This window comes from Nonomuraea sp. NPDC050227 (genome assembly GCF_044459705.1).
Lineage (GTDB): Bacteria > Actinomycetota > Actinomycetes > Streptosporangiales > Streptosporangiaceae > Nonomuraea.
This window is the reverse complement of record NZ_JBITJF010000007.1, coordinates 507,958-551,159: the sequence shown is the minus strand read 5'-3', so window position 1 is coordinate 551,159 and position 43,202 is coordinate 507,958. Positions and strand designations below refer to the sequence as shown.

Annotated in this window: 35 protein-coding genes and 1 pseudogene (1 of these 36 running past the window's edge); 9 read left to right on the top strand and 27 right to left on the bottom strand. The window is 65.0% G+C overall.

From position 1 onward, the window contains the following. From ACIBK9_RS29010 to ACIBK9_RS28985, 6 genes and pseudogenes are all read right to left on the bottom strand, one after another. A partial coding sequence (locus ACIBK9_RS29010; RefSeq protein WP_397162083.1) for a transposase family protein occupies nt 1-207 on the bottom strand: 207 nt, incomplete at its 3' end. Between the two features lie 222 nt (nt 208-429). Next, nucleotides 430-1,791 carry a methylaspartate mutase gene (locus ACIBK9_RS29005; protein WP_397162082.1) on the bottom strand — a complete coding sequence of 454 codons (1,362 nt, stop codon included), beginning with the start codon at nt 1,789-1,791 and terminating at the stop codon, nt 430-432. Between the two features lie 2 nt (nt 1,792-1,793). After that, entirely contained in the window at nt 1,794-3,563 is a 1,770-nt protein-coding gene (locus ACIBK9_RS29000) for a cobalamin B12-binding domain-containing protein (protein WP_397162081.1), read from the bottom strand. 357 nt (nt 3,564-3,920) lie between these two features. After that, a complete protein-coding gene (locus ACIBK9_RS28995; protein WP_397162080.1) occupies nt 3,921-4,160 on the bottom strand; it encodes a hypothetical protein in 240 nt (79 codons plus the stop codon). 97 nt (nt 4,161-4,257) lie between these two features. After that, nucleotides 4,258-5,381: pseudogene (locus ACIBK9_RS28990) on the bottom strand (IS630 family transposase). A gap of 122 nt (nt 5,382-5,503) precedes the next feature. After that, on the bottom strand, nt 5,504-6,808 hold the full coding sequence (locus ACIBK9_RS28985; RefSeq protein ID WP_397162079.1) for an IS256 family transposase: 1,305 nt from the start codon (nt 6,806-6,808) through the stop codon (nt 5,504-5,506). A gap of 155 nt (nt 6,809-6,963) precedes the next feature. Between ACIBK9_RS28985 and ACIBK9_RS28980 the strand changes: the two genes are divergently transcribed. Continuing rightward, nucleotides 6,964-8,466 (top strand): ISL3 family transposase, encoded by a 1,503-nt coding sequence (locus ACIBK9_RS28980; protein ID WP_397162078.1) that lies wholly within the window; start codon nt 6,964-6,966, stop codon nt 8,464-8,466. A gap of 71 nt (nt 8,467-8,537) precedes the next feature. On the opposite strand, the gene ACIBK9_RS28975 is transcribed toward ACIBK9_RS28980, so the two are convergent. The 8 genes from ACIBK9_RS28975 to ACIBK9_RS28940 are packed head-to-tail and all read right to left on the bottom strand — an operon-like array spanning nt 8,538 to nt 16,117. Then, nucleotides 8,538-9,212: a DUF402 domain-containing protein gene (locus tag ACIBK9_RS28975; protein WP_397162077.1), complete on the bottom strand. Its 675-nt coding sequence runs from the start codon at nt 9,210-9,212 to the stop codon at nt 8,538-8,540. Nucleotides 9,213-9,224: 12 nt separating this feature from the next. Beyond that, nucleotides 9,225-10,088 (bottom strand): class I SAM-dependent methyltransferase, encoded by an 864-nt coding sequence (locus ACIBK9_RS28970; protein ID WP_397162076.1) that lies wholly within the window; start codon nt 10,086-10,088, stop codon nt 9,225-9,227. Between the two features lie 19 nt (nt 10,089-10,107). Next, nucleotides 10,108-11,307, bottom strand: a complete 1,200-nt coding sequence (locus ACIBK9_RS28965) for a nitrate/nitrite transporter (RefSeq protein WP_397162090.1) — start codon at nt 11,305-11,307, stop codon at nt 10,108-10,110. Between the two features lie 50 nt (nt 11,308-11,357). Continuing rightward, nucleotides 11,358-11,999 carry an HAD family hydrolase gene (locus ACIBK9_RS28960; protein WP_397162075.1) on the bottom strand — a complete coding sequence of 214 codons (642 nt, stop codon included), beginning with the start codon at nt 11,997-11,999 and terminating at the stop codon, nt 11,358-11,360. Between the two features lie 9 nt (nt 12,000-12,008). After that, nucleotides 12,009-13,076: a UDP-N-acetylmuramate dehydrogenase gene (locus tag ACIBK9_RS28955; RefSeq protein ID WP_397162074.1), complete on the bottom strand. Its 1,068-nt coding sequence runs from the start codon at nt 13,074-13,076 to the stop codon at nt 12,009-12,011. Continuing rightward, nucleotides 13,073-14,092 (bottom strand): serine hydrolase domain-containing protein, encoded by a 1,020-nt coding sequence (locus tag ACIBK9_RS28950; RefSeq protein WP_397162073.1) that lies wholly within the window; start codon nt 14,090-14,092, stop codon nt 13,073-13,075. The genes ACIBK9_RS28955 and ACIBK9_RS28950 overlap by 4 nt, the downstream gene beginning before the upstream one ends. Before the next feature lie 16 nt (nt 14,093-14,108). Further along, nucleotides 14,109-15,380, bottom strand: a complete 1,272-nt coding sequence (locus ACIBK9_RS28945) for a UDP-N-acetylglucosamine 1-carboxyvinyltransferase (RefSeq protein ID WP_397162072.1) — start codon at nt 15,378-15,380, stop codon at nt 14,109-14,111. Between the two features lie 5 nt (nt 15,381-15,385). After that, nucleotides 15,386-16,117 (bottom strand): hypothetical protein, encoded by a 732-nt coding sequence (locus tag ACIBK9_RS28940; protein WP_397162071.1) that lies wholly within the window; start codon nt 16,115-16,117, stop codon nt 15,386-15,388. A gap of 15 nt (nt 16,118-16,132) precedes the next feature. Here ACIBK9_RS28940 and ACIBK9_RS28935 point away from each other — a divergent pair, with 15 nt between their 5' ends. Further along, a complete protein-coding gene (locus tag ACIBK9_RS28935) occupies nt 16,133-16,915 on the top strand; it encodes an alpha/beta hydrolase (protein ID WP_397162070.1) in 783 nt (260 codons plus the stop codon). On the opposite strand, the gene ACIBK9_RS28930 is transcribed toward ACIBK9_RS28935, so the two are convergent. The 7 genes from ACIBK9_RS28930 to ACIBK9_RS28900 form a co-directional block, all read right to left on the bottom strand. Further along, nucleotides 16,910-18,631 carry a carbamoyltransferase C-terminal domain-containing protein gene (locus ACIBK9_RS28930; protein ID WP_397162069.1) on the bottom strand — a complete coding sequence of 574 codons (1,722 nt, stop codon included), beginning with the start codon at nt 18,629-18,631 and terminating at the stop codon, nt 16,910-16,912. The two genes, ACIBK9_RS28935 and ACIBK9_RS28930, sit on opposite strands and share 6 nt — an antisense overlap. 455 nt (nt 18,632-19,086) lie before the next feature. Continuing rightward, the gene (gene acpS / locus ACIBK9_RS28925; protein WP_397162068.1) at nt 19,087-19,461 is read right to left on the bottom strand and encodes a holo-ACP synthase; all 375 of its coding nucleotides are present in this window, start codon (nt 19,459-19,461) and stop codon (nt 19,087-19,089) included. Then, the gene (locus ACIBK9_RS28920; RefSeq protein WP_397162067.1) at nt 19,458-20,582 is read right to left on the bottom strand and encodes an acyl-CoA dehydrogenase family protein; all 1,125 of its coding nucleotides are present in this window, start codon (nt 20,580-20,582) and stop codon (nt 19,458-19,460) included. The genes acpS and ACIBK9_RS28920 overlap by 4 nt, the downstream gene beginning before the upstream one ends. Beyond that, complete coding sequence (locus ACIBK9_RS28915; protein ID WP_397162066.1) at nt 20,579-20,989, bottom strand: acyl-CoA dehydrogenase family protein; 411 nt, start codon at nt 20,987-20,989, stop codon at nt 20,579-20,581. The genes ACIBK9_RS28920 and ACIBK9_RS28915 overlap by 4 nt, the downstream gene beginning before the upstream one ends. A gap of 153 nt (nt 20,990-21,142) precedes the next feature. Then, complete coding sequence (locus tag ACIBK9_RS28910; RefSeq protein WP_397162065.1) at nt 21,143-21,397, bottom strand: acyl carrier protein; 255 nt, start codon at nt 21,395-21,397, stop codon at nt 21,143-21,145. A gap of 85 nt (nt 21,398-21,482) precedes the next feature. Then, the gene (locus tag ACIBK9_RS28905; protein WP_397162064.1) at nt 21,483-22,397 is read right to left on the bottom strand and encodes a hypothetical protein; all 915 of its coding nucleotides are present in this window, start codon (nt 22,395-22,397) and stop codon (nt 21,483-21,485) included. A 69-nt stretch (nt 22,398-22,466) separates the two neighbouring features. Further along, complete coding sequence (locus ACIBK9_RS28900; protein WP_397162063.1) at nt 22,467-23,834, bottom strand: condensation domain-containing protein; 1,368 nt, start codon at nt 23,832-23,834, stop codon at nt 22,467-22,469. A 2,634-nt stretch (nt 23,835-26,468) separates the two neighbouring features. Here ACIBK9_RS28900 and ACIBK9_RS28895 point away from each other — a divergent pair. Beyond that, complete coding sequence (locus ACIBK9_RS28895; RefSeq protein ID WP_397162062.1) at nt 26,469-27,704, top strand: hypothetical protein; 1,236 nt, start codon at nt 26,469-26,471, stop codon at nt 27,702-27,704. Between the two features lie 93 nt (nt 27,705-27,797). Here ACIBK9_RS28895 and ACIBK9_RS28890 read toward each other — a convergent pair whose 3' ends face one another. Further along, nucleotides 27,798-28,715: a hypothetical protein gene (locus tag ACIBK9_RS28890; protein WP_397162061.1), complete on the bottom strand. Its 918-nt coding sequence runs from the start codon at nt 28,713-28,715 to the stop codon at nt 27,798-27,800. A 422-nt stretch (nt 28,716-29,137) separates the two neighbouring features. Between ACIBK9_RS28890 and ACIBK9_RS28885 the strand changes: the two genes are divergently transcribed. The 4 genes from ACIBK9_RS28885 to ACIBK9_RS28870 all read left to right on the top strand — a co-directional run bounded on the left by ACIBK9_RS28885 (nt 29,138) and on the right by ACIBK9_RS28870 (nt 34,299). Further along, a complete protein-coding gene (locus ACIBK9_RS28885) occupies nt 29,138-30,052 on the top strand; it encodes a transglutaminase domain-containing protein (protein WP_397162089.1) in 915 nt (304 codons plus the stop codon). A 260-nt stretch (nt 30,053-30,312) separates the two neighbouring features. Further along, complete coding sequence (locus ACIBK9_RS28880) at nt 30,313-31,599, top strand: aspartate aminotransferase family protein (RefSeq protein ID WP_397162060.1); 1,287 nt, start codon at nt 30,313-30,315, stop codon at nt 31,597-31,599. A 19-nt stretch (nt 31,600-31,618) separates the two neighbouring features. Next, nucleotides 31,619-32,584, top strand: a complete 966-nt coding sequence (locus tag ACIBK9_RS28875; RefSeq protein WP_397162059.1) for a ferritin-like domain-containing protein — start codon at nt 31,619-31,621, stop codon at nt 32,582-32,584. Further along, nucleotides 32,581-34,299, top strand: a complete 1,719-nt coding sequence (locus ACIBK9_RS28870) for an acyl-CoA dehydrogenase family protein (protein ID WP_397162058.1) — start codon at nt 32,581-32,583, stop codon at nt 34,297-34,299. Before ACIBK9_RS28875 ends, ACIBK9_RS28870 begins: the two co-directional genes overlap by 4 nt. Nucleotides 34,300-34,358: 59 nt before the next feature. On the opposite strand, the gene ACIBK9_RS28865 is transcribed toward ACIBK9_RS28870, so the two are convergent. Further along, nucleotides 34,359-34,715, bottom strand: coding sequence for an acyl carrier protein (locus ACIBK9_RS28865; protein WP_397162057.1), 357 nt, complete (start codon nt 34,713-34,715; stop codon nt 34,359-34,361). Between the two features lie 299 nt (nt 34,716-35,014). Between ACIBK9_RS28865 and ACIBK9_RS28860 the strand changes: the two genes are divergently transcribed. Next, entirely contained in the window at nt 35,015-36,667 is a 1,653-nt protein-coding gene (locus ACIBK9_RS28860) for an AMP-binding protein (RefSeq protein ID WP_397162056.1), read from the top strand. Here the strand turns inward: ACIBK9_RS28860 and ACIBK9_RS28855 are convergent. Next, nucleotides 36,664-38,139, bottom strand: a complete 1,476-nt coding sequence (locus ACIBK9_RS28855; protein ID WP_397162055.1) for a class I adenylate-forming enzyme family protein — start codon at nt 38,137-38,139, stop codon at nt 36,664-36,666. The genes ACIBK9_RS28860 and ACIBK9_RS28855 overlap by 4 nt on opposite strands. 205 nt (nt 38,140-38,344) lie before the next feature. Between ACIBK9_RS28855 and ACIBK9_RS28850 the strand changes: the two genes are divergently transcribed. Next, on the top strand, nt 38,345-39,589 hold the full coding sequence (locus ACIBK9_RS28850; protein ID WP_397162054.1) for a type III PLP-dependent enzyme: 1,245 nt from the start codon (nt 38,345-38,347) through the stop codon (nt 39,587-39,589). A gap of 64 nt (nt 39,590-39,653) precedes the next feature. On the opposite strand, the gene ACIBK9_RS28845 is transcribed toward ACIBK9_RS28850, so the two are convergent. The 3 genes from ACIBK9_RS28845 to ACIBK9_RS28835 form a co-directional block, all read right to left on the bottom strand. Further along, the gene (locus ACIBK9_RS28845) at nt 39,654-41,465 is read right to left on the bottom strand and encodes a glycoside hydrolase family 3 protein (protein ID WP_397162053.1); all 1,812 of its coding nucleotides are present in this window, start codon (nt 41,463-41,465) and stop codon (nt 39,654-39,656) included. 107 nt (nt 41,466-41,572) lie between these two features. Next, a complete protein-coding gene (locus tag ACIBK9_RS28840; RefSeq protein WP_397162052.1) occupies nt 41,573-42,493 on the bottom strand; it encodes an acyl-CoA dehydrogenase family protein in 921 nt (306 codons plus the stop codon). Nucleotides 42,494-42,871: 378 nt separating this feature from the next. Further along, nucleotides 42,872-43,202 carry the final stretch of an acyl-CoA dehydrogenase family protein gene (locus ACIBK9_RS28835; protein ID WP_397162051.1) on the bottom strand. It continues 785 nt past the right edge of the window, so 331 of the gene's 1,116 nt are visible here — the last part of the coding sequence; the start codon falls outside the window, past its right edge; it ends in the stop codon at nt 42,872-42,874.

The following is a 43,202-nucleotide window of genomic DNA, read 5'->3' as shown; positions in this document are numbered from 1 at the left end:
CAGTCGCCGGAACCGCAGCCGTACCAGCACTCGCTGCCCGCCAACCGGAAGGTCAGCCAACTGCCGATCCACATAGCCGTGCACCCGCCCGGCCGCCCCGCAGCCGGGACACACCACCGGCGCGTCCGTGGAGGCAACATGCACCACGATCGTCCCCGCTCTGAGCTGAACACTGCCGATGGCCAGGCCGGCCAGTTGCGGGAACACCAGCCTCGCAAGATCCTTTACGTCACACCGGCGTCACGCTGACACAGCCCCCCGAGACAGCCGTGGACCGACACGAACCATCACACTCCGCAACCACCGAAAGTGGGCCAGAGCCGTTGGTCTTACAGTCCCCGCCCCAGCGTTGTCGAGGTGGCACGGATTTCCGTCCACCTCGTGGTGAAGAATCGAGGTTGGCCACCCAAAAGCCGTGATCACATTTGTCTAAACGGCATTGGGGTAGGGTGGCACAATGTCCGGCCCCGACGTCCCTGGTGCACGCAATCCGGCGCCTGGCATTGCCCGCACACACGAATTCATTGGTTTAGTCTCGGCCCAGTCCGCGATAGGGGCATCGTCGTATCGGCGACGTATGAAGCCGAGCATCTCCTGCAATTCGGTGGCGCGGACGCGCCGCCCGTGGACTTGTGTCGACGTCACCGGCATCCGGCCAGCATAGGCCCACTTGAGAAGACCATCATGGGATATTTCCGTACGAGCGTGATTTGCATTGTCGGGATGGAGGCAGAAAGGGATGTCGAGGATCCCTGACTTGAAGGCTCGCAAGATGGCCGAGGGGACGGTGGGAGCTAGCCCCAGGACTGCTTCCAGCATCGCCGTAGCTTCGCAAAGTATCTCCTTCTCCAGCACCTCGGCAAGTCCGTCATCCAGCATCGGGTATGGCCCCGACGGCTGTTCGCCGGCAAGCTTGAGTGCGGCTATGTTGTCATTGACGAGAGGTATTCTGAAAGCCTCAGAAACGGTCTTCACAACGAGCCGATCGGCTTCTGCTCGGCGCGCCAGGTGGGCGCTGTCGCTAATTAGCCGACGAGCTCCATCGGCGCTTTGTGGAAAAACGCCCATGTAGGTGTAGATCACGAAGTGGATATCCATCTCTGGCAGGAATGCCGTCGTGAGGCGGCGAAGCGCACGGATGGCCGCGATGTCCTGGCTGGGGTTGATCTGCTGTGCGTAGCTCAACGAAAGGCTACGGATCCCATAAGAGGTTGCGAACAGTCCTTCGAGAATGTTCAGAGCCACCAGCAGCGACGGCGGGCACAACTGACCGAGCATGCAGCCGGCGAATGATTCGAGATGCACCTCCGTCGGGCACGAGGCGAGCAGTTCACTCGCTCGCGCCCATTCCGCGACTGCCGTGTTCAGCGGAGTCCGGCCGTAAGGGAAGCAGTAGGAGATGGGGCCGCCCTCCGTCGCGTGGATGCCGGCCTCGAGCATCGACGCGAAGATGCGGACAGGAGTTGGAGACCCATGCCGCAATTGCACGGGGAAATCCGGACGCAACGATGCCAGCAGGCTGGAGGTCCGGACAGGACCATGTGCAAGAAGCGGATACCCGTTGAGCGACCGGCCGTTGCGCACCGCATCGTGCGCCGCCTCGTACTGCCTGGTCCGTGTATAGCTGTCGAGCGTGATCGTCCCGACCGTATACGGCAGCGCCGCGACGGCCTGCAGCCCCGCCCGCATCTTGTCGACGTCGGAGAAGCCCATACGCGGCTGCACGACGAGGTGACCGGACCTGCTGGCATCGCGAACCGTTCGCGAGAAGAGATTGCGGACGTCGGCCATGGTCACTCTCGCGTGGCGAGGGCGTGGCGGTGAGCCTTCTCGAAGCGGCGGAGGAACTCGTCTAACCGGTTGATGGAGTCCGGGGTGTCGAAAACCGCGTCGTAACCAAGACGGAGCAGTTCCTGTGTCTGCTCGGGGGGGAGAGGCCCGGCCACGCCCAATTTTCCGCCTATGACCACTTGGAGGCCGGCAAGTTCAGGGACCCGTCGAATGGCGCGAATGCAGGAGGGCGCCTCTATGACACCGTGACCGTTGACAGTGCTTAGGACGAGCAAGTTCGCATGCTCGGCCGAGCAGTTTTCGATGATCTCCTCCACAGGAGTGCAGGGTCCCAAGTTCGTCACCTGGTGACCGCGTTCCTCGAGCAAGAGTTGGAGATACATCAGATTCCAGGTGTGCGCGTCGGACGAAATCGTCGCAACGACGGTGCTCAGAGCGCGACTGACCACGGCGTCCGGCAGTGACCTCGCCGTTCCTGTTTCCACGTTGGTTTGCTCCTTCAAGACCACGGCGACACGGCGCGCCCGAATCACTGCAAGGGAACGAATGGTCCGCCACCGTCCGGAGTTCAGGCCCCATGAGATTGGCGCCCGGCGCGGTGACGCAAGGTGCCTCAGAACGCCGTGGAGTTCATCGCCGCGAACAGCTGCTCTAGCTGGGTCGCTTCGGGTAGGTTGCGCGCGCTGCCACGCAGTACGCGATGTCTTCCACGTATGGCCCGAGGGCGGTCGTGAGAATGGCACTCTCCTGCATCTCTTGGTCGCATACCAGGTCGGTGTCCCCCGCTGCCCAAAGGGTCTCCGCGAACTAGGGAACCTTCCAGGTCGTCCTCTCCAGAATGATCCGATCGTGCTCGTACCGGCTGCCAATAATCTTCTTACGGTGATCTCGTAGATATATCTAGAGTCGCTGGTGCGTCTGTTGCACTCGGCGAGAAGGAATTGTCGTTCGGGAGTCACGATCGCGTCGGAGCTGAAATAGCGTCGATGTCCGATGGAGCGGACCGTTCGCGCCAGGCCGTAGCCGTACTCCATCATGCGGTCGGTGAGTTCAGGCGATTGGAACGGAAGAGGCGTGATTGCACCGGCGCAATAAGGGGCGCATAGCATTTCCCTGGTCCCGCGCAGTTCGGGATCGTCCTCCCCGATGAAAAACTCGGCGAATACGGAGGCGCTGTCGGGATGATGTTCCTCGACTACGATCCGGGGCTTGCGCTTCGCAGTATGAGCATCCCACCGATTGGCAATATATTCGCGCACGTGGTCTTCGTCCATGACGACAAGCATCTCCCTCGCCTTCCGGCGATATACCCCCTGATACGGGCTCAGCAGGTAGTTGCCGCTGTTGGACGCAAGATATTCCTGCTTCAGTATGAGCGACACCGCGTCAGCGATCAGTCGCAGCGCGGAGTCAGTGATGGACGGGTTCGTGTGAACCGAATTTCGGGCGATGGACATGCCGACGGCGGCGGCAAGGGCACGGAATAGCGCCTCGCTGTTGGCGAGCAACTCTCCCTCTCGGTGGAAGAGTTCGTGCCCCGCCAGCCGATCCTCGGTCCCCGGCAATTCCGCCGGCACCGCCACGGACGGATCGGGCCAGAGCGTGACGATCTCCCCAATGCCGTCGCCCGCGGCCGCTGCGCGTATTTCTTCGTGAAGGTCGCCGTCCTCGGCGAACCAGAACAGGCGTTGCCTGCGACTATGCGCAAGAGTCTTGCCGGGATTTCCGACGATGTCCTCATGGAGAATGCTGGCAACGAGCAGTCTGGCCACAGGGCCTCCTGTTTCTGACGCCGGCGATGGGGTGGTTGGTCACTTTGGCGAAGACAGTGCAGGCGGAGATCCCCGACGCATGTGGTCGCTGTGCAGGACTCCGCTGCGCCGCTCCAGCGGATGCCGAAAGTCCTGCCGCTCACATGTCGTGGACGTACGAGTTCAGACAGCCTATAGGCTCTCGCCCGCCGCGAACCAGCTGTTCAACAAGTAGCAGTGTCCGCGGGGACGGCAGTTACCTCGTGGCGCCGCACGGCGGGGAACGCGACAAGAAGTCCTGCCTCGCCCTGGTTTCGATCTGCGGGTCCAGAAATCTCAGGACATCACTCTCATAGTCGTCGTGCGCGTGGGGGAAGACTACGGCGCGGAGACTCGGCGAAGACGTATCTTGTCCGGCAGGTCCCGCTCGGGGCCGGTGTCTTCGTGCGGACCGAAGAAGTGGCCTTTGCCGTACCGGAGGAAGTGCGGCGACTGATACTCGGTCAATGGGCAGCCGAAGTGACTGACCAGGTGCAGCGCAAGGGTGGCGAGGCGGCTGTTCACCTCGCCCATCGCCCCGGCGGAGACGTCCGTTCGGTTCGTCTTCCGGGATTGCACGTTAGTTATTGGACCTCCTTGGCCGCTCCGATTCACAGCCGGCCTTAGGGTCTGTCTAGTGCTTTGACCGGAAACGATCGCCGGGTTGGGTGAGGGTTCAGGTAGTGGCTGCCAGGGGGCGTCCGCCCCAGCGGATGCCCTTCTCGCTGCGAATGCGGGCGCGTTCACGGCGTTGGGCGGCCAGCACGTCGGGGTGGCGGGCGTGGGTGTTGCGCCATCGCAGGTAGGAGTGCAGGGCCCAGGTCTGGACGGTGTGGTTGGGGTGGTCAAAGTTGGCCAGGGTGAACTGACGCAACGGCCCGAAATGCGCCTCGATCGGATTGGCCCAGGACGCGTACGTCGGCGTGAACAGCAGCTTGACCCTTGTTCTTGTTGGCCTATGCGCGGATGCGCCAGTTCTTGTGGGCCGACAGGTTGTCCAGGATGACGTAGATCGGGGCGCCGTCCGGGCGGGCTGCCCGAACGGACTTCAGGGCCGCCCAGGTGTGGTCGGTGCCTTTATGGGGCCGGTTGACGCCCCCACAGCAGGTCATCACCGACCGAGTAGCAGCCGTGGAAGTACCTCACGCCCTGGGTGCGGCGGTAGGTGGCCGGTAGCCTGTCCGGCTCACCGGCAGGGGCCCAGCCGGAACCGGCAGTGGGACGGATGCCGAGCGGCCCGAATTCGTCGAAGGCGAAGGTGCGCTCAGGCAGGGCGGTCAGGGCGTACTCGATCTCCTCCAGCTTGGAGTCGAAGTCCGGATCCGGGGATTCCTTCCAGGTCTTGGTGCGCTGGAAGGTGATTCCGCGGCAGGCGAGCAGGGTGCGTAATGCCTCCCGTCCGATGGCGATGACGCGGTCGGGCAGACGGCGCAGGTAGTCAAGCAGCTTGCGGATGGACCAGCGGGTGAAGGGCCGGCCGAGCTTGGCCAGGCGGGTGGTGGCCGTCTGCGCGACGAAGTCTTCGTCGTCAGGACTGAGCAGGCGGGGACGGCCTCCCGCCCAGTGAGGGTCCAGGCAGGCCAGTCCGATCTGGTTGAAGCGGTGAATCACATCGCGGACCGTGTCCTCATCGGCCTGCACCAGACGCGCGATGACCTGCACGGTGTTGCCGCCGGCCGAGGTCAGCAGGATCATCGCCCGCCGGTACCGGACCGTGTTCATCGTGCCGCGCCGCACGATCCGCTGAAGCTTCTGCCCTTCCTGATCTGTGAGCCTGCGCGCCTTGACCGGTTGCGTCACCTGGCCTCCCGACAGTCGATGAACTGATCAGCCCATCCAACCGGCAGGGCCGTTCTCGACGTCAACCCGGTGATCGTTTCCGGTCACAGCACTAGATAACGGTGTATCTCGATCTTGACTAGTTATCGGGTGGTCGGGGTCAGGCGGCCTTCGAAGGTGATGGCGAAGGCGTTCAGCGCGGCTTTCCAGCGGGTGATCCAGCGTTTGCGGCCCTTGCCGGTCGGGTCCAGGCTCATGATCGCCATGTAGACGCACTTGAGTGCGGCCTGCTCGTTCGGGAAGTGGCCGCGAGCCTTGACCGTCCGCCGGATGCGGGCGTTGACCGACTCGATGGCGTTGGTCGAGCAGATCACCCGGCGGATCTCGGTATCGAAGTTGAGGAAGGGCACGAACTCGGCCCAGGCGTCCTCCCACAACTTCACGATCGCCGGATACTTGCCGCCCCACGTCTCGGCGAACTCCAAGAACCGCTCCAGCGCGGCCGCCTCGGTCGGCGCGGTGTGGACCGGCTTGAGCGCCTTGGCGATGGCGTCCCAGTGCTGGCGGGCGGCGTATCGGAACGACGCGCGCAGCAGGTGCACCACGCAGGTCTGCACGACAGCCTGGGGCCAGACCTGCTCAATAGCCTGCGGCAGTCCCTTGAGGCCGTCACAGACCACCATCAGCGCATCGCCGACGCCGCGGTTCTTGATCTCAGTGAGCACGTGCAGCCAGAACTTCGCGCCCTCGCCGCCGTCGCCGGCCCACAAACCAAGGATGTCGCGCTCGCCATCGACGGTGACGGCCATCGCCACGTAGATGGGGCGGTTGGCGACCTGGCCGTCACGCAGCTTGACGTGAATGGCATCGATGAAGATCACCGGGTAGACGAGGTCGAGGGGCCGGTTCTGCCATTCAGCCATCCCATCCAGCACCTTGTCGGTGATGGTGGAGATGGTCTGCCTGGACACTTCGGCGCCGTACACCTCGGCCAGATGCGCCGAGATCTCGCCGGTGGTCAGGCCTTTGGCGGCCAGCGAGATGACCATCTCATCGACGCCGGACAGGCGTCGCTGCCGCTTGCGCACGATCTTCGGCTCGAAGCTGCCATCCCGATCCCGCGGCACGGTGATCTCTACCGGGCCGACGTCGGTGAGCACGGTCTTGGACCGGCTGCCGTTGCGGGTGTTACCCGTCTCGTTGCCGGAGCGTTCGTGCTTGTCGTGCCCGAGATGGTCGGTGATCTCGCCTTCCAGCGCGGACTCCAGCACCAGCTTGGTCAGCCGGCCCAGCAGCCCGTTCTCGCCCACCAGCTCCACTCCTTCGGCTCGCGCCTGGTCGACCAGCCTGGCCACCAGCTCCCGGTCCGTCGAGTTGTCCGGCTTCTTGCGCGCCACCGCGGCGTCCTCCAGGTCGATCTCTATCGATGCCTGGATCACAGTACTCATCAGGGGTGTCCTCCATGATCAGGAGTTACACCGTTGTTCTGGCTCTGGCCCACTTTCGGTGGTGACGGAACGTGATAGCTCGTGTCGGTACATGGCTATCTCGCCGTGCTGTGTCAGCGTGACGCCGGTGTGACGCAAAGGATCTTGCGGAGCTGGTGTTCCCGCAATTGGCCGGCTTGGTCGTCGGCAGCGTCCGGCCCGGGGCCGGGGCGATCGTTGTGCATGTCACGTCCGAGGGGGCGCCGGTGGCGTGTCCCGGCTGCGGGGCAGCCGGACGGGTGCATGGCTATGTGGATCGGCAGCTGGCGGACCTGCCGTTGGGCGGGCAGCGAGTGCTCGTGCGACTGCGGTTTCGGCGGTTGAGGTGCGCGACGGTCGGGTGTGAGCGGCAGACGTTCCGGGAGCTGTTGCCCGGTTTGGCCGAGCCGTATCAGCGCCGCACGATCGCCTTGAGCGCGCAGGCGGGGGCGGTGGTGCGGGAGTTGGCCGGGCGGGCGGGGTCTCGGTTGCTGGACGTGCTGGGAGTCGGGATCTCGCGGCAGAGCGCGATCCGGTCTTTGCTACGCCTGCCACTGCCAGTCCGTCCAACGCCGGAGGTGATCGGGGTGGATGACTTCGCGCTCCGTAAGCGGCACCGCTACGCCACGGTGATCATCAACGCGGTGACGCGGGAGCGGCTCGATGTGCTCGCCGACCGTCAGGCCGACACCTTGGAGGCGTGGCTGCGCGCCCATCCCGGCGTGCGGGTGGTGTGCCGGGACAGCAGCGGCGCTTACGCCGAGGCGATCCGTCGCGCTCTGCCTGAAGCGGTGCAGGTCGGTGATCGCTGGCATATCTGGCACAACCTGGCTGAAGCCGTGGTGAAGGAGGTCGCCGCGCACTCGGTCTGCTGGGGCAAGAGCGGCCCGCCGCCAAGAGAGGGGGTGCGGGCCGCCACCACTCGCGATCGGTGGCGGCAGGTCCATGCTCTGCTCGACCAGGGCGTTGGGCTGCTGGAATGTGCCCGCCGTCTCGGTCTGGCGTTGAACACCGTCAAGCGGTATGCCCGCATCGCTGAGCCCGAGCGGCTCGTCCGGGTCCCGAAGTACCGGCCTACGCTCGTCGACCCGTTCCGTGATCACCTGCGCCGCCGCCGCGCCGAAGAGCCCGCCGTCTCGGTTCAGCAGTTGCTCGCCGAGATCAAGGAGCTCGGCTATACCGGCAGCCAGAACCTGCTGTACCGGTACATCAACCAAGGCAGAGTCGAGTGCGACCAGCTCGCGATCTCGCCGAAGCGACTGGCAGGCCTGCTCCTCAGTGAACCAGGCACACTGACCGACGCCCAGCGGGAACGGCTCGATGCCGCCATCGGCGCCTGCGGTGAGATGACCATGCTGAGCGGCCTCATCCGGGACTTCGCCGCCCTCCTCGACCCGAAGGACGGTAACGACCGGCTGCTGGCCGTCTGGATAGAGCTCGCACGACAAGTCGACCTGCCGCACGTGCATGCCTTTACCCGCGGCCTGGCCAACGACCGCGCCGCCGTGGACGCCGCGCTCAGCCTGCCGTTCCACAACGGCGGTACCGAAGGCGTCAACACCAAGACCAAGCTCCTCAAACGGCAGATGTACGGCCGCGCCGGGTTCGTTCTCCTTCGCCACCGCATCCTGCTCGGCTAGCCACGTACCGTCACCACCGAAAGTGGGCCAGAGCCGTTGTTCTTGCAGTCCCCATCTGACACGTATCGAGGTCAGAGGCTTGCGGTGTAGTGATGAGGGAGGTCCCACAAGGACGGGAGGCTGGGCGTCTGCCAGGAGGGGTCGGGTTTGTAGTCGGTCCATCGGCCGTCGAAGGGCGGAAGGCCCTGGCAGGCCATGCGTGTGAGTTCCTGGGCATGTAGTCGGATCCGCTGCGCTTGCGCCGCGCTGAACAGGCCTTGCTCGACCACGGCGCGCAGCTCGTCCTCGTCCTTCCAAGTGGATGACAGATCGGGGTGAACGAGAACGTCCAGGATTCGGTCGGCGGTGTCGATCCCGTAGACGGGGCTAGGGCCGGGTGTCTCCCATCGGATCTGCGGCGCCTCGAGGTTTCCGTACCAGCGGGAGAACTGCCCGTCTTCAGTGAAGAACCAGGAAATTGACCATTCCCGATCGGTTGGCACGAAACGGATTGCGCCGGGCCCGCGCCAGGTGCCAAGTCGTTGGACTGTAGGCACTGTGAAGCGTTCTTCAATGGAGATGTCTCGTAGCTCGCCACCCTGCTGGGGACAGGAGCGGATCATGGGGGAGCCGGGCGGGATCCACAGTACGAGTCCGTCGGGTGAGTCCTCGATGAGGATTCCCGCGTTAACGAAACGCGCCCTTCCGTTCCGTCCATAGCGGTACAGAACGGTGGAGCCTGGTTTCCAGTTGCCTGTCGTGCCCATCGCTCGTCCTGGCTAACCCTGTTCCTTGCGCACCAGGTAGCCAATGCCCCATGGCCGGATGACGAGTTCCATGGCGGCGTACCTGTCGAGGGGGTCAGCCACGGACGACGCGATCAACTGGGCCATGGCGGGTTCCAGTTCGACGGCTTCCAGCGTCGGTACGGCGGTTATCGTGAAGCCGGTGCTGCGCAGCAGTTCGGCGGCGTCCCGGACCGAGTAATGGTCGGCGATCGGATTGACGTAGCGATCCATGTATCGGGCCTTCCGCTCGTCGGCCCGGGTCCAGTCCGGGTCGTCGCCGGCCCAGTCCAGGAGATCCCTTTCTTCCGCGGCGTACAGGTTCGAATAGGCGGGGCGCACGGTCTCCAGTATGGCGAGCAGATCCTCCACGGGACGGTTCTCGGCGCCGAAAATGGCAAGGAGTTCTCGAATCTGGGCGATCTCGACGCGACCGTGCCCCGAATAGAGCCAGACGTATCCGGCCATATTCTGGCTCGTCGCCGCGTAGATCTTTCTGAGGGCCGCCGCGGGATCGTTCATGTGGTGCAGGACGCCCTGGCAGAAGACGAAATCGAAGATGTCGCCGCCGCCGGGCACCTCGGTCTCGAGATCGAGCACTTCGAAAGTGACGTTCGGCAGGCCACCGTGCCTCTGCCGGGCCAGCTCGATGGAGGCGGTCGAGCGGTCGACGGCGAGCACCGACGCCTCGGGGAAGTGCATCGCCAGTTGGCAGGTCATGGCGCCGGTGCCGCAGCCGGCGTCGAGGATGCGGCGTGGTGAAAATGAATCGAAGAAGTGTCGAAGCTCCTTCTCATACAATCCACCGTGGTTGCCGTGCATCGGATAGGGATTGTCAAGGTAGAAAGAATTGGCCATTTCCTGCCCCCTTGGTTCGTCACGTCTGGGCGCGCACCTTGCGGACCCAATAAAAGATCTGAAGGCCGGCGAAGAGGAAGAGCACGAGTTGTGAGCCGAAGGCCAGGGCGAAGGCCGCACCGACTGAGAGACCGTTCCGCTGGCCGAGGTCCAGTAGCCAGCCGACGGAGAGGATCGTGAGCAGGGCGGCGACATAGCCGCCGAGATTGACCATTGCGGCCGCGGTCGCCACCTGCGTGGCGTCATTGGAGGTGCGGGCGACGTCCACGCCGAGCATGGTCGCGGGGCCGCACAGACCGAGTACCAGGACCAGGGCCACAACCGCGGCGCTGGGCGCTCGGCCGGGCCAGAGCAGAAGCACCACCCACATGAAGCACACCAGCGTGATCACAAGTCCGCTCAATCGGGTCCGCAGCTCGGGACGCCGTGACGCGAGCAGGCCGAACAGCGGTCCAGTGATCATATTGGTCAGGATCAGCACGGTGAGCAGTCGGCTCGCGGAGTCGGCGCCCAGTCCCTGAGCCCGGGTCAAATACGGATATCCCCACAATGTCGAGAAGGAGACGAAGGAGAAGGCAGACGCGATGACCATCCACATCCCCAAACGGGTGCCGGGCACGAGCCACACGCTCCGCAGATCGCGGAAGAGCCCGGGCAGAACCGACGGGGATCGAGGGGTGGGGGGATCACTCTTCACCGTGAGGAGTACCACGACGGCAAGACAGATCGTCGTCGCGCCCGTGCTGAGAAAGGTCGGGGTCCAACCTATCGTGGTTAGCGCGAACGACAGGGGGATCGTGCTGATCAAGCTGCCGGCCATCCCGATCACTGACATCAGCTGGACCTGCAGAGCCACCCGGTTCGAGGCGTTCCACGCGGTGATGAGGCGAAGGCCGCCCATGAACGTGAGCGCGTCTCCCACGCCGAGGATCCCCCTGGCGAGCAAGGCCAGCGGGTAGGCAGTGGCGAGCGAGAACCCGATCTGGCCGCCACCGATGAGCACCATGGCCACCAAGAGCGTTTTCCGGGGTCCGAGCCGGTCGGCGGCCAGTCCTGCCGGCAACTGCAGGATGGCGTAGGCGAGCAATTGGTAGACCGCCAGCAATGACAAGGCACCGGGGCCGATCTGGAACCTCTGCTCGGCCAGGTCCACGGCCACGGTAAGGCTGGTGCGGTGGAACATCGCGGTGGCGTAGATTAGCGACGCGAGGCCCCACATGAGCCAGCCGCGCCTGCTGGACCGGGGCGGAGTCTTGAGGGCGGGTGTCGTCATGTAACAGGACCGCAGGAAAGTTCACGATAGGGACGTATGTCCACCGCTACCATGCCCGCGCGCCGCGCCGCCTCGAAGCCGAGATCGGTGTCTTCCAGCACGACACAGGCGTGGGGAGGCACAGCGAGTCGGTCAGCCGCGGCGAGGAAGAGATCGGGCGCCGGTTTGCCGTGCGTGACATGCTCTCGGGTGATGACCGCGTCGAACAACCCGGCCAGCCCGCCGCCGGTCAGCAACGCGCCTGCCACCGGCTGGCTGCTCCCGGTGGCCACGGCCGCGGGTAAGCGCGGCTCCAGTCCGTGCGCCCATCGCGCCAGCGCCGCGACCGGCTCGATCACGGGCGCCAGCGCAGCCTGCTCGATGACCGCCCGCTCGCCGAGTTTCTTGAACCGCTCGGGGGACATGCCGCTCGGCAGCCGCCCGTGGTCCGTGAGTAATCTGACCCAGTCGGTGAACGCGGTCCCCTGAGGAGGACGAGGAACCCCCGTCAGATCGATGTCGTGCGCTGCGAGGATCATGTCGAGTGCCGCGCGGTTGATCGACCTGGTGTCGACCAGGGTACCGTCGAGGTCGAAGATCAGACCAGTGATCTGATCGAGGGGCAGCGGGAGCGTGATCGGCGTTGCGGTGCTCTCCATGCGTTCTCCCTACGTGTCTATGACGCCGATGAAGCGCGGCTCCGGCGTCAGCGTCACGCCGAAGAGTTCGTGGACTCGCTGGACGATGGTCCTGGCGGCGAAGGCGATGTCCGCGGCGGTCGTGCCGTCGTCCGCGACGAGGGCGAGTGTGTGCTTACGGGAGATGCGGGCCGAACGGAAACGCTGGCCGCGCTGGAACCCGGCCTTTTCCATCAGCCATCCCGCACTGGTGCGGACGAGACCGTCGCTCCCGGAGAGCACAGGAGGTTCGTGGCCGGTCAACGCGGCCACTCGCCGTTTCACCTCCGCCCAGGTCGCTGCCGCGAGGAGGGGGTTGAGGAAGAAGGAGCCCGCGGACCTGCTTTCGGGATCTGCCGGGTCCACCACCATCCCTTTGCGACGCCGGATCGCCAGGATGGCCGGTACGAGTTCCGAGATCGGCACTCGAGCGCCGAGGCCGGTCCCCAGTTGGACGGCCACCTGATCGTAGGTGATCGGTGCGCTCAGGCAGCCGCGGCTCAGCCGGAAGGACACCGACATCACGGTGTGGCGATCCGGGTTTTCCTTGAATAGGCTTGACCGGTACCCGAAGAGGCACTCGGCCGGGGTGAGCTGCCGGCGCCCCCGCCTGGCCCAGTCCCAGACCTCGACCCTGGTGATGGTTTGCGCGACCTCCTGGCCGTACGCTCCCACGTTCTGGATGGGGAGCGCGCCCACGGTGCCGGGGATGCCCGCGAGGCACTCCAGGCCGGAGAACCCTTCTGACACCACGAAGTCGATCAGGTGGGAGAACGGCTCGCCGGCCGCGACGGTGACGTCGACCGCGGAGTCGTCGATGACGGAGGCCACCAGCCCTCGGGTCCTCATGAGCAGGACCGCATGCGGGTAGCCTTGATCGGCGACGACGACGTTGCTGCCTTCGCCCAGGATCAGCGGGGGAGGGCCGGAGCTGGTCATGGCGTGGTCGATGAGGTCGTCCGGTGTACGGATCTCCGACAGCCGGTCGCACGGACCGCCGACACCGAAGGTGGTGAGTGGTCCTAAGGGCACGCCGGCGGTGGTGGACGGTCCACTCATCGTTCCGCCAGCCCCCTGATGTTGTGCCGTAGGCCCGCGAGGCCCCGTCGGTCTCTCGAGTTGTACACCGCATTGGACAGCACCGTGACATACGCCGACTTCTCCTTGAAGACGAACACGCTGCTTCCTGTGAAGCCGTGGTGGTACATGGTGCGGCCGTCGTCCGACAGCAGCCAGGCCAGGCCGCGATGTTCACCGGCGCCGGCATGGACCTGGACGCTCTGCTCGACGTAGCGGGCGAAACCTGTGTCCCCCCAGTCGTCGGTGATGACACGTCGGCAAAACGTGGCCAGGTCGCGTGCCGTGGTAAAGACTCCGGCATGGCCCGCGACCCCTCCCATCTGCGCGGCGTTCTCATCGTGCACGACACCCCAAACAGGACGGGTGCCTGCGAGCCTGGTCTCCGTCGGGGCGACGGAGCACGAGGCCGTAAGAGGCCCGAAGCTCGTGTCGTTCATCGACCAGGGCTGCCAGACCCGCTCGGACATCAGCTGATCGAGCGGGCGTTTGTAGAGTCTCTCGAGGAGCAGCCCCAGCAGCACGAAACCTCTGTTGATGTATCGGTATGAAATGCCCGGCGGCGTGTCCAGCGGTTCGGAGAGGATCAGCTCCACGAGATCGCGTCCCGAGCCGACGTAACGGTCGAACCGGGTGGCCGCCATGAGGCCGCTGGTGTGCGAAAGGAGCTGCCGAGTGGTCACGACCGATCCGGGCAGGGACTCTTCGCCAAAATATTCACCGACCGGTGCGTCGAGGTCGAGGTCGCCCGCAGCCACGGCCTGACCGACTCCGACCCAGGTGGCGACGATTTTCGTGAGGGAGGCGATATCGAACAGCACGGTCTCGAGCGGAGGGAGGTCGACCAAGCCTGGCGCGATCACCCCGTGTGTCAGCACTCGCGTTTGGTCGACCGTGCCCACGATGGCGACGGCACCGGGTGCACCGCCACTCGCGACCAATTCGTCAAGCCAGGAGGACACGGACTCGGCCGCCAGGTCCAGCCACTTTCCTGTCATCAGTTGAATCTCTCCGCTAGAGGTCAGAGAAAGAGATGTTCGCCCCGAGATTCGCCAACTTCGGGACGAGAGAACTATAGCCGCGATTCAGGTGAAAGATGCCCGATATGCGGGAAGTTCCTGTGGCGGTCAGAGCAGCCAACAGTAAAGCCGTGACACAACGGATGTCCACTCCGGTCGCGTGGGTGCCCGTTAGTGCGCGTGGGCCGCGCACCCTCAGCGTCTTGCCATTCTCGCTAATATCGGCGCCGAATTCACGAAGGCCGGCGACATGGGTGGCGCGTTTCGGATAGACCGCCTCCGTGATGGTGCTCAGCCCGTCCGCCAGCGTGAGCAACGCCGTCATCTGAGGCTGCAGGTCGGTGGGGAATCCCGGATGCGGGGCGGTGGCGAAGTCGATGGCCCTGAGATCATGCCTCCGGGCGACGGCCACCCCTCCCGGAACGTCCGACATCTCGATGCCGACGGCATCGACGGCGTCATGGAAGGCCGACGGAAAATCCGTGAGCCGGGCGCCGTCAAGCGTAGTGCGGCCGCTGGTGGCGACCGTGGCCATCACCAGCGTACCGGCCTCCAACCGATCGACGGGGACCATGTAGTCCGAGCCGCGCAGGCCGTCCACGCCCTGGATCTCGATGCGTCCATCAGGCTGGACACTGATGTCGGCCCCGGCCCTGTTGAGGAAATCGATCGTGTGCATCACCTCGGGCTCAATGCTCGCGTCCGTCAGCACAGACGTTCCGCTCGCCGTCACCGCGAGGAAGAGGGCGGTGACAGTGGCTCCCAGACTGGGTCCAAAGGCGGTGTTCAACGAGGCGGAGAACGCCCCGGGGCGCCCCGCGGGCAGCGTGGCCTCCACCCGTCCGCTGTGGAGCGTGATGTCGGCGCCGGCCGAGGCCATCACCGCCAGGTGCCGATCGATGGGACGGTCGCAGAACGCGTCACCTCCCGGAAGGGGGAACGCCACCCGCCCAGCACGGACGAGCACGGCCGCGCCGAAGCAGGCGGTCGGGCGGATTCGGCCGCCGAGCTCGGCCGGGATCACCGAGCTGATCTTCCCCGCGGCCTTCGTCCTTAATGTCTGGTCGGCGTAGTCGGCGTCCGCGCCCAGGCTCCGCAACAGCTCCGCGCAGACGTGCGTGTCGATGATGTCCGGGGCGTTGGAAAGCTCGACCACGTCGGGTATGAGGAGTGATGCCGCGTAGAGGTGCAGGGCGATGTTCTTGGACCCCTGCACCAGGCATCGGCCGTGCAGCGGCCGGCCGCCGCTCACCAGGAGTTGGTTCATGGCGCTCACCTGATTCTCGAGTCGGCGGGCAGAACGCCGCCGATCTGGTTCCTGGGGTAGATCACTGTGCGTGGCCCGATCAGCGTGCCCGGCGACGTCGAGATCAGCGCGGGCAGCTGCGCGTGGTCACCGATCACCGCACCGAATTTCGTGTAGCCGGTCGGCACCGGGTGCCCGTCGACGTTCACCGATATCTCGTCCACCGCGGGTTCCTGGACCGGCCGGTCGACTCTGAGGTTCGTGGTGACGCATGAGCTGCCGATGTTCACGTGGCTGCCGACCACCGAATCGCCGATGAACACCATGTGCGTCGCCTGTGATTCGGACATGATTATTGACCGGGTCACTTCCGTGCAATGACCGATTTTGCAGCGCGGTCCGATGATGACATTGTCCCGGATATAGGCATGCGATCGGACGACGGCGCCGGCGCAGATGAGCGCCGGCCCTTCGATGTAGGAACCGGCCTCGACAACGGCACCGCGCTGCACAATGACGTCGCCCTCCACATGCGCGGCAGAGTGCACGGCGCCGCGAATGTCGCGCCGCCCGCGGTCACCCAGCCAGTCCGTCATCGCCTGCTTGATGTCCAGCACGGAAGTGCAACTCTCGAAGAGATCGGCGAACGGCAGGTGCTTGATGTCGAAGTAGTACGAGATCTGGAGCTTCTCGAATACGAGATTCTCAGTAGTGTGTTGAGTCGTTCCAGGTAAATTCCCGCTCACGTGGTGCTCCATGGAAAGAGGTCTGGTATGCGGCAGGTCGAACTGGTCGCGGAGGACGGCGTTCTGCTGGACGCGGTGTTGCACGAGCCGGCCGGTGAACCCAGGGGAATGGTCGTCGCCTTGCACGGCATAACGGGAGACATGGAAGCACGAGGCAAGTTCCCCCGGCTGGCGGACATTCTCGTGGCGGCAGGCTACGCGATGCTGAGGTTCTCCTTTCGCGGGCATGGCAGGAGCGGCGGAATGCCGGCGGACGTGACGATCGCGGGAGAGATACTGGATTTGCGGGCGGCGCTCGCCTACGTGAGATCCCTGGGAGATCTGCCCTTGTCGCTCGTCGCGACCAGCTTCGGCGCGGTGAGCGCGACACTCTCGTTGCCCGATCTCGAAGACCGGCTGGCCGGGCTGGTGCTCTGGTGTCCGGTCCTGGATCTTCGCCACACGTTTCTCGAGCCACAGCTGCCGTGGGGACGGGCCAACTTCGGCCCTCAGCAGCGGCGACGCATGCTCGTGGACGGCACGTTGCTGATCGACGGGAGATTCGCGATCGGACGTGCGCTGTGGACGGAATTCGCGCTTCGCCGCCCGCTCGACGAGCTGCTGAGCAGTTCGGTTCCTACCCTCATCGTCCACGGCGATCAGGACAGCTATGTTTCCTACGAGGTCGCGAGGGCCGCGTCCCGAGGGCGCGCCGCCTGTGAGTTTCGGACCGTCGTCGGTGCGGAGCACGGTTTCGACACCCGGGAGCGTGAGGACGAGGCGATCCTCGCGACAGCGGACTGGTTGCTGGGAAGGCACCGCGCCTCATGAGGCCGGTGCGTCGACCTGCTCGATCAGGAGGTTGCCCAGGGCCAGGTAACGCAGGCCCGACAGGTCGAAGACCCGCAACGCCTGGGCCGGTGACTCCACGATCGGATAGCCGTGCAGGTTGAAGGAGGTGTTCAGAACGGCGCCGATTCCCGTGCGCTCCTCGAACAGCTTGATGAGACGGTGGTAGCGGGGATTCGCCTCTGCCGAGAGGATCTGTGGCCTGCACGTGTGGTCCTGCGGGTGCACGGCGGCTCTCAATTCGTCAAACTTGTCCTCGTTCAAGGAGAATGCCTGAGCCATGTACTCGCCGCCGAACTCCCGCCAGTCGGTGAGGTAGTCGTGTGCTCTCTCCCGCAGAACGGTGGGTGCGAAAGGCATCCAGAAGTCCCGCTTCTTCACCATCTGATTGATGATCAGGGTGGCATCCGGGTCGCTGGGGTTGGCCAGGATGGAGCGGTTGCCCAATGCCCGCGCGCCGAATTCCATGCGGCCGGCGAAGCGCGCGACGATGTTCTTGTCCGCGAGCAGGGCGGCGCACTGGGCCTCGATGTCGTCGACCTCGCGCACGCGTACGTTCTTGAGGAAGGTGTGCTGGTCGACCGCCGCCGCCATGTCGGCGTTGGTGTGCTCGGACCCCAGATACAGGCCGGGAAGCGGACGGCGTCCGGCATCCGTGGGGGAAGGCGCGATATCCCCCGCGACCCAAGCCGCGCCGAGCGAGTTGCTCTCGTCCCCTCCGGAAGGGCAGAAGAAGGCCGAGGTGACCTCGGGCAACGCGGCGATGTGCTGGTTGATCTTGACGTTCATGAAGAGGCCGCCGCCGAAGGCCAGATCTGTTATGCCCAGCGAACGAATGACGTTCGTCACCCATTGTGTGGTGACGCGCTCCGCGAACATCTGCAGGCCGGCCGTCACCGCGTCGAAGCGACGGAAGCGCAGCAGGTCGAGGAGTATCGGAGCCATCTCGGTGACCGGCGGCGTGCCCGATCGCCGCTTCCAGATCAGTGGTTCGGCGGGGTCCATCTCGAACATGGACTCGAAGAGGGCGCAGATCTCGCTTGCCGCCTGTGCTTTCTCCGCATAAGGCGCCATTCCCATGAGCTTGTACTCATGCTCAAGTGGTACAAAACCGAGCAAGTATGTCACGTAGCCATAGATGGCTGCGATCGAGTTGTCCCGGTGGACGGAGGCCAAGCGCGTCAGCTTGCCGTTGCTGCCGACTGAGACCGACGCGCACAGGTCGTCTCCGTGGCCGTCACTTGTGAGGACGAGGACCTCCCGGTCGAACGTCCCCCTGGCGAAGTAAGCGGTTGCCGCATGGCAGGTGTGGTGGTCGATGAACTGGATCCGTTCCTCGGGATATCCCGCGTCCCGTAGAAACTTCGTTCTCCGGCGCTGCTGCTCCACCGCGCCGCCTCGTGACTCGAGGGCCAGTTGTTCGGCCGGGGCGGTGAATGTGCGATTGAAGACCGTCATGACGTCGGCCGTGGTGTGCAAGCCTGGATTGCGGAACTCAATCGTGCTGAACGCGACTTGATCGATTTCCTGCAGCGACGTCCCGGTTAGTTCGAGAATGCGATGAACTGCCGTTCTGGGAGCTCCTCCGCGATTCTTTTCCCGAGTTAATCGCTCTTCCTGGATAGCGGCGACGAGCTGGCCGTCGTCGATTATGCACGCGGACGCAGAATGGCCATCGTGCACCCCGAGAACCTTCACACTGCTCCTTCGGCTTGACGGTCACGTCAGATCGAACGAGTCCAAACCATATGTATGGCAATCCGCAATGTCAAGTGTTCTATATTCTCGATGAATTGTCACAGAATGCTGCGAACCGAATACACGCTCGTCCGAAATATGGCCATCTTTTCGCGCAGGTTTCGGTCGCCTCCTTTTCGGCTTCCCTCGTCGCGCACTCGGAGCGGTGTGAATAAACACGACGGGGTGGTTGCCGTGGGCGATCCTAAACGCCGCGATAGCGGCTGCCAAGGCCGGAGCAGCACCAGATGAAAGACTCGCGGGCGTGCGAGTCCTTGCCGGAGGCGGGGCGTTCGGTGGCCGCGCTGCTGCCGTTCAAGCGGCAGGCGTGGACCGGACGTCGGGCTGTAGCGGCCGGTCAGCGGGGGTACCACGCGTCGTGCTCGGGCGACGACTCCCTCTTGGAGTCGTACCCTTCACCGGCAGCATACGGCGGCGACGCAGATGACGAGATCATTCTGGTGGGTGAGCGAAAGGTTGATCGCGCCGACACCTGCGGCCGCTGCGATGCGGGCGGCCCCACTGTGGAGGAAAACGGCAGGGGCACCCCAGTCGTCGGCAAGGATCTCTATGTCGCGCCATTCCAGGCCCTGGCCGAATCCACGGCCCAGCACTTTGGCGACGGCCTCCTTGCCACAGAAGCGGCCGGCGAGGTATTCGCCGAGCCGGGGCTGACGCATGTGCCGAGCTGCCTGGAGCTCCTTCGCGGAGAACAGCATCCGACGGAAACGCGGGCGCTCCGCGATGCGATTGAACCGCGAGATGTGAAGAAGGTCGACGCCTATTCTCATGACATACCTCCAGGCATCCGTCCGTTCAGAAAGGTGCGTGCGATATGCAGCCGCTGGATGTTGCTGGTGCCGTCCATGAACTCGAACCCGGCCACGTCCCTGGTCCATTTCTCCAGCAGCGGATGCTCCAGCAATGACGCCGGCCCGAGAGCCTTCGCCGCCCATCGGGCGGTTCTCATGGCCTGCCGTGTCGCGAGCAGTTTCACGACCGAGGAACGGTGTCCCCGCTCTGTGCCGGCATCCAAGCCTGCGGCGGCTTGCCAGACGAGGTCCTGGCAAGCCTCATTGGCAGCCTGCACGTGCGACAGGCCAGGGGCTTGCGGACGATGAGCTCGTACGTGGTCGAGGATGCCCGCGGAGGTTCCCATCGCCATCGCGGCCACCTGTATCCGCATATTGTGAAAGACCTTGATCGCAGCCCAGAGCCCTCGGCGAGTGGCGGTCAGATGCTCGCCCAGCAGATCGATGACGGGCACTCCTCCGAGCCGGATCTCGGCCAGGCACGCGCCACGCAGACCGATCATGTCCAGGGATTCCGCCGTCCAGCCTGGTGCCGGTACATCTACAAGCGTGGCTCTGACGGACAGCAGATGCGGGCCCGTTCTTCCGAAAACTACGCCGATTCGACCGCGGGCGCCGTTGCCGATGTACCGTTTGACCCCGTACAGCTGTCCGTCTTTGATGCGTGTCTCCATCGAGGTGGCGTTGCTGCCGAGGTCCGGCTCGCTCATCGCGAAGAACGTCCAGGTCCTTCCGTCGGCGATCCGCGAGTAGAAGAGGTGCCGCTGCTCTTCGGTGCCCAGCAGATCGACGATGAGTCCGGCAACGTCAGGCATCGGGCACGCGAGCAGGCTGCTCGCGTCGCCGCGCGACAGCTCGGTTACGGCTATGACCCACTCGAGCGCCGAGTCCGCCCGGAAGGTCCAGGAGCCGATGCGGAAAGGCTCACCATACGGGCAAGGCGTGCTCCACTGCCGGATTCGGGAGAAGACCTCCCTCTCGAGGTGAGGGTTCATGTCGTAAGGGTCCCGGTCGATCGGTGATGCGAGATCGCGTAACTCGGCCGCGGTCTCGGCGCAGACCATGCGCCACGCCTGCAGACGTCGGTCCAGAACGATCACTGAGTCGCTCCCCAGACATTCGCGATCATGGCGGAGACATAGAGGGCGCGGGTAGGCTGATCGGTGATGTAGCCGGCGCCACCGAAGAGCATGATGATCCCTTCATCGAGCTCCGTGATCAGATCGTGGGCTTCATGCGGCGCATTCAGCATGGCTCGGGCGAGCTCGATGCCGGCAACAGTGTCGGCGACGCTGCCGGTCACGAGCTGGCGCCGCAGGAGTGGTTCACCAGAGGACTGTCGGTTGCCCAGACGGTGGACGACCGCGTCGAGAGCCCGCCTTGTCGCGCCCAGCCGGGCGGCGGCCAGCCGGGAGCCGAGCTGCTGGTCAGGTGAGCCGGGAGATGTGTCGCGGAGAAAGACGATCCCTTCGGCGGCGGCCAGCCGATGGTGCACCACCTCACCCACGGCCTGGTCGGCGGGGACCGCCGCACAACTGCCCGGCCTCGACCCGGCCAACGCCGTCCTCAGCCCTTCGGCCAGGCCCCCTTCGTAGCCACACGTCTCGCAGGCATGAGCCGCCATGACGTCTCGCCGACCTGAGTCGTGCCGACGCATCGACTAGGCCGTCTTCCTGGCCAGGCACTTCTCAACATAATCGGTCAGTGAACCGATGGTGGCGAACACCTCGGCACTGATCTCATCGGGATCGACCTCGATTCCCACATTGTCCTCCAGGTTCATCAGCAGCTCGAGGAGGCTGGTCGAATCCAGGGCGAGGTCTTCGAACAGCCGCACATCGGGAGAGGGACTGGCGATCTCGTGACCGAGAAGAGACTCCAGTTCGATCCGGACGGATGCCGATGCCTCACGCATAAGGACTCCTTCTCAAACGAGGACAGGTGCTCTGAGCGACGCTCCGTCGCTGGGCGTATCTCGCGGTCCAGGGGTTCCTGAACACTCAGGGCTTCACCGAGAGGGGGGCGGAACTGATCATTATGGAGGTCTCTGCCGGAGAACCTCGGTGACTGATCAGCTGTTCGGCGCTGTCGAGCTTCCACAGCAATCCGTCGAGGCACCGGTCCGCCGGCCACCGGTCCGGCGAGATGATGCCCCACCCGCTGAGCGTTCGCAGAAAGAAGGGGTCAGCGGCATGCCGTTCCCCGTTCACTTCTAGCTCCACCCAAGCGTGCCGCACGGGGTAGGGGCGTGCGATGTAATAGCCGGTGGCGGACCGCAGCGGGATCTCATGCTGCCGGGCGACCGTGGCGAGATGGAGGCTCCCCAAGTGGCAGTCGGCGAGCCCGGAGTCGGCGAAAAAGGTCAAGTCAGAGCCCAGGGGCTCCGGAAGGATGTGATAAGTCATCTCTCCTGCTGCCTTGACGAGTGGTTCGAAGACTGACCCCAGGCACAATGGAGTGCCGCCCACGGACGCCTGCACAGAATAACTCTGGGCATTGTGTTCAGTCAGGGAACCGACCGCGAAATCTGCCAGCTTCCGCGTGTCGAAGGCGAATTTGCATTGACCTGGGTGGCCGGGCTCAGGGCATCGAGCGGTAATGCGCACCGACATGACCAGCCGCCCGAGCCGATCCATCTCCTCAAGCATTCGTGCCCACGAGCGCATTCCCATCCACACGAAACTGGGTAACCGCAGATCGAGACTGACGTTCTGGAGATCCAGGGAGTCGAACATGCGCTCGCCCGCAACGGAGCGGTGTGGTAAGCCCAGGTCCAGGAGTTTCTCCAAGAGGGCGGCCCCGATCCGGTAACCCTTGGTGACCCGGTGATGATTGATCTGGAAATCACGCCATCGATCCGGTACCCGGAGCAGCTTCGCCACCGCCCATGTGACCTCAGCGTCCGCATGCGTCATCGAAACCTCCCTTCTTCCGCCGAGACCCGTACCGCCGCACTTCTGCGATCGCCGAAGCGAAGGCGCCGGTCAGTCCGAGACCAGGTCTCCAGCACGGGCTGATTTTCCTTCTGCCATTGCCTGAAGTGCGGACTCCACCCCTGACAGCAGTCTCGTCAACATGCTCCGGCTGAGCAGCCGGGAATTCACACGGGCCGTGACGAAGATGCGCCCTTCTTCGTCGTAGCCGATCCGGAAAGAGCAGTGACTCGGCATGTAACTCCAGCTCGGCAACCATTCGAAAACCGTGTCCTCCATGACCGGTCGATCGTGCGACTCGAAAACCCGCGCCTCCGTGATGAAGTTGTTGAAGAGAAAACTGGTGACCCGGTCATGTATGTCGTCGAATCCGCAATCGCGCAGGGAGGCCTGCAGGGAATAGGGCGGCCAGTAGGCACTCAGGTAGGCCCGTGGCATATCGGCTTTGATGCTCTGAACCATCTCCGTGAGTGTTCCCGCCGAGGAGCACGGTGCCGCGATGACGCCGCCCTGAGCCAAGGGGCCGGCATAGTCGCCGGCTCGGCGGAGGTACCGGTTGGCGAAGACGATCTCCACGGCCGCGTGACCGTCATGCCCGGTGACGGCGGCGACAGCCGCCGAAACCGCCGCGAGCAGCACGCTTCCCGCGGTTGCCTTATGACGTGACACTGCGGCCGGCAGGGCCTTCGCTGCTCGGTGCGAAGTCATCTTGGCGTGAATGATCGGGACGTCCTCACCTTTCAGCCGCGGAGCGCCCCACAGATGTGGGCCGGTTCGCTGAAGTGCCTTACTCCACTGGTCGCAGGCGCGCTGGCCCTTGGACCTCGCAAGGCGTGTCTTCTCCAGCTGTACCTGATCGAATGGTTGCCAATACGTCTCGTCGGGCGAGACGTATTGGCCGTTGACGAACTTCAGGAACGTCGTCTCCAAAACCTTAAGCCCTTGGCGGTCGACCGCGAGGTGGGATATGCTGGGAAACACGAATCGTGGCACACCGCGATCGGTGAAGACCGTGAAGGCGAATTGGGCCCCATGCGCGTGGTCGAATACCCTTGCGAGGCTCTTCTGTGCCTCACCGTATACTGACTCGCGCCGCTCGCCTGCGATGTCCACTATTTCGACAGGCATTTTGGTTGGCCGGGTCACTTTCTGTACAGGGCCCTCGGGGGTCTCCTGGAAAACAGTACGAAGTGTTGCATGCGCGCGTATGAGGTTGGCCAATGCGCTCAAAATCGCGGGCATCGTGACTCCCTCGGGAAGCCTCCATTGCAGTCCTACATTGAGCAGGTTCGCATCTTGGCCGAAGCGAACGAGGCCTTGCCACACAGAGTGCTGCCCCCAGGTGTGCGGGAACGAGTAGTCAGGCTCCTGCGGCAGCTCAGAGTAGTCGATCTCCACATATTCCGTGTTCTTCTTCATCGACGCGCTCCACTCGTCGGGTGGGAGTGAGTGACCGTACTCGATCTACGGGGGCGTGGCGCCGAACCTGTATTCTGCGGGCCCTGCCGCTACGCCACTCATTCTTCGGTCAGAGACTCGAGCGTGGTCTCCGTCTCGGGGATCGAGTCTTATGGAGAATAGGCTGCACCAACCATGCCGCCCTCGCCAAGGGGTGACGCTGGCGCGCGGGCACGCTGCTCCGTTCGCGGCTTCACCGTGCTCAGGCCTGGGCAGCGCATACGACGCTGGGGTGCGTGTCGACACCTCAGCGTGGCGTGCGGCCAGGTTCGTGCTGGTGAGTGTGCCGTCCAGCTTGATCAGCCTGTTGCGCTTGATCGGTACCGGACCTTGGACGACGATGACCGACAGGATCGTTTGTCCGATGTCCACCTCGCGGGCTGTTAACCGCGCCTGAGCCCCAAGCCTGGTCTGGTGGGTGGAAATCCGCCGCGGCGTCACGTCTCAGTTGCAGCCCGCTGGGCTTGATATGCCGCGAACCTCGGTATACCTAACATCGGGCTTTCGCGGTGGGTTTCACGTGGGCGGATCTACTGCATGAGAAATGTGCTTCTGGCAGGGAGGGCGGGGCTTTCCAAGGTCCTGTCCACGCCAGATCGAGAAGCACTTTGCACGTGAAGACCATCGCCCCCCACCGCACGATCATCGCCTCTGCAGACGGCACCGGGTTGCTGCCCCACGCCGCAGCCTGCTGCTGCTCAAACCCTGCACGTCACCGGGCTGGACCGAGTGCTGTTGGCGTAGCTGGAGCGTCGGCGGCTTGAACACGCGGTGCACGATCCCAGCAAGACCGTGGCCGACCTGGCCGTCGCTCTCACCTCCGGCGGGGACTGCCTGGCCGACATCGCCCGGGTGTACGCCCAGCCCGAACTGTTCGGTCAGGTGGCCTCCGACTCGACCGTCTCCCGCCTGATCGACGGGCTCGCCGCGACGAGGTCAAAGTGCTCAAGGCCCTGCGCGCGGCCCCGGCGGTTCCGGCGGACCGCTGGCCATCCTGCTGCGGCCGGACAACGCCGGCTCCAATACCGCCGCCGACCACATCGAGGCCACCCGTCTGGCCCTGGCCCAGCTGCCCCGGCCCCGCCAGCGAGAGGTGCTCATCCGCACCGACTCCAGCGGCGGCACCCACGAGTTCTGCCTGGTTCATCAAGCCTGGCCGCCGCCTGTCGTACTCGATCGGGTTCACTCTCACCGAAGAGATTTAGCAGGCCGTTCTGCGCCTAGGAAACCGCAGGGACGCCCGCCTACGACGCCGAGCGGCAGGTATGGCCCGGCGCCTGGGTGGCCGAGCTGACCGGACTGCTGAGTTGTCCGGCTGACCCAAAGTGATGCGCGTTTCATCGCCCGCAAGGAACGCCCGCATCCCGTGCGCCAAGGACACCGGCCTGGCCAACCTGCCGCTGCACCACTTCGCTCGCAACCAGATCTGGTGTGAGCTCGCCGCCTTGGCCTGTGAATTCCTGGCCTGGATGCAAATGCTCGCACTACGGGCACCACCGCCCAAGCTACGAACCCAAATGCCTGCGCCCGTTCGCCGTGGTCGGCCGGCTGGTGCGCGGCAGTCGGCGGCTACATCTGCGACTCGCCGCCCGATGACGCTTGGCCCGCGACATCCTCACCGCCCTGACCCGCCTGCAGGTTCCGCCAGCCACACCCTGACCAGCCACAAAACGACACTACGACCCAGGAAAGGACACCCGCGGGCCCGTGGAACCGCCCACCTGACGCGACAACTGGGCCCACGTGCAGGCCCATAGCACGCAACGCAATCCTCAGCCGGGCCGCTCAGCCGACCACATCCTAATCATGAAAGATCGAGGCTAAGACTGCACGATCAGCACCGCTTCCGCGCCCGCAGAACGAGGTCCGTGCTTTCGAATGACGGCTGATCAGAGGGCGAAGGGTGTCCAAAAGTCGCGCGAGAACGTCAGCTGCGATCCATGAACATCCGTTTCCTGTGGCGTTGTCAGCAGTTATATGTTGAGTTAACCTCAACTGGATCAACGAACTGAAGACAGTCCTGAAGGCCGCAACCTGGGTGTCGGCGCAGGATTGTGACGGAGGTGTGCACGGTCAGGTATGTTACTTCGCAAACAATTCCGCCGGCTGCTCATCTATAGCCCGACCTTGGGCGTCCGGTGCGGGATGTCCCCGGCAATACCACTAAGTTCTGTCGGCTTGCTGTGCTTGAGGCGGGGTTGTCGTGCGTCAACCAAGACTTTGAGTGAAGAGATTCTCTAAGTCAGGTTCTGAAAGGGTCAAGTGGTGCTAGGAAGCCTTGGGCTGGAGAAGAATGCCGACCCCGTGTCGGAAATAGGTTGTCTCAGCTCTCCAGGCTATCCGCCCAATCGCTTTAGTCGGGCAACGACACGGGCGGACCGCTCAAGCTGCGACAATGGGCGTAAGGCTGATGCTGACAGGAGCTCAGAACGGGGTCCCCGCACTGGGTGTGCCACCTCCTTCGTCGATTCTGTGGATGGAGTGCCGGGCGCGGCGCCTGCGTTATTGTGCCCGGGGAGGAGTGCCGATCTCGGGTCCATTGACCGGCTCGAGAGCACCGAGCACCCGAGCTGGATGTCATAGAGCAGTCTGCCCTTGTTTCCTGTCGCATGCCTGTCGAACGAGTATTGGTGCGGCATTGCGGGGGCCATTGATCCGCAACATGAGACATCAGAGGTCAGCGGACTTCGCCTGAAGCGGGCTGACAAAAATGGACTGCGGGACGCGTGGATGCGAGGAGAGATTGGTTTGGGTCGACAAGTCGAGAGGTATTTCTCCGAAGGCGAGATCGAGGCCGCCACGATTCATCCGCTTCCTGTGCGGGAGAACGTCGGTGATCAGTCAGAGGTTAAGTGGATACTCATCGATGAGTTAGTGCCTGGCCACTCTCCGCGACTTGAGGGAGAGGACCCGGGGCATGTGCAGGTTCTCGCGGAGACGCAGGCGGAGCTGCCTCCGATCCTCGTGCACTGGCCGAGCATGCGGGTGATCGACGGAATGCACCGACTGGTTGCCGCGCGGCTCAAGCAAGAACGGACGATCAGGGTCAGATTCTTCGAAGGTGACGAGTGCGAGGCCTTCATCGCCGCTGTGCAGGCCAACGTCACCCATGGATTACCACTCACCGTCGCTGATCGGGAAGCCGCGGCGGTCCAGATCATCGAGATCCACCCTCATGCCTCTGATCGGTCGATCGCCGCGATGGCCGGCCTCGGGCCGCGTAGGGTGGCCGCCCTACGCCAGCGGATGGGTACGGAAGAGGCCCAGCCGCTGGTACGCCTCGGACGCGACGGTCGGCTCCGGCCGTTGAACAGCGCCGACGGCCGGCGCGTGGCCAGCGAGATCATGGCGAAGCGGCCCGACGCCTCATTACGGGAAGTGGCGAAGCTGGCGGGCATCTCCCCGGCGACGGTGCAGGACGTGCGGAGACGGATGGAGCGCGGAGAAGACCCCGTTCCGGCTAAGCTGCGCGCCGAACAGGAGGGACCTCGGCCGTACAACGGCGCCGGACATGAGGGTTCGCCCCTTCCGAGGAAGAGCCACGCGGATGCCGTGGCCCGAGATTGTGAGCGCGGGCCGACGCGGGACCGCGCCTCGATGCTGGACAGTCTTCGGAAGGATCCGTCACTGCGCCTCAGCGTCAATGGACGTAAGGTACTGCACTGGCTGTACACGCACATGGCGGGTCCGAGAGATTGGGAGGAAATCATGCACGAGATCCCCTCCCATTCCGCCTTTGTCGTCGCTCAGATGGCACGGGACTGCGCCTCCGAATGGGCAGAGTTCGCGCAGCAGCTGGAGCGGCGGCTGCAAACCTCCGAAGAGAGATAGGCGCGCCGCCGAGCTCTTCAACGGGCGATCGCATGCGCTGCGGGGTCGGACAGTCGGCGGCTTCACTCCGATGACTGTTCCGGCTCTAACTGGTCAGCTCGGTGAGACGGCTGGACGGGGCGGTCTTGCCTGGACAGCCTGCAGATCCGGGCGAAGTAGGATATCTAGCCCCCGGCAGCGATGGCGGACGGCGCCAAGCTCGCCCTTCGCCAACGGCAACGCGCGGTTCAGCGTCGAGCCGAAGCAGAACGCGGCATACTCCTTGGTGAAGAACATGGGCGCCAGGCAAGCCAGTGAGGGATCCAGCGTCTTGGTCAAACCGTCGTTGTCCACGACTTCCACCCAGGCATGTCTCTGGGCGCCGAGCCCGGCGACCAGGTAGCCAACTCGCATCTGCGCGTTCCTTTTGATGTCCTTGAGGTGGCCGGCGAGTGCCAAGGAGAGGCCGACGCAATCACCGATGTTCCACCGAAAGGTGTAGGAAACCTCTAAGGACAGTTTGGGCGGGGTGTAGTGGTAGCGATATCGCTGTAGCACGTACTGCCATACCTCGCCGATCCGGGTGTCCTGGATGGTCGCGCTCGTGCCCTGGCGTGTGATCACTCCATGCCACTCGGCCCGGCCCGCTACGATGATCCTTTTATCCCATGCGCTGCCACACAGTTCTGGCGCCTCCCAATCGTCGCTTTCGCATGCGGCGGCCTGTGGGCAAGTGGCGCTCATGGCGACGTTGAACCGCAGCGCGCGGGTCCGATCCGACTGCACGACAATGCGGCCGAGATACTTCATCTCGAGCTCCGGCTGGGTGTTGCCCAGGCTGGAGTACAAGGCCAGGTTGTACATGTCCCGGACGTCGAAATACGTTCGGTCCTCGACCTGGATGGCACCCGGGATGGAAGCTGGATCAAGGCGGGGGCAGCGAAGTATCTGCCGAGTACGACCGAGGTCGACCAGCTCGCGATACTCCGGCGGCGTGGGGACTACTTGCCGCCATGCTTGACGCAGGTCCATTTCCAACCTCTCCGGATCTATAAGTGGAGACGTTCCCTGGGCTCGGTAGTCCATTTCAGCCAGGCGCTATTCGTCGAGCACTACGCGGGTGGTCACCCTATGGATCTCTTGTCCATGACGCTTGGAGAATGAAGGGCGGCTGTCCCCGCCCAAATATGTATCATTTCTTGCACCGCACGCCCCCGTGTGAGCGGTCTGACAACTGTCGGATTCGTCGAGGGTGCAAGAGCTGTCCATGAATGCACTTGTGGACGAAGAAATTCCCGATCGAATCGCACAGACGATTCGATCGGACACGTTCGGTGATATTCGCGGACGCAGGTCGCCGTATGAACAGCTGCCATAGACGATCGGGAACGGTGCCAAAGCCAGGCGGGTCTCCTGCTGATGGCCGTCCCAGGTGAGGAGAGCCAGCCGTGGCCATGGACGTGACTGATGAGCTTGACCGACACATGCGCGCCCTGCTCCCGAAGCTCAAGCTCATCCCCAACAAGGCGCGCTCGTTCACGATGTCGATGGACGACGCGATACGGGGCTACCGCTTCACCCACGAGCTTCTGGAACGCCTGCTGGCCTACGGGTTGCCGGCCCATGGTGGGCCCGACGGGCCGCGCATGAACGATATGGATCTGCGTAACGTAGCCCTGCGCCTCGGGTTCGGTCCGGTCGCGCTGGCCGCCCGGCGGTTCTGGGCGGCCAGCCTCAGCCAATCGGGTGGTCAGGCGCGAACCTATGAAATCTTCTATTACGCGGCTTGCCCCACGCCCGGTCACGGACCGGCCTGCCGCTACAGATTCGTGCTACCGGGTGGCGGGCACGCCGAGTGCGAGGTTCCGGCGGCTGGCGGCGGTGGCTCGTACAAGACCACGTTGTCCCTCGACACGGGATGGCCATTACTCCCCTCAGAAAGCCGGTACATCCTCGAGGTCACGGAGGGGCTCGAATTCATGTACCTCCCGGAAGCGCTCAAGACAGATCTCGGCTTCATCCGGCGGACTGGTCTGTCCGACTGCCGCGGTACGACCGAGCTCCTGGTGCGCGAGGGGCGTCGCCATGGAGTGCCGGTCCGGCCATCATTCGGATTCATCGTCGCCCCGCCGTACTCCTCTCGCCACAACTGGGCGGAGTTTCTGGTGGGGGACCGATGGGTGCCGATCGATCCGGTGTTGATCAGGTTGATGGTCGACATGGGGCTGCTTGACGCGCGTGAGTGGCCCGTTTTCCGTTCGCCGGGAACGATGCTGGTGCGCGTTGGCGATGAACCGACGTGGGTAGTCGCACACGAGAGCGAGCCCGTTCCCGCCGAGGTACGAACCAGACGGCTGCGCCGGGACTGATTCCACATCGCGAGGCCGTTCGACTGGTGCTGCCGAATCAGTCGAACACGATGACCTTCGGGGAACATTGCCCCGTTCTTCATCCGTAGGCAGATTATTATTACGAGCCGCGTCGGCGCCTCTGCCCAAAGGGGTTTGTCTCGTGCTGGTCAAACAGCCTGGAAGGCTGTTTAGGTGGCTGAGGTGTTGGAATCGCTCGCCCGTGTACACCCTGAGCTGCTTTCCCTACTTTCGAAGGGCCTGTCTTGGGCGAATTAGGAATGCACACCGCCGCTGCCCCCTCTGCGGCCGCACGTATGGCATTCACCTACGTGAAACGCCATTTATCGCCGAAGCAGGCACTCAGCGGCCGGCTGACAGGCAACGGGGCCGTAGAGGTCAGTGCGTCAGGGTGCCACGTGGAACTGTCCGACGGGCGGAGCGCGCTCGACTTCGGGTCCTACGCGGTGACGATCCTGGGGCACCGACACCCCGACGTACTGGACGCCGTGCACCGCCAGCTCGACCTCATGCCGACAGCCACCCGGCTGCTCACCAACCCGGTGACCGCGGCGGCCGCTGCAGCGCTCGCCGCCTATCTCGGTGGCGCGCTCAACCGTGTCTTCTTCGGCGCGAACGGCGCGGACGCCGTGGAGGCCGCCATCAAGCTCGCGCGTCTAGCAAGTGGACGGAGCCGGATCGTGGCGGTGCAAGGGAGTTTCCACGGCAAGTCCCTCGGGGCGCTGGCGCTCACGCATCATGAGCGCTATCGCGGCGGGTTGCAGGACGTGCTGGCACCGGTGGTTCACGTCTCACCTGACGACCCGGACGCCGTGGCGAAGGAGTGCGCCGCGGGAGACGTGGCGGCCCTGGTGTTCGAGCCGTTGCAGGGCGAGAACGGCGTTCGTCCGCTGGACGGTGAGGTGATGCGCGCATGGTGCGCGGCGGCGGCCCAGCACGGGACATTCGTCGTCGCCGACGAGATCCAGACCGGTCTTCGCCGCTGCGGCGAGCCCTCGCTCGCGTTGGAGGCGGGGCTCCCTGTGGACGCCGTCCTGCTGGGGAAGTCGCTGGGAGGGGGCGTGCTGCCGTTGTCGGCCGCCGTGTGCGGCGAGCGCTTGTACGCGCCGTTGCTCGCCGATCCCACCATCCATTCGGCGACGTTCTCCGGACACCCGCTGGCGTGCGCGGCCCTGCCCGTCGCGCTCGAAGCCATCGAGGCGTCGGCCGCTCAGGGGCGGGTGCTGGCCGCCGCGATGGAACGAGGGCTCGCTCGTTTGCGGCATGAGCACGCTCACCTCGTCGAGGGAGTGCGGGGGAAGGGCCTGTTATGGGGTCTCGACCTGCCCTCCGAGGACCTCACTGCGAAGCTGATCGTACGGCTCGCGCACGGCGGGCTTCTGGTGTCGCCGTGCATGAGCAGGCCGACCACGCTGAGGTTGATGCCGCCGCTGGTCGCGGGCGCCGACGAGGTCGAGCAGGCATTGCAGATCCTTTCGTCGGCCCTGTCCGAACTGCCCGGGCCTACGTCAAGGAATCGCCCGCGTGATCCGGTGACACTCGGCTGAGGGAGGACAGGGAGTCCTGGTGAAGGAAGGGAACGGATCGACTGTCGTCGAATCTCTGGTCATCACGAGATTCACCTGGGACTACGGGGCGAAGCAGCCGAGGCTGCGTGCTCTCTACGAGAAGGGGAAGGCGGCCCAATGGAATGCGGTGACCGACATCGACTGGACACCGCAGTTGCACTTCGGCGCCCCGCTGGTGGACAGCCTGACGACCGGGGCGGTGCAGGCGCGCCGCCCCGACAACTGCCCCGTACCGGCGGAACTGTGGAACGACTACCGCTGGGAGTATCACGCCTGGATCACCAGTCAGTTCCTTCATGGCGAGCAGGGGGCGCTCCTAGCGACCGCCCGCCTGGTGGAGACCGTCCCCGACCTCGACGACAAGTTCTACGCCGCCAGCCAGGTCACTGACGAGGCACGGCATGTCGAGGCGTTCTCCATGTACCTCGAGCGGCTCGGGCACAGCTACCCGATCAACCCGGCACTCCACACCATGCTGTCGAACATCGTGTCCGACAGCCGTTGGGACATCATCTACCTCGGCATGCAGATCATCGTCGAAGGACTGGCACTCGCCGTCTTCAGGATGAGCCAGGTCTCGAGGTTCGATCCGATCATCCGGCAGATCACCAGGCTGGTCGCGCGAGATGAGGCCAGGCACGTGGCGTTCGGAGTGCTGGCTCTGGAGGGCCTGTCCGACGAGCTGAGCAGCCGGGAGAAGGCCGATCGGGAGGAGTTCATCAAGGAGTCGGCACTGCTCATGTCACGCCGGTTCCGGCTCGAAGAGGTATGGGAGCGCATGGACATCAATGTGGCGGCCGGAGTGGAGTTCGCGATGAAGGATCCGGTGATGTGTGATTTCCGCCGGCTGATGTTCGCGAAAATCATCAGTAATCTGGCCAGACTGCAACTGCTGACCGAGGGCGTGCGGGAGCACCTGGACCAGCTGTCCCTGCTGAGACGCTCGGCGGGTGCCGGCCGATGACCGATCAGGGCGTGATCGCCTGGCAGCGGCTGATGCGGGACGACATTTGCCGTACCGCGCCATTGAGCGACATCGAGGATCATCTGGCGCGGCCGTCGACGATGGCGGCGCTCGACGAGGCGGAGCGGTGCGGCACGTATCCGCGTGCCGTGATCCGTGACCTCCGCGCCCGGGGCCTGGCAGAGCTGTTCGTGCCGGACCGTGCCAACTGCCTGGAGCTGAACACGCTCGACGCGCTCACAGCGCGACGGAGCGGGAGCCTTGCCGTCTCCATCGGAAGCACCAGCTTGGCGCTGCTGCCCGTGTACTTGTCGGGCAGCGACGAGCAGTGCGGGTTGGTGGCCCGGCGCGTGCGTGCCGGGGCGTCCGCGGCGATGCTCCTCACCGAGCTGGACCACGGCTCGAACCTGTTGCGCAACGAGGCCGCCGCACGGCGGGGCGACGGCGGTTTCACGCTCGCGGGAGAGAAACATCTCATCAACGGCGGGTCAGAGCACGACCTGCTGATGGCGTTCCTGCGTACCCGCCCAGGACCTCCAGCCGAGCAGCGGCTGGCCGGGCTTCGCGACTTCTCCCTCTTCCTGCTGGAACGCGATGCGACCGTCGAGCCGCTGCCCCGGTGGCGGACCATGCCGGTACGGGCGGCGGACATCTCTGGTGTGCGGTTCCGCGCCACGTGGGCGGCGGACGACGCGGTCGTCGGCAGGCTCGGGGATGGCTTCGCCATCGTCCAGAAGAGTCTGATGCTGTCGCATGGGGGAGTCGCGGCGTTCGCGTCCGGGGCGGTCTCCGGAGCGCTTGAGTTCGCGCTGCACCACGCGAGAACGCGCAACGTGTACGGCGGTCCCATCGTGTCGCTGGGTGCCATAGCCGAGCATCTCGTTCGCATGATGGTCCTTGATGTCGTCATCGCGGCCCTGGCCGTCAAGGCCGCATATGCGAGCAATCGTTTCGGCTCCGGGGCGGGGTATTTCGGTGCTGCCGCCAAGTACGTCTGTTGCCGGCTCGCGGAGGAGGCCGTGGGCGAGGGACGGCAGGTGCTCGGGGCGCGTGCCTTCCTCGAGTCCTTGCCCTATGCCCGGTTCGTTCGAGACGTGCCGCTGTACGGCGTGTTCGATGGCACCAGTCATGTCATGCTCGACGAGCTCAGTGCGCAGGTGATGCGCTTCGCCACCACGGCGCGCGCCCATCCGAGCACAGAAGCGCTTCGGAGTGTCTACCTGGCCGACCCGCAGCCCATCCGCGCGACGCGTCGCTCCTGGCGGCCCTACGCCCCCGCCTTGGCCGGCCGGTGCGCCGATCTCGCGTCCGAGTCGGGTAGCGCGCCGGTTGAGGTGCTGGCGGGCTTGGCGGTCGCACTGGACGGAGTGACGAGAGCCGCACGTGCCACTGGCCGCTGGGCCGCTGAGCAAGCCCTGCGTTTCGAACTGGCGGCCGTGCTGGCCGAGATCGAGGCGCTGCTGGCGGTGTGCGAGCTGGCATCGCCCGCGTGCCGGGCATCCTTGGGGCTTCCCGGAGGGGTGACGGAAACCGATGCCGCGATCCCCGGCGTCGCCGTGGAGTGGCTCGGTGGCCAGCTAGCAGACCGCCTGCGGGGCCTCAGCCGCGCCGTCGGCTCACCCGAGGCCGAGAAGGCGGTCGGTGTGTTGTGCCCCTACCAGGCTCCGGGCCAGGATAGGGCCGTGCTTCGAGCGGCTGTGACGGGAACGAATTAGCCAGGGCCCGAACCGGTCGGCCGGGGACGGGTGAAGCGGAGCCCGGCAGGGACGATTGGCTACAGAAAGTCCAGGGCGGCGGCGTCGATGACGGCCTCGACGGCTTCCATGGCCGGCAGCGTGGCCTCATTCGTGCACACTTTTTCCGCGAGGTACTCGGACAGCTCGCTCACCGTGCCGACAGGAGGAGCCTCGCCCATACTCGCCGGATCCATCGTGAAGAGGTCTTCTAGATTGAAGGCGAGCTCCAGCAGACGCATCGAGTCGAACCCGAGGTCCTCAAGAAGCCGGGCGTCGAGGTGAGCGTGCTCGGAGGGCTCCGGCGCGAACATTCCGACCATCCGTTGTACGACATCGTCTACTTTCGGCCGGAGAGCGTCATGGTCGTGACACGTGCACGCGTGGGTGTCGGTCATGAATGGCCTCTCTGCGATTGTCGCTCGTCATTGATGAGCTGACCATTGCGTGGCGGCAGGCGGTGAGGCGGTGAGGCGGTCGCACGGACCGACGATCCATCGAGGCGACGCGGCGCCTGCGGCCTTAGATTATCTCAGTCTGCTCGTCCGGAATGATCACACGCTTGTACGCCCGCACGGGAGCGCGATGGTGGAGCCCGGTGCTGGGACACACGTTCGACATGTTCATTGACTGCCTTCACATCCCCTAGGTAGAGACGTACTGAGCCGGCACGTGGCTGGTCCGAAGGAGGACGAGGGTGGCACTGCTGACATGGCTGGAGAACCCACCGGCTGACCGTGGCATGCGAATTCTCGACCGAGACGGCAGCACGTGGAATTTCTACTCCTACGCCGACTTGGCCCTGCTGACGAGGCGGGCGGCGGGGCGGTTACGGGCTGCAGGAGTGTCCGCGGGCGACGTGGTCGTCTTGGTCCGGCGCACCTCCCCCGAGTTCATGGCCGACTTTTTTGCCGCGCTGCTGCTGGGCGCCACGCCGTCGCCCGTGCCGCAGCCCTCGGTGCTGGGGGATCGGACGGCGTACCTGAATCATGTCGACCGGATCGTCCGGATGGTGTCACCGTCCGCGATCGCCACGACGGAGGATGTCGTGGCGATCATCGAGCCCGTCGTGCGTGCGCATGGATGCACCGTCGTCACCGACATTCCAGACGACATCGCGCCGCTGGACACGCACCCGGTGATACCAGAGATCGGCGTGATCCAATTCAGTTCGGGGTCCGTTGGACCTCCTCGTGGTGTCGCGGTGCCCTTCGCGTCCCTGCAGTCGAACACGGCCGCCATGCACGCCTGGCTGGAGGTCACCGGCGCCGACTCGTACGCGAGCTGGCTACCGCTCCACCATGACATGGGACTGGTCGGCATGTTCCTGTTGCCGATCGAAGGTGTGTCGGACATGTGGCTGATGCAACCGCAGGAATTTGTGCGGTCGCCGTTGCGCTGGCTCCGGTGTTTCGCGGACCACGGCGCGACGGTGACCGCGATGCCCGCGTTCGGACTGGCGCACATCGTGGCAAAGGTACGGCAGAACCAGATCATCGATCTCGACCTCAGCGGATGGCGGGTGGCCGTTGTCGGCGCCGAGCGCATTCACGCCCATGTGGTCCGCCGGTTCCTGGACCTGCTGGCGCCGTGCGGCCTGCGGCGGGAGGTCGTCGTCCCGGCGTACGGCATGGCGGAGACGACCCTCGCGGTCACGGGCAGTGCGTGCGCGGCGGACCTCAGCACCGTGATCGTGGACGGGAGAACGCTGGCGCTCGGCAGCCCCGTCAGGGGCGTCGTCGGCGAAGATGCGGGCACGACGCTGGTGGCCTGTGGCGCGCCGATCCGCGGGGTGGAGATGCGGGTGGTGGACGAGGAAGGCGGCCCGGTCGCGGAGGGCATGCTCGGCGAGATCGAGGTGCGAGGTGAGTCCCTGGCGGCCGGGTACGTGCGAGAGGACGGCGGCATCGAGAAGTTCGGCGGAGTTCTGAGGACCGGAGACGCCGGCTTCGTGCGAGGCGGGCAGCTGTACGTCGTCGGCCGCCTCGGCGACGGGGTCAAGCGATACGGCCAGTGGCTCTTCGCCGAGGACGTTGAACAGGTGGCGATCAGGGTCTCGCCGCGGCCGCGGCAGACCGTGGCGCTGGTCGGCTCTTTCGAGGGTCGCGATACGGTCGCTGTGCTGGTCGAGGGAGGCGTGGAAGCCGGCGCCGAGCACATCGGGTGCACCGTGGCCAGGCACCTGCGCGGCTTGAGGGTGATGGTATTCGTGGTGCCGCGCGGCGTTGTCATGCGGACAACGAGTGGGAAGCCGAGACGCCGGGCCATGTGGGGGCGGCTCGTTGAAGGCGCCCTTGCCACGAACGTGGTCTGGGACTCCGACACGCTCGCCGATGGCGCGCGTGCCTAACCCAGGAGTGCCGCCAGCGCCGCCCTGTCGATCTTGCCGTTGTGGTTGATCGGCATGTCCGGGAGGACTTCACACCGTTTCGGCACTTTGTACTGCTCTATCTGTGCGCCGAGCTGTTTGAGCACGTCGTAGGCGTCGAGCCGGCCGGACACGAACAGCACGGCGTCTTTCCTGGTCCCGTCGGGGGGAAGCAACGTCGCCTTGTCCACACCGGGAATGCGTAGGCAGGCCGTCTCGATCTCGATGCCGCTCACCCGGAAGCCGTTGGATTTGTAGATGTCGTCACGACGCCCCGAGAAGTAGAGATAACCATCGACGTCCACCCGCCCGTAGTCGCCGGTTCTCAACTCGGGGAGAAGCCCGTCCCTTCTGGGGAAACGTTCGTCGGTCAAGCTGGGGCTGCGCCAGTATCCGGCCATGACGTTCCGCCCTCTGACGGTGATCTCCCCGTAGGTCTCCGGAGGCAGCCGCCGCCCTTGGTCGTCCACCGTGAACACCTCGGTGCCCGGCAAGGCCCGTCCGCATGATCCGGGACGGCGCAAGTCCTCGTCCACCGGCATGATTGTGGCGCGCTTGCACTCCGTGAGGCCGTACATGAGCTGGACGCGGAGCCGGGGCAGGAGTGATCGTAGCGTGTCCGGGACATCTTCCGGCATGGCAGCGCCGGTGTTCGTCAGCAGGCGCAGCTTCGGCAACCCACCGCCGAACCTGGTGAGCATGCGGACCAGGTTCTGGGCCATGGACGGTACGGCCGGCAACACGGTCGCGCCCGATTCCTTCAGGCCGCGCACCAGCACGGGACCGACCTCGTAACGCCTTGCCAGGTGAACCGAGGCGCCGCTGAGGGCGGCGAGGAACAGCTGGTACAACCCGTAGTCGAAGGAGAGCGGAAGGCAGACGAAGACGATGTCGCCCGGCTGGTAACACAGCTGGGATTGGATGGCGTGGGCGGCGAAGAGCAACTGGTCGTGGGTCGAGACCACCGCCTTCGGCAGGCTGGTGCTTCCCGAGGTGTAGATCAGGCAGACCGGGTCCACGGCCAGGGGTGCCGCCCAGGATCCATCCTTCACCGGCGCGCGAGTGGCCATGACGAGATCGTCGACTCCCACCGCGTGGGCCCCGGCCGCCCGAGCCTGGGTCATGACTGCCGGATCGTCGCCGACAAGGAGGAAGGGCTCGGCATCCGACAGGATGTGATCGAGCGCAGGGCCGCGCACCTGTTCGTGCAGGATGACGAACGGCGCCCCGAGGCGGGCGCAGCCGTACAGCAGCGGGACCGTCACGAGGGCCTGGGGGAGCAGGATCGCGACCCTGTCGCCACGCCGCACCCCCTGTTCATGCAGCCACGTGGCGGCCCTCAGCGCGGCATGATGCAGCTCTCCGTACGTGAGGCGCTGGTCGCCCAGGCCGACGGCCGGGGCATCGCCGTGAACGTGAGCGGCGTTTTCCAGTAAATTAAAAAGGCAACTCATGCGGACTTCTCCAGGGAAGGCTGAACTGCGCCCCCGGCCGGGCGAATGCTCGTGCTGGTATTCCCGGTCCGCCCTACCGGACGGCCTGCTCGCTGTGATATCTCATGGTGAGGTCGATGTCCGGTGCTCGTCACAGGTCAGGATGACGTGGCGACGATATTTCGCTGTCTTCCGAGAACCGGTTCTTCGTGGCCTGGAGGCTGTGATGGAGATTCCTTATCACGATCTGGTGCTGGAGTTCGGGACGCCCACGTACGTGTATGAGGGTTCCCGCATGACCGGGACGCTTGCTCATGTTCGAAATGTCCTGCATTCTCGGCTGGAGGTCTTCTACTCGCTGAAGGCTAATCCAAATATCAGCGTGTTCGCGCTGCTGCACGCGAACGGGGCGCGGGCCGAGGTTTCGTCTCTTGGCGAGCTGAGAACGGTTATCGCCGCCGGTGCGGCACCCGAGGACATCATTTTTCTGGGCCCCGGAAAGAGTGATGACGAACTCGCCGCATGTATATCGGCCAATGTCTACGCCATTGTCTGCGAGGCCTTCGACGAACTCGACCGGATCGAGCGCCTGGCCGGCGAGCGCGGCGTGCGCCAAAGGGTGCTCCTGCGGATCAATCCGGCCTCGTCCGCCCCGGGCGCGCGATTGGCGATGGGCGGGAAACCGAGGCAGTTCGGCATCGACGAGAAGGCGCTGCTGGCCGAGCCGGGGCTCGCCAACCGATTCCGGCACGCGGACCTGGCCGGGGTCCAGGTCTACTGCGGCTCGAGGATCCTGGACTGGCAGGCGATCGCAGCCAACACCCGCTATGCGCTCGACTTGGCCGAGGAAGTCGCCGCCACCACGGGAATACGTCTGGATGCCGTGGACATCGGCGGCGGGTTCGGCGTGCCCTACTTTGAAGGCGAGCACGCACTCGACCTGGACGCGCTGGCAGAGGTCATGAACCCGGCGATCGAGAGGTTCGCCTACAACCACCCCGACACCAGGATGATCCTGGAGATGGGGCGGTTCCTGGTCGCCGCCGCCGGCGTATATCTCGTCCGGGTGCGCTCGGTGAAGGAATCCCACGGGCAGAGTTTCGTGATCACCGATGGGGGAACCCACCACCATCTGCCCGCCGTGGGCATCGGCTCCATCATGAGAAGGAACTTCCCCATCAAGCTCTTGGAGGACGCGGCAGGACCCGATGAGGTCTGCCAGGTCGCGGGCCTCCTCTGTACGCCCAACGACCTGCTCGGCAGGAATGTCATGCTGCCGAAGCCCCGCATCGGTGACGTCCTTGGCATCTTCCAGTCGGGAGCGTACGGGCTTTCCGCGTCCCCTGGCCTGTTCATCAGCCACGGCTTCCCAGCCGAGGTGCTCGTCCACGAGGGGAAGTCCTACCTCATACGCGAGAGAGACGAGCCGGACGACCTGCTCCGCAAGCAACGTCACCACAATTTCCAGTAGGGCGGCCGATGCCGGCCAGGGGCTCGACCCCTGCGACTGTCCGCGGGACCGGGCGAGGACCGGCTCACGGACTTTCGTTCACCATGCTCACCGGAAGGGTTCCTTTCGGACGATCGTGGCCGGTGAGGATGTCCGCCAGCGCATCGACAGAAGGCACGGACGCCGAGTAGGTGCAGAGGGCGGTGCCGAGGCCGGATGACAGGTGTGTGATGTCGAAGGGCTCAGCGAGAGAGACATGAATGATCGGGACATTGAGGCTCGCGAGGGCCGACACGAGCTCGCGCTGCCCGAAGCGCTCCTCCATCCAGGCGCGTTCCGTCATTGCGACGACCAAGTCGGTAGGCTCGACGTCCCGCGTCAAACGCCTGACGTCGTCCAGGGACGGCAGGTGATGCAGGTCGGTAGGAGCCGAGGGATGGCCAGCGGAAGTGAGCTTGCCGGCCAATCGTTTCGCGACGAGGAAGGCCGGGCTGTCGCAGGTGGCGATCACCCGCACGCGCGCGTATCGGCCGGCAGGTAAAGGGAGTAGTCCGGCGTCGTCTCTGATCAGCGTGACGGACTCGCGCCCGATCGTCCGGGCGATCGCCTTGTGCTCGGGAATGGCCACCGCGTCCGAAACGCCTGCCACGTCCACCGGTGCACCACCAAGAATGCGTCGCTGCGCCTTCACCCGGAGAATCCGTAGCACCGATTCATGCAGACGGTCCTCGCGAATCTCGCCGGATTCGACCGCTCGAAGAACGGCATCGTACGCGCGCGGGAAATTCGACGGCCGCATCAGCAGGTCGGCGCCGGCCTGGAACGCTGCCACGACATGAGATTGATCCGCCGAGTCGATGGCGCCCATGTTCAGAGCGTCCGTGACGATCAGCCCTTGGTAGTTCAGTTCGCTCCGCAGCAGGTCGGTGAGTATGCGTCGCGAGAGCGTCGCGGGTCGTGCATCCCGATCCAGTGCGGGAACGGATATATGGGCGGTCATGATGGCGTCGACACCGACGTGGATGACGTCGAGAAAAGGAGGGAGGTCCCGCCTGCTCCAGTCATGGTCCCGCTGGATCGTGGGCAGCGAGGTGTGGGAGTCGATGTCGGTCGCGCCGTGCCCGGGAAAGTGCTTGGCCACCGCCGAGACATGCTGCTGCAGGCCCTCGGTGTTGGCGGCGGCGAACGCGCCGACGCGAGCCGGGTCGGCGCCGAATGAACGAGTGCCGATGACCGTGTTGTTCACGTCGGCCAGGACGTCGCACACCGGCGCGTAGATCTGGTTGATCCCTACCCGGTTGAGCTCTTTCCCGACAACGCGTCCCACAGCACGCGCATGCTGCGGGTCTTCCGTCGCTGCCAGGGCCATCGCTCCCGGGAACTGGGTGAACGCCGGCCCCAGTCGATCCACCCGGCCGTTCTCCTGGTCGATCGCGATGAAAAGCTCGGTCGGCGCCTCGCGCTGGATGCCGTTCGACAGCCGGGCGATCTGAAGGGGGTCCACCAGGTTGATCGCCCATCGGTAATAGATCACTCCTCCCACGTGGTAGGTCGCTATGAGCTCCTGGGCATCTCGCACGCCGAAATCCGCCATATTCCGCTGCGCCGCCCATGGCGAAACGTTTGTGGACGTGTGACCGTGCACGTGCGACATGAAAAGCTGTCCGACCTCTTCCCTGAGGCTGAGCTTGGCCAGCCAGATCAAGGCTTGGGTTTCTGCGGCCGCGGCATTCGCCTGTTGCATGTTGCGCCTTCCGTGAACCATAAAAAGAGCTTCTGTGCGGGAGACTGCGGCCGTGAACACACCTGCGCCGACCAACTGGCCGGTGCAGCGACGGCATACCGGCCGGTTTGGAGGCACAGGCCAGTGGACGCGGTCGCTGACGACCGCGGTCATTCACGGCCATTCGGTCAGGCTGTGGACCAGCAGGCAGTCGATGATCGACGACACTCCGGTCGGTGTCGCGAACCTGCTCTCGGTCGACATGTGGCGTCTCCTCCGGACTAAGGAGCAGGCTTGCGGCTGTCACGGAGTTCACACCGTGGTCGGCGAGGCTGAGGCTGGGGGAGGTCGGCTCGCCAGGAGGAGAGCCGGCCCACATCCCTGAAGTGTCGTTCCAGAGGTACGGGCGTATCCCGCTGGTACCTGGTCATTGCCCCGCCCAGCTGCACGAGGCGGTCCACCGCCGAGAACGTCAGTTCCGTACATGCGACCTTCAAGGCGTCCAGTCGGACATGCAGCGGACGGTCGTTCAGAGGCGCCCCTGCGAGCCGGCGCCGCACCTTGTCGCGCATGCGAAGGAGATACATGCCCGACAGGTGCAGGCCGATACGAGCGCGGGCGAGCCGGTGCCGGACCAGGTCGCTGTCCATGGAGATGCCACTTGAGCGCTGCTCGGACCGGATCAGCGCGAGCAGCTGCGTCCAGCGCGATGCGTCCGGGCCGGCCCGCATGGTGATCAGGAAGGCGTCGGCGTACTCGCCGCCCGTCATTACCGGTGCGCTACGCCGAACCAGCAGGTTCTCGTCTTCAGTGAGGAACGCGGAGTGCGCGCTTAGCAAATCGCCGCACTTGGCCGGCTCAGTAGTGACCGACGCGAGACAGTAACCCTCCTGCGCTTTACCAGGCAGGAGTTCCGTGCGTAGCCGTTCACCGGCGGGCCGTTCGATGACATCGACCTGCTGGCGATGCATGGCCCAGATCATCGTGGTGGGCAGGCGACCGCTGGCGTGGAGCGCCGCCACATCGACCAGGTCTCCGAGATCGCCGCCCATGCCACCGTGCCCGGCTGGAACCAGCAGCCCGAAGAGGCCGGACTGGCGCAGCGCCTGCACGCCTTCGTGCGGAAACGCGGCCTCGGCATCCGTCTTCGTCGCGTGCTGCGCGAGCACGGGAACCAGCTCGGTCGCGATCGCCTTCATCATGTCAGCTCCGTTTCGTGTCAGCGGCGGTGATTCGATTCGTGTGACAGCCGGAGCCGGGCCGCGGAGACGACTTTCGTTCCGTGCGGCATTACCTTGGCGGGGCCGGGCGGTCGGACGCCGTGCCAGACGCGGGCGGGACTCTGCCCGGGCCGGCGTGGCGCTTGGCGAATCCGCCGCCCCAAATCCACGATGCGTATCGGCAGGCCGGTCTGGTCTCGCAGGCGCCCCGCCCGCGAGATGCTCGCGTGGGAGGCATCAAGGCGGCACCCAGCCGATGGACGAACTGGGGAATCTCGTATCGCCGCATCAAGCTAGCGGGCTCGTCAATGGCATCGGGACCGATCCGCGTCTCGGCGGGAAACCCGCGGCGAGCTGAGCTCAACTGATGCTGAGGTTCACGGGAAGATCGGCGCGCTCCCTGAGAACCTGAGGCGTGGATCCCTGGACAGTGCAGAAGAACAGCGCCTCGCGAGCCCAGCGCTGGGCTGGATGGTCACGCGCCATGCCGGAGGCCCCGCAGACGCTGAGGTAGGTCAACGCGATCTCGTTCAGCAACCAAAGGGCACTATTCCTCAGCTTGATCTTCTCGGAGATCTCTTCATCGGGACGTGAGTGATCCACCAGGTGATACGCCCGGCTCCGAATGTGCTCAACCTGGCCGACAAGGCGATCTGCCGTCCCGCGGACGCGCGGTTGTCCATGCTCTACG

Excerpts from the sequence above, each read along its gene's own strand:
- ACIBK9_RS29005 (WP_397162082.1), bottom strand. The coding sequence starts at position 1,791 with ATGGCCGACGTCCGCAATCTCTTCTCGCGAACGGTTCGCGATGCCAGC.
- ACIBK9_RS28985 (WP_397162079.1), bottom strand. The coding sequence starts at position 6,808 with ATGAGTACTGTGATCCAGGCATCGATAGAGATCGACCTGGAGGACGCC.
- ACIBK9_RS28975 (WP_397162077.1), bottom strand. The coding sequence starts at position 9,212 with ATGGGCACGACAGGCAACTGGAAACCAGGCTCCACCGTTCTGTACCGC.
- ACIBK9_RS28970 (WP_397162076.1), bottom strand. The coding sequence starts at position 10,088 with ATGGCCAATTCTTTCTACCTTGACAATCCCTATCCGATGCACGGCAAC.
- ACIBK9_RS28965 (WP_397162090.1), bottom strand. The coding sequence starts at position 11,307 with ATGTGGGGCCTCGCGTCGCTAATCTACGCCACCGCGATGTTCCACCGC.
- ACIBK9_RS28960 (WP_397162075.1), bottom strand. The coding sequence starts at position 11,999 with ATGGAGAGCACCGCAACGCCGATCACGCTCCCGCTGCCCCTCGATCAG.
- ACIBK9_RS28955 (WP_397162074.1), bottom strand. The coding sequence starts at position 13,076 with ATGAGTGGACCGTCCACCACCGCCGGCGTGCCCTTAGGACCACTCACC.
- ACIBK9_RS28950 (WP_397162073.1), bottom strand. The coding sequence starts at position 14,092 with ATGACAGGAAAGTGGCTGGACCTGGCGGCCGAGTCCGTGTCCTCCTGG.
- ACIBK9_RS28945 (WP_397162072.1), bottom strand. The coding sequence starts at position 15,380 with ATGAACCAACTCCTGGTGAGCGGCGGCCGGCCGCTGCACGGCCGATGC.
- ACIBK9_RS28940 (WP_397162071.1), bottom strand. The coding sequence starts at position 16,117 with ATGGAGCACCACGTGAGCGGGAATTTACCTGGAACGACTCAACACACT.
- ACIBK9_RS28935 (WP_397162070.1), top strand. The coding sequence starts at position 16,133 with ATGCGGCAGGTCGAACTGGTCGCGGAGGACGGCGTTCTGCTGGACGCG.
- acpS (WP_397162068.1), bottom strand. The coding sequence starts at position 19,461 with ATGAGAATAGGCGTCGACCTTCTTCACATCTCGCGGTTCAATCGCATC.
- ACIBK9_RS28910 (WP_397162065.1), bottom strand. The coding sequence starts at position 21,397 with ATGCGTGAGGCATCGGCATCCGTCCGGATCGAACTGGAGTCTCTTCTC.
- ACIBK9_RS28905 (WP_397162064.1), bottom strand. The coding sequence starts at position 22,397 with ATGACGCATGCGGACGCTGAGGTCACATGGGCGGTGGCGAAGCTGCTC.
- ACIBK9_RS28900 (WP_397162063.1), bottom strand. The coding sequence starts at position 23,834 with ATGAAGAAGAACACGGAATATGTGGAGATCGACTACTCTGAGCTGCCG.
- ACIBK9_RS28890 (WP_397162061.1), bottom strand. The coding sequence starts at position 28,715 with ATGGACCTGCGTCAAGCATGGCGGCAAGTAGTCCCCACGCCGCCGGAG.
- ACIBK9_RS28885 (WP_397162089.1), top strand. The coding sequence starts at position 29,138 with ATGGACGTGACTGATGAGCTTGACCGACACATGCGCGCCCTGCTCCCG.
- ACIBK9_RS28880 (WP_397162060.1), top strand. The coding sequence starts at position 30,313 with ATGCACACCGCCGCTGCCCCCTCTGCGGCCGCACGTATGGCATTCACC.
- ACIBK9_RS28870 (WP_397162058.1), top strand. The coding sequence starts at position 32,581 with ATGACCGATCAGGGCGTGATCGCCTGGCAGCGGCTGATGCGGGACGAC.
- ACIBK9_RS28865 (WP_397162057.1), bottom strand. The coding sequence starts at position 34,715 with ATGACCGACACCCACGCGTGCACGTGTCACGACCATGACGCTCTCCGG.
- ACIBK9_RS28855 (WP_397162055.1), bottom strand. The coding sequence starts at position 38,139 with ATGAGTTGCCTTTTTAATTTACTGGAAAACGCCGCTCACGTTCACGGC.
- ACIBK9_RS28850 (WP_397162054.1), top strand. The coding sequence starts at position 38,345 with ATGGAGATTCCTTATCACGATCTGGTGCTGGAGTTCGGGACGCCCACG.
- ACIBK9_RS28845 (WP_397162053.1), bottom strand. The coding sequence starts at position 41,465 with ATGACCGCGGTCGTCAGCGACCGCGTCCACTGGCCTGTGCCTCCAAAC.
- ACIBK9_RS28840 (WP_397162052.1), bottom strand. The coding sequence starts at position 42,493 with ATGATGAAGGCGATCGCGACCGAGCTGGTTCCCGTGCTCGCGCAGCAC.